The following is a 56,457-nucleotide window of genomic DNA, read 5'->3' on the forward strand; positions in this document are numbered from 1 at the left end:
CGTTCGCCGTGTCGATGGCAGCGACCAGCCCGGCGGAAAGCACCACGATTGTGAATATTTCGTGCTCGATACGACGCACGACGAGCATGCGCGGGCCGCGCTTCAGGCATACGCGATTGCTTGCGCATCGGCACATCCCGACCTGTCCGCAGACCTGATCGCACGATATGGGCTTGCCCCGGTCGAGCCGCCGGCACCAGCGCAGTACGACTCACGATTCACTCATCCCGGCTGCGAAGTGTGTCCGTGTCCGTCGGGTGTTTGCCAAGCCGAACGCTCATCTGATCACGCGAGCGCGGCGTGATATCGCCCGCTACAAGAAAGAGAAATAAGAATGAAACCGATCTACCTCGACTTGCCTGCAGTCGCGACAGTTCTCTCGCTGTCGGAAGCAACCGTTCAGAAACTGGTGCGCGAGAGCAAATTCCCGAAGCCGCGGCTGCTCTCCGATCGGCGCGTAGCGTGGCTGACGCGCGAAGTGGAAGCCTGGGCGGAAGCGTGCCCGGAGTCGGACCTCGCGCCTCCGCCCAACACGGGCCACGGCAACCGACGTCGGCGCGCTATTTCTTCGGATATTTCAGCGCGAGCTCGTCAAGAAACTGCCCGAGGCGGGTGAGCCACTCACGTCGCTCGCGGTCGTAATGATGACGGTTATACACACCGGCCACTCCGGGTTGAATATGACCGAGCACCGCCTCTGCCACATCGTGCGGGCATCCAAGCGCCGCAAGCATTGTTCGGGCCGTGCGGCGCAAGTCATGCGGCGACCAGTGTGTAACAGGAAGCCGAGGCCGATTGTGATTTGGCGCCTGCTTACAGTACGGCTGATGATAGTAAATGCCGTGCGAAACAACGGTCTGCTTCATCATCTCGCCGGTCGACGTCGGGAACAGAAAGCCGTTCACGGCCTGGTCCTTGCGTCGACGGACGACGGCTTCGGCTCGACCAACGAGCGGCACCCGCAAATCCCCGGCTTTCGCGCGCCATGAATTCTTCGTCTTTTCCTTCGGCACGGTCCACCAGAGGCCGTCCGCCTCGTCGGCGATTTCGTGCGACTCCATAGAAATGATTTCGCCGCCGCGGGCGCCGGTCCACAGATACAACGTGATCGCGTCCGAAACCGTTAGGCTCATATTCGGCAGCCAGCGGAGCAGCGTGCCGACCTCATCCTCGCTCAATACCCGCTTTTTTGTGCCCATGGCGACGCCGTCGATCATGCGCCCCTTGCTGCGAAGCTTGCCACGCAGGATCATTCGCCACCAGTTCGGCGTGCCATCAGGCAACCTCCCAGCGTCCATCGCATAGTCCCACGCTCCGCCCAGCTCCATGCGGAGCCGTGCAGCGAGCGCCGGCGTGGCACGATATGCATCCAAGAATTCGAACGCCTGGGCACGAGTTATCGACGCGGCCGGAACGTTCTCGATCGGGCCGAGCATCGCCTTGAACATCCGCCTAACCTCGATCACGCCCTTGTCCTTGCGGTTCGGCTCCAAATAGCCGCCCATATAGTCGAAACACACCTGCTTGACGGTGTATGCGTCGACGGCGCGCGAATGAGCAACCGCGGCGCGTTTCTCGCGCTTTGCAGCAGCGGGATCGGCCCCAGCATCACGCGCCGCTCGCTTTTGCTCCCATTCAGAAATCGCCGCAGGGAAACCCATAGCCGGCCACTCGCCGAGCTTCACCTGGCGCATTCGGTCGTCAATGGGGGACTTGTATCGGTAGATCCAGGAACGACGGCTCTCGCTGGCCTGGAAGCGGAGGCCGGGGAATCCGTCAAAGGTCATGTGTTGTCCCGCAGGCAGTTTGCTCGCGGTGCGCGCGTCGAATCTCATCAGCGGTCGGCGTAGGTTTTTGTTGTGAGCCGAGACCGCAGCGTAGCTTTTCGGTCTGGCGTAGGAAAATGTTACGCCAGAGTGCCAAGTTTTCGCCCATTTCGTCAAGTGCAGACAAGCCACCTGACAAACGCAACTTTCGGCTCAAACCCTTTACCAGAAAGCCTTCGAGGCGTGAGAACCAGATAGAGAAAGGGGCTCCGCAGAGCCCCTTGTTTTCGTTACTCGTTTTCCTCGAAGTAATGCCCGAACTTCGTCTGCTTCGTGCGGATATACCGTTCGTTTTCCTCGCGCACGGGCACCGCGAGCGCCACGCGTTCGCAAACGGGAATGCCGTGCTTCACGAGCGTATCGAACTTCTTCGGATTGTTGCTCATCAGCCGCACCGACGTCACACCGAGGATGCGAAGGATCGCAGCGGCCGAGTCGTATTCACGAGCGTCGTCGGGCAAGCCGAGATCGAGGTTCGCCTCGACGGTGTCGCGCCCCTGCTCCTGCAGCGCGTACGCGCGAATTTTGTTGCTCAGGCCGATGCCGCGGCCCTCATGGCCGCGCAGGTACAGCAGTACGCCACGATCTTCGGCCGCGATGTAACGCAATGCGAGATCGAGTTGCTCGCCGCAATCGCAGCGGTACGAGCCGAACACGTCACCGGTCAGGCACTCGGAGTGCAGCCGGGTCAGCACGGACTGCTCGCCCGTCACGTCGCCCATCACGAGCGCAAGGTGTTCGGCATCGCTGCCCGATACGCGAAACGCGTACGACGTGAACGTACCGTAGCGCGTAGGTAGCGACGCGGTAGCGACGAGCGTCACGCACTCGTCTGCCTGGCCATTGCCCGGCGGGGGCGATTGGGGACGCGAAGACATCATGAATTCAATCGAAACTTCGGGAATGTAGGAGTTATGTGGATGGTGCGTGACGGGAGTTTACCGCTAATCTGGAAACGTCACGCGACTGCCGCCGCCCGCCCGGCTATACTGGGCTCACCGGGTGACGCGCATCACGCCCCGCCTGCCCTGCATCGACCTGCACACGGAGAAAGCGAATGAGCACGACTGTCGCGCAGATTCTCAAGGCCAAGCCGGATTCGGGCCGCACCATCTACACCGTCACGAAGACCGATCTCGTCTACGACGCCATCAAGCTGATGGCGGAAAAAGGCATCGGCGCGCTGCTGGTCGTGGACGGCGACGACATCGCGGGCATCGTCACCGAGCGCGACTACGCGCGCAAGATCGTCCTGCAGGACCGCTCGTCGAAAGCCACCCGCGTCGAGGAAATCATGACGGCGAAGGTGCGCTACGTCGAACCGTCGCAATCCACCGACGAGTGCATGGCGCTGATGACCGAGCACCGGATGCGCCACTTGCCCGTGCTCGACGGCGGGAAGCTCGTCGGCCTCATCTCGATCGGCGACCTCGTGAAGAGCGTGATTGCAGATCAGCAGTTCACGATCAGCCAGCTCGAACACTACATCCACGGCACGCCGAGCGTCACGTCCGCCTGATCCGCCCCAGCAAAAAAGGCCCAAACGCGTGAGCGTCTGGGCGGGAAGCCGCCGGCATGCGGCGACGGAGGTTCTGCTCCTGCGGGCGAACGACGCGCGCGACTGGCGCGCGTCTCGTCGTTTCAGCGGTGCGCTCGGGCAGACCCGGGGACGTTCAATCAGTTACCGAAGTAGACCGAATTCACGGGATTCGGCGCTTCCCGCGTCACACGGCGGCCAGCTTGCGCGGCACCCGTTGCGACAGCGCCGTAGCCGCTGGTATCGGCTTGCGCCAGCATCGGCTGGTTCGGCTGGATGCGCTGCTCGGCAGCCTGGATGTCGCTCGGATATTGCGAGTCGCTCGCCAGCGGCTTGTACCCGTTCTGCTCCAGTTGCACGAGTTCGCCCTTGACCTGAGCGCGGGTCAACCCCTGCTCGGACTGCGCGAACGATGCGATCGGAGCGGCAAGGACGGATGCGGCGATGGCTGCGTAGATGATCGACTTCATGATGATTTACCTCCGGAATATGTTCTCTTTTGACGTCGCCCCTGCAGTGACTGTCTGAAGCGATTGAATTCAGTGTAGTGTTCGCCACTCCAAGGGGAAACCCTTAGTTTGAATAAACAGCGTTGCGTTTTTCGAAAAGATCGCCCACTGTTTCGGGACAGGGTCGCTCCAACTTGCTTCACCCACACAACAATCGCTGACGAAACGCCAACAGCCGGATCACCTGTTGGGAAGGTTGTGTTGTAGAATCGTAAGGTTCCATTCGCCAGTCGATATTCCATCCACCATGTACGCGCTCACGCCCCTCTCGGTTTCGCCGTCCGGCCCGGCCGGCGTGCGCGCGCGCGTCGGACAGCCGGCGCATCCCCTCGCTCGACGCACGGCCCAGGCGCCGCTCGCCCCTGCCCGGCGCCTGATCTGACCGCTCGGTCTCCACCCGGAGCCAGGTTAGACAGGCTCCGGGCGATCCTCATAGGCACGCCACGCCTGCCCCTGCCGATCATTTGGAGAACCACCATGAAACAACGCCTTTACCAGTTGACCGAACTCGACGTCGCCCGCCTCGAAAAGCACGCCGAGCACAACCCGCGCTTCCAGACGATGCTCGACACGCTGCTCGAACGCGCCGATATCGTCCAGCCCGACGCCATCAAGGCGAACGTCGTCACGATGAACTCGCAAATCACGCTGCTCGACGAAGCGACCCAGGAACAGGCTACCTGGACGATTGTTTATCCGGACGCCGCCAACCTCGAACTCGGACGCCTGAACGTGTTCTCGCCCGTCGGCATGGCGCTGCTGGGCACGCAGCGCGGCCAGATGGTCAAGGTGATGCAGCCGAGCGGCGCCGAAAAGCTGATGAAGGTTGCCGCGATCGTGTTCCAGCCGGAAGCCAACGGCGAATACACGCGCTGAACCACCGGCGGCCAACGTCGCGCCATACAGTGCGCAGAACGACAAAAGCGAGGCACGAGCCTCGCTTTTTTGCATCCGGACGATCCGGATCATCGTCATTGCTTTCCACAGACGAAAAAAAGGCGCCCGAAGGCGCCTTTTCGATGCTGCTAAGCGGGTTGCCCCGCCCGTCACGCTTAGAAGCGGTGACGCAGACCAACCGTTGCTGCGGTTTGGTTGATCGACGAGCTCGGCAGGTTGTCAGCGAAGCTGTTGCCGTTGTAGATCGACGCGCCGATGCCGTTCTTCGCTGCACGCTGGTACACAGCTTGTGCGTAGACGTCCGTGCGCTTCGACAGTGCGTAGTCAGCTTGCAGACCGAACTGGTTCCAGTGCGTGCTGCCGTTGTTGATCTTCGCGTTCGTGTACGTGTAAGCAGCGCCCAGGCCGAGAGCCGGCGTCAGGTTGTACTTCGCGTTCACTTCGTAGTTGTCGGTGCGCAGCGTGCCCACACCAACTGCGTTGTTGTCCAGACGTGCTTGCGTCCATGCAGCGCCGACTTGTGCCGGGCCGAATGCGTAGCCAGCAGCAGCACCGTACGTGCGGACGCGGCCTTGGGAAGCGAGGCCACCGATCGCCGACGACGTTGCGCCGCTACCATTCGTACCGTCACCCAGGTTCGCTTGCGAGTATGCAGCAGCCAGCTTCAGACCTTGGAACTGGTATGCGGCACCCGCGCTGTACGCACGGTTGTTGCCGAAGTTCGTGTTGTTCGAGAACGAGTACGTGCCGCCGAATTGCAGGCCAGCGTAGTTCGCGCTCGTGAACTTGATCGTGTTGTTCGACGCGACATCGCCGGTCGTGCTCAGACGATCGAGGTTCAGCGGGTGCGCGAAGTACGTGCCGCCCCACGAGCCCGTTGCCGTCAGCGGCGCCAGGTAGTCTTGCGCTGCATCGTACTGCTTGCCCAGCGTGACCGTGCCGTACTGGCTCGTCAGGCCAACAAATGCTTGACGGTTGAACATGCCGCCGTTGTTGCCCAGCTTGCCGTCACCGATGCCGAAGCCGCTTTCCAACGTGAAGATTGCCTTCAGGCCGCCACCCAGGTCTTCCGAGCCACGCAGGCCGAAACGGCTCTGGTCAATGCCCGAACCCATCGCCCAACGCGACTTGCCAGCTTGGCCGAGTGCCGGCTGGACGTTGCTCGTGTAGGTGATGCCTGCGTCCAGCACGCCGTACAGCGTGACGCTGCTTTGCGCGTGAGCGACGGTAGCGAACGATGCTGCAGCTGCTGCAACGATCAGAGTCTTGTTCATTCGTGGAGCTCCCTTCTAAAAAGAGGCAGGTCTCGCGACCTTGTTCATAAACGGTCTGCAACCGCCCGGGAGCGCCATCGGTCCTGCTGGCGGCGCCCGGATAGTTGCCCGTTTGGGAACCGTGAGTTTAGGGGTGTACCCTAGGGGAGCGATCCGCAAATAAAGAAATAAGCTTTTCCAGAACTAGAAATAATGAAAGTGGGGACGTGTCATAAGTATTTGTTTTAACGTTTGTTTTTGACTTCTTGACGAAGACTTTTTGGAGGCTTTCATCGCACCATTCTTACATGTCATCGTCTTGACGGTTGCATAGAAACAACAAGCGGATTCGGTTCGCCACCCCAAAGACGGTAATTATTACCCAACTCCATCTCAAATATTGGCGAAGCCGCATCCCAAACGTCCCCTCGACCCGTAAACAGCGGGCGGCGCCGGCACCCAGCCGAGATCCCGTCAGCCGTCAGAAAGGAAAGGCAGTTCGCGCCTGCCGTGACACTCGGTAACAGCCTTGACCGCCCGCGTAACCCGGCGGGCGCGGCGGCAGGCTAATGTAGGACGGCCTCGGATACAGAACAGGAACCCCCATGAATCGACGCTCGCTGCTGCGCGCCATCGGATTGACCGCCGCCTTCGTCGGCACCGGCTGGCTGCGTGCCGCCTCGGCCCAGGCCGCCCCGCCCGTGTACCGGCCATCCGGCCCGCACCGCGTTCCCGGCGGGCCGCCGTATGCGGATCGCCCCGGCTTCGCGCCGCCGGCGGCCCGTCACGACCGTCGCCCGCCACCGCCACGGCCGCATGGCTATATATGGACGGACGGCTACTGGCGCTGGCAGCGCGGCCGCTATATATGGGTGCCCGGCCGCTGGGTCGCACGACGCCCGGGACGCCGCTGGGTACCCGGCTACTGGCGCCGGCAGGGGCCGGTGTGGGTCTACGTCGACGGTGCGTGGCGGTAGCAGCGATTCGGCTCCGGCCGATCAAGGTCCGGAGCCGAATCGCGCGCGAGCGTAAATGCCGTCCGCGCCACGGAATCATGCGCGACGGTCAACATATCGTTTGGCCGCCATTCCGACGACATCGTTCGGATCGCGAAGTCATGCCATGGCGATGCGAATGCATCCGGCCATGCTCGCCCCCCCTCGCGCTCGTCTGCCGCATACCGCCAGCCAACCGACCGATGCGTGCGTCGCGCCCGACGCCCGCCTCCTGCCAGCTCACGCGCACGACGGCGCGCCGCGCAGAGCGCACGATGATGTTCGTGAGCTCACCGGATCATCGCCGCGGGCAGACTAACGTACGTGCGAGCCGCCTACGACAGCACGGCCGTTCGCGCACCCGGCCGCGTGCGGCCGTACGCGACCATCATCGCGAAGCTGAGCAGGAAACCCGCGCCGCCGATCAGCAGCAGCCCGGTCTCGCCGAATACGGGCAGCAGGTTCGTCAGCGCGCCCGTCACGACCCACGCGACCGCCATCACCGAGCCCGCGACGCCGAGCGCCCAGCCCTGCCGGTCGTCGCTGACGGCATCGGAAAACGCCGTATACATCGTCGTGTACGCAACCATGTCGAAGCAGCCGACGACCATCGCAAGCGCCCATAGCACCGGTTCGTGCGGAAACAGCGCGGACAGGATCTGGCCAAGCCCGGCGACGAGCAGGCCCGTCTTCGCGATATCGATCACGCGCCACACGCGCAGCATCACCCGCACGACGCACAGCAGGCCGAATACGAAGCAGATACCGATCACGCCGCTGAACAGCCCGAGCCGCGCGCTCGTATAGCCGAATTTCGCCTGCAACAGCAGCATGATGGTCTGCAGGTAGAGCCCGTAGCCGACCTGCATCAGGAAGAACACCACTGACAGGAACGCGACGTTGCGCTGGCGCGCCGCCTCCATGATGATCCGCAGCGGCAGCAGCGGATCGATGCGCGTATCGCCGCGCGGCGCGGCGGAATCGCGATACGACGCCCAGGTCCAGCATGCGCAGATCAGCGATAGCGCGGCGACCAGCACGAACGGCGTGCCGTAGTCGAACAGCGGCGAGATCGTCCGGTCGGACGTGACGCCGCCGAGCACGGGGCCGACGATCACGCCTGCGCTGAACGCGAGCGACATGATGCTCATGTTGTACGCCTTCGTGTCGGGCGTGCTGAGATCGGTGATGGCCGCCTGCGCGATGCCCTGGCAGCCGGCCATCAGGCCGGTGAGCCCGCGGCCGGCCAGCAGCAGCGCGACGCTGGCATGCCACGCGCCGGCCGCCATCATCGCGTAGCCGGCCGCGAGGCCGAGCACGCACAGCAGCAGGATCCGGCGGCGGCCGTAGCGGTCGGACAGCTCGCCCATCAGCGACGAGCCGAAGAACATGCACAGCGGGTAGATCCCGTAGCCGAGGCCGAGATAGAAATTGCGCGCGTGCGCGCCGGCGTCGGCCGGCAGGATGCCCGCGTGCGGATCGCTGAAGATCGCGGACATCATCGGATAAACGAGCCCGAATCCCATCGCGTCGAGCGCGATGGCGAGCAGACAGGGGCCGAGCAGTGTGTAGTCGAGCCGGGACATGGCGACCTTCCGGACAGAGTGGATGATCGCCCCAGCGTAATGAGCGGGCGGCAGTCGCGGTAGGCCGCCGGCCGCGATACTAAGCATCGGCTCTCTCCTGCGCTTCGTGCATCTGTACGGCCCGGGGGCCGGCCATGCGCCACATCGTCATCGATTCACGGCCACGCCAAACCGGATCGAGCGGCGCGAATATCACGCATTCGAGACGTTGACGACGAAGGGACAATGTTTCACCGGCAGCGGGCGGCCGGCGCCCGCGCCGTCCACGCGGCGCGGGCGATGCGACGTCAGTGCGCCGCCGCGGTCACTGGCGCGCGGCACGCGACCAGGCCCCGTTGAACGGCCGGCCGCGCGGCGATATCGGCAAGCCAGCGCTCGACGTGCGGAAAACCGGTGACGTCGAGATCGAGCTCGGCCGCCGTGCGCAGCCACGGAAACGCCGCGATATCGGCGATCGAATACCGCGACGACGCCAGATACGCCGATTCCGACAAGCGGCCGTTCACGACCCCGTAGAGACGCAGCGCCTCCTTCCGGTAGCGGTCGATCGCTTCCGCATTGCCCGTCTTCGATGCGCGCAGGAACCACCACAGCTGGCCAAGCATCGGCCCGATCGCACCGATCTGGACATGCAGCCATTGCCGGACCGCCGTGCGCTCGGCCAGCGTGTCGGGCTGCAGGTAGCCCGTTTTCTCGGCGAGATAGCTGAGGATCGCGCCGGATTCGAATACGGCGAGCCCCGTGTCGTGGTCGACGATGGCCGGGATCTTGCCGTTCGGATTGATCGCGAGATATGCCGGGCTGCGCTGCTCGCCGGCGGACAGGTTCACCTGCACGCGATCGTGGGCAAGCCCGGCCTCTTCCAGGTAGATCGCGATCTTGTGTCCGTTCGGCGTGTCGGCCGTATAGAACGTGAGGGCGTGCGTCGAGGTCATGTCGGTCCTTGTCATCGGGTTATCGTTGCAATTACAATCGTTGCAATTGCAATCCTATGCCGGAATCGACGACGCCGGCGACATGCCAGTACTCGAAGGAGGGACATGCAGGCTGCGCGATCCGGTCCGCCCGTGCGGACGCCCGACACCCGCCGCGCCGCGACGGCCTGCCTCGAACGGCTGACGACGCGGCGGCTCGTGCCGCCGGGCGCGGCGATATCGCCGCTCGGCGCGATGCGCGCGGCCGCCGAGTGCCTCGAACGCGATGCGGTGACGTCGAAACGCGTGTGGATCGTCCGCGCCGATGCGTGCGAGTCGTCTCCCGGTGCGCACGCGCATCGCCACATCAGTGCGTGGCCGCTGCGGTTTCTCGATCCGGGCAAGCGTTTCGAGCGGCCGCTGCTGTATCTGCTGCATGCGCGCGCGATCGACCGGCTGCGGCTGGCATCGATCGAAACCGTCGATCGCGGAATCTTCGTCAACGACGCGGAAACGGCCGCGTCGTCATGGCCGAAGGGCGTGACGCCCGACGTCCCGCACTGGCTCGCCGCGAACGCCGCGTGCACGCCGTACGATCCCGCGTCGGCGCACGAAGCGATCGCGATCCTGCGCCACGCGCTGCGCACGCTCTACGTCGCCGGCCAGCCCGGCTTCTTCTATCTCGCGAGCCATGACGACTGCGGGCCGGATACGAAGCCGCTGTCGGCGGCCGCCGCCCGCGACGCGCTCAACGGCATGGTGCGGGCCGGCCGGCGTACGGCCACCGACGCCGCAGCGCAGATCCGGCTGTGCGGCGCTGGCAGCACGCTCGCGCAGGTCATGGAAGCGGCCGACCTGCTGCACGACGAATGGCGGATCGCCTCGACGATCTGGAGTTGCCCGAGCTATACGCAGCTCGCCCGCGACGGTCGCGCGGCCGAACGCTGGAACCTGCTGCATCCGCATGACGTACCGCGCGTTGCGCACGTGCGAGCCTGTCTCGGCGAAGGCGGCACGCCGGTGCTCGCGGTAACCGGCTATGCACGGCACGTCGCCGCGCAGATCGGTGCGTTCGTGCCGGCCCGCTTCACCGCGCTCGGCGCGGATTCGGCCGGGCCGGGCGCACGCGTGCCGACCGCACGCTGGATCGTCGCGGTCGCGCTGCGCCTGCTGGCCGACGACGGCCGCGTGCCGGCAGACTGGGCCGCGCAGGCGATGCGCGGCCATGCGCGCGGCTGATGCGCGCGCCGGACGCCGCTACTTCGCGTCGGCCGCCGCGTCGCGCGCCGCGGCGCTCGCGCGATCGAGTGCGGCGGCCATCGCCGCCTGCTCCTTGCCGGTGAACTGGTCGAGAAACAGCTCCGCGACCGTCGACTGGTACACCTTCCACATCTTCCTGCGCAGCGTCCGCCCCTTGTCGGTGATGCTCGCAAACGCCGCGCGGCCGTCGTCGGCCGACCGCGCGCGCGTGACGAGCCCGTCCTGTTCGAGCCGGTCGACGAGCCGCGTGAGGTTGTAGCGCTCGATCGCGAGCACGTCGGCCAGTTCGCGCATGCGGCGCGTGCCGTCGGGCCCGCTTTCGAGCCCCCACAGCGCGTCGTACCACGCATACGCGGGCAGGCCGGCCGCCGCAAGACGGCGTTCGATCTCGCGAATCATCGTCCGGTGCGCGCGGACGAACGAGAACCACAGATCGGGTTCGGGTGCGCTCATGTCAGGTCGTTCCTCTCATTGAATTGCAGTTGCAATTAAATTTTACCTCGATAACAATGCCCGCCATACGATTGCAATTGCAACTACTTGCCCGCCGACCGGTGGGCGTTTCGTCGCGCGACGCGGCGCCACGACCGTCGCTGCGCGCTGCCTGATGCTTCTGGAGACACTGCATGACCGCACCTCTCGCGTTACCCGACATCGATCCTCAGGAAACCCGTGAATGGCTCGACGCGCTCGAATCCGTGATCGCGCTCGAAGGCCGCCCGCGCGCGCATTACCTGCTCGACCAGCTCGCCGATCTCGACGCGGCCCGCCATGGCGATCTGCACGGCCGCGTGACGACCGCATACGTGAACACGGTGCCGCGCGAGCGGCAGCCGCCCTACCCGGGCGACCTCGCACTCGAGCGGCGGCTGAACGCGATGATCCGCTGGAACGCGATGGTGATGGTGCTGCGTGCCGGCCGGCATTCGAACGTCGGCGGCCACATCGCGACCTACCAGTCGGCGGCCGTGCTGTACGACGTCGGCTTCGACCACTTTTTCCGCGGCCGCACCGACACGTTCGACGGCGACATGGTCTATATCCAGGGCCATTCGGCGCCCGGCATCTATAGCCGCGCGTATCTGGAAGGCCGCATCACGGCCGCGCAGCTCGACAATTTCCGCCGCGAAACCGGTCGGGAAGCAGGCCGCGACGGGCTGTCGTCGTATCCGCATCCGCGCCTGATGCCCGATTTCTGGCAGTTCCCGACCGTGTCGATGGGGCTCGGGCCGCTCACGGCCGCGTATCAGGCGCGTTTCATGCGTTACCTCGAATATCGCGGGCTGAAGGCGCATCAGGGCCGCAAGGTGTGGGCGTTTCTCGGCGACGGCGAAATGGACCAGCCCGAATCGCTCGCGGCGATCTCGCTTGCCGGGCGCGAGCGGCTCGACAACCTGATCTTCGTCGTCAACTGCAACCTTCAGCGCCTCGACGGCCCGGTGCGCGGCAACGGCAAGATCATCCAGGAACTCGAAGGCACGTTTCGCGCGGCCGGCTGGAACGTCGTCAAGGTGATCTGGGGCGGCGGCTGGGACCGCCTGCTCGAGCGCGACGCGACGGGCCTGCTGCGCCAGCGCATGATGGAATGCGTGGACGGCGATTACCAGACCTTCAAGTCGCAAAGCGGCGCATACGTGCGCGAGCATTTCTTCGGCAAGTATCCGGCACTGCTCGATCTCGTCGCCGACCTGTCCGACGACGACATCTGGAAACTGGCGCGCGGCGGCCACGATCCGGAGAAGGTGCATGCGGCCTATGCGCAGGCGATGCGCGCGGACGGCCGGCCGACCGTCGTGCTCGCGAAGACGGTCAAGGGCTTCGGGATGGGCGAAGCCGGCGAAGGCCAGAACGTGAATCACCAGTTGAAGAAGATGAGCGCGGATGCGGTGCGCGCATTCCGCGACCGCTTCGCGCTGCCGGTCGACGACGCGCAACTCGACGAGCTGCCTTACCTGAAGCCGGAACCGGGCAGTGCCGAGGCACGCTATTTCGCGGAACGCCGCGCCGCGCTCGGCGGCCACGTGCCGGCCCGCTTCCATGCGGTCGCGCCGCTGCCGACGCCGCCGCTCGCCGCGTTCGACGCGCAACTGAAGGACACCGGCGAGCGCGGCCTGTCGACGACGATGGCGTTCGTGCGCATCCTCGGCACGCTGCTGAAAGACCCGCAGCTCGGCAAGCTGGTCGTACCGATCGTGCCGGACGAATCGCGCACGTTCGGGATGGAGGGCCTGTTCCGCCAGATCGGCATCCACTCGCATCTCGGCCAGCTCTATACGCCTCAGGACGCGGGCCAGCTCAGCTACTACAAGGAAGCGAAGGACGGGCAGATCCTGCAGGAAGGGATCAACGAATCGGGCGCGATCGCGTCGTGGATCGCGGCCGGCACCGCGTACAGCAACCACGGACTGCCGACGATCCCGTTCTACATCTTCTATTCGATGTTCGGGCTGCAGCGGGTCGGCGATCTCGCGTGGGCCGCCGGCGACGCGCGCACGCGCGGCTTCCTGCTCGGCGCGACATCGGGCCGCACGACGCTGATGGGCGAAGGGCTGCAACACAACGACGGGCACAGCCTGGTGCTGTCGTCGGTGATTCCGAACTGCGTGTCGTACGACCCGACCTATGCGTACGAACTCGCGGTGATCGTGCGCGACGGATTGCGGCGGATGTTCGCGGAACAGGAGGACGTCTACTACTACATCACGCTGCTCAACGAAAACTATCCGCATCCGGCACTGCCCGACGGCGCGGAGGCCGGCATCCTGAAGGGGCTCTACCTGCTGCGCGCAGGCACCACGCCGCACGCGGCCGATGCGCCGCACGTGCAGTTGATGGGCAGCGGCGCGATCCTGCGCGAAACGCTCGCCGCGAGCGACCTGCTCGCGCAGGACTTCGGCGTGTCGAGCGACGTATGGAGCGCGACGAGCCTGACCGAGCTGCGCCGCGACGGACTCGCCGCGGAACGCTGGAACCTGCTGCATCCGGAGCAGGCGCCGCGCGTGCCGTACGTGCGGCAATGCCTCGACGGCCGCGTGGGCCCGGTGGTCGTCGCGACCGACTACATGAAGATCGTCGGCGACCAGATCCGGGCATTCGTCGATGGCCGCCGCTTCGTGTCGCTCGGCACCGACGGCTTCGGCCGCTCGGATACGCGCGAGGCGCTGCGCGCGTTCTTCGAGGTCGACCGGCATTTCATCGCGATCGCCGCGCTGAAGGCGCTCGCCGACGACGGCGTGATCGAACGTGCGCGCGTCGGCGAAGCGATCCGGCGTTACGGCATCGATATCGGCAAGGTCGATCCGGCCACGGTGTAGTCATGCGACGCGCGGCAGGCAGGATCGCGCCGGCCTGCCGCGCGCCGCACCGCTCGCGCTACTGCCCCGACCGAGCGAGCGGGCCTGGCATGCCCTGCCCCGTGCCCGCCGGCCAGCCGCCCGCCAGCGCCTTGTACAGCGCGACCGTCGACGCCGCGCTGCGCATCCGCCCGTCGGCCGCCGCATCCTGCGCCTGCAGCAGCGTCCGCTGCGCGTCGAGCACTTCGTAGTAGTCGATCGCGCCGGCGGAGAAGCGGGCCTGCGCGAGTTGCGCGGCACGCGCGCTGTCGTCGGCCGCGCGCACGAGGTGCGCGGTCTCGTCACGCGTGCGGGCGACACGCAGCAGCGCGTTCTCGGTTTCCTCCAGCGCGCCGAGCACGGTTTGCCGGTACTGCGCAAGCTGGCCGGCCGCTTCCGCGTCGCTCGCGGCGATCCGCGCACGCACGCGACCGACGTCGAGGAACGACCAGTCGATGCCGAGCGCGATCAGGTTCGTGTCGCTGCCCGCGCGGAAGAACCCGTAGCTGCTCGTCGCGCTGCCGAGCAGCCCGGACAGCGTGAAGCGCGGAAACAGGTCGGCGGTCGCGACGCCGACGCGTGCGGTCGCCGCATGCAGCCGCGCCTCGGCGGCCGCGACATCGGGACGGCGGCGCAGCAGGTCGCCCGGCGTGCCGGGATCGATATCGGCGGCAAGCGCCGGCAACGGCACCGGCGTGCCCGTCTGCGCAGCCGTCTTCGGCCCGTCGAACCGGCCGATCAGCGCATCCGGCGTCTGCCCGGTCAGCACCGCGAGCCGATGCTCGTCGACGCCGATAGCGGCTTCGTACATGGCGATCCGCGACGTCGTCGATTCGTACTGCGCGCGTGCTCGCGCCGCGTCGAGTTCGGAACCTCGCCCCGCGCCGACGCGCGCATTGATCAGCGCGAGCGTCTGCTTCTGGTTGTCGGCGTTCTCGCGAGCGATCCGCAGCCGCGCCTGCGAGCCGCGCAGGTCGACATACGTGCTCGCGACCTCGCCCGCGATCGCGACGCGCACCGCGCGCACGTCGGCCGCGCTGGCCGCCGTTTCCGCGCGCTGCGATTCGATCGAGCGGCGCACGCGGCCGAACAGGTCGAGTTCCCACGCGGCATTGATGCCGGCGCTCGACATCGGCGTATCGCGCTGGCTGCGCGGCGCGCCGAATGCCTGATCCTTGCTCATCAGCTGATGGCCGATCTGACCGCTCGCGGTGATCGTCGGATAGCGGTCGAACGCCGCCTGCGACAGCAGCGCGTTCGACGCGTCGTAGCGCGATACGGCGACCTGCAGGTCCTGGTTCGCCGCGAGCGCCGCATCGATCAACTGCGTGAGCGTCGGATCGCCGAAGCCGCGCCAGAACGTGGCGTCGGCGGCCGCCGATGCATCGGGCGGCGTATCGGGCCGTGTATCGGCCGGCGCCGCGTCGTGCTGCGTCGCCGGGTGAGGGTCGCGCGCGAACCGCCCAGCCGTGGTCATATCGGGCTGCTTGAAATCGGGGCCGACCGCGCATGCGGCAAGCGTCACCGACATCGCAAGCGCGGAAAGACGGAAAGCGGCGCTCATCGTTTTTCTCCTTCGAGGCTGCCGTGCTGTTCGCTCCAGACGGCCGGCGTGCCGCCCGCGAGCTTGCGGATCGCCACGTAGAACACGGGTGTCAGGAACAGCCCGAACAGCGTGACGCCCAGCATCCCGGCGAACACGGTGACGCCGGTGGCCGCCCGCACCTCGCTGCCCGCGCCGCTGCCGATCAGCAGCGGCACCGAGCCCGCGATGAACGCGACGGACGTCATCACGATGGGACGCAGCCGCAGCTTGCACGCTTCGAGCGCCGCCTCGACCGCGTCCTTGCCCTGGATCTCGAGCTCGCGCGCGAACTCGACGATCAGGATCGCGTTCTTGCACGCCAACCCCATCAGTACGACGAGGCCGACCTGCACGAACACGTTGTTGTCGCCGCCGGACAGCCACACGCCGAACAACGCCGCGCACATGCACACCGGCACGATCAGGATCACCGCGAGCGGCAGCGTCCAGCTCTCGTACAGCGACGCGAGCACCAGGAACACCAGCATCACCGCGAGCGGGAACACGACGATCGCCGCGTCGCTCTGCGTGACCTGCTGATAGCTGAGGTCGGTCCATTCGAGCGTGATGCCCGGCGGCAGCACGTCCTTCGCGATCTGCTGCAGCTTCGCGATCGCCTGCGACGACGACATCGTCTTCGGATCGGCGTCGCCGATCAGGTCGGCGGCCGGATAGCCGTTGTAGCGGACGACCGGGTCGGGACCGTACGCGGGCCCGACCGTCACCATCGAGCCGATCGGCACCATCTCGCCCTTCGCGTTGCGCGTGCGCAAGTTCGCGATGTCGGCGGCCGTCTGCCGATGGCCGGCATCCGCTTGCGCCATCACGCGATACACGCGGCCGAACACGTTGAAGTCGTTCACGTACATCGAGCCGAGATACACCTGCAACGTATTGAACAGATCGGTCAGCGCGACGCCCTGCGCCTTCGCCTTCAGCCGGTCGACCTTCACCTCGAGCTGCGGGATGTTCGCCTGGTACGAGCTGACCGGATAGCTCATCCCCGGCGTCTTCGCGACCGCGGCCTGGAACGCGGCAAGCGCCTTCTGCAATTCGCCATAGCCGAGACCGCCGCGATCCTCGAGATACAGCGAATAACCGGAGCCGTTGCCGAGCCCCTGGATCGGCGGCGGCCTCAGCGCATACGTGATGCCGCCGCCGATCGCCGCGAAGCGCGCGTTCAGGTCGGCGTTGATCTGCGCGGCGCTGCGATGACGCTGGTCGAACGGCTTGAGGATCACGTACGAGTTCGTGATGTTCGGCGTGTTCACGCCCTGCAGCGCATTCAGCCCGGCAAAGGCCGGCACCATCTCGACGCCGTCGGTGCCGAGCGCGATCTTCGTCATCTGCTCGGTCACCGCGCTGGTGCGCGCGAGCGACGCGCCTTCCGGCAGTTTCGCGCCCGCGAACAGGTACAGCTTGTCCTGCACCGGAATGAAACCGCCGGGCACCGCGTTGAACAGCAGCGCGGTCGCCGCGAGCAGCGCCGCGTAGACCGCGAACACCACGCCGCGCCGCTTCAGCGTGCGGCCGACGACGCTGTGATAGCGATCGGCGCTGCGTTCGAAGAAGCGGTTGAACGGATGGAACAGCCAGCCGAACGCGCGATCGAGCGCGCGCGTCAACGGATCCTTCGGCGCGCCGTGCGGGCGCAGCAGCTTCGCGGCGAGCGCGGGCGACAGCGTCAGCGAGTTGATCGCGGAGATCACCGTCGAGATCGCGATCGTCACCGCGAACTGCTTGTAGAACTGGCCTGTGACGCCCGACATGAACGCCATCGGCACGAACACCGCGCACAGCACGAGCGCGATCGCGACGATCGGCCCCGACACTTCGCGCATCGCCTGGTGCGCGGCATCGCGCGGGCTCAGGCCCCGTGCGATGTTGCGCTCGACGTTCTCGACGACGACGATCGCATCGTCGACGACGATCCCGATCGCGAGCACGAGCCCGAACAGCGTCAGCGTGTTGATCGAATAGCCGAGCAGGTAGAGCCATGCGAACGTGCCGACCACCGACACCGGCACCGCGACGAGCGGAATGATCGACGCGCGCCACGTCTGCAGGAACAGGATCACGACCAGCACGACCAGCACGACGGCCTCGATCAGCGTGTGCTGCACCGCGCGAATCGATTCGCGCACGAACACGGTCGGATCCCACACCGGGCGGTACGCGACACCGGGCGGGAAGCGCTTCGACAACTCGTCGAGCTTCGCATACACGGCCTTCGCGACGTCGATCGCGTTCGCGCCCGGCGACAGGAAGATGCCCACCACGGCCGAATGCCTGTCGTTGAAATACGAGCGCAGCGTGTAGTCGCCCGCGCCGAGCTCGATGCGCGCGACGTCGGACAGCTTCACGACCTGGCCGTCGTCGCCGTTGCGCAGCACGATGTCGCCGAACTCCTGCACGGTGCGCAGCCGGCCGCGCACGTTGATCGACACGAGGAAGTCGTTCTTCTTCGGCGACGGCTCCGCGCCGAGCTGGCCGGCCGACACCTGTACGTTCTGCTCGCGCACGGCCGCGATCACGTCGCTCGCGGTGAGCCCACGCGACGCCAGTCGATTCGGGTCGAGCCACAGCCGCATCGCGTAATCGCCGGAGCCGTACACGCCGACGTCGCCGATGCCGGTGAGACGCGACAGCTCGTCCTTCACGTGCAGCGTCAGGTAGTTGCGCAGGTACAGCGAATCGCGGCTGTTGTCCGGCGAATAGAGGCTCACGTACATCAGCGGCGTGGGCGACTGCTTCTGCGTGGTCACGCCGTACTGGCGCACCTCGTCGGGCAGGCGCGACAGCGCCTGGCTCACGCGGTTCTGCACGCGCACGGCGGCCGTGTCGGGATCGACGCCCTGCAGGAACGTGACGACGACCTGCAGGCTGCCGTCCGACCCGGCGACCGACTTCATGTACATGATGCCTTCGACGCCGTTGATCGCCTCTTCCAGCGGTTCGGCCACCGACTCGGCGATTTCCTTCGGGTTCGCGCCCGGATACGTCGCACGCACGACGACGCTCGGCGGCACGACTTCCGGATATTCGCCGGCCGGCAGCATCGGAATCGAGATCAGGCCGAGCGCGAAAATAACGATCGACAGCACGACCGCGAAGATCGGCCGGTCGATGAAGAAGCGGGAGAAATCCATCGTATCGCTCCCGTCATTGCGCGGCAGGCGCGCCGGCATCGGCCACGGCCTGCGTGCCGGCGCCGGGGTCCGCCGCCGCGCGCGCGGGCAGCGCCTTCGGCTTCACCTGCGCGCCCGGATAGTAGATGCGCTGCACACCGTCGACCACCACGCGATCGCCCGCCTGCAACCCCTTCTCGACGATCCGCTCGCCGTCGAGTTCGCGGCCGATCGTCACGTCGCGGCGCAGCGCCTTGTCGCCGGGCCCGATCACGTACACGTACTTGCGATCCTGGTCGGTCAGCACGGCCTTGTCGTCCACCAGCAATGCGTCCTGGTCGCGGCCGCTGACCAGTTGCACGCGCGCATACAGGCCCGGCGTGAACGTATGGTCCGCGTTCGGCAGCCGCACCCGGGCGCGGATCGTGCCGGTTTGCGAGTCGAGCCGGTTGTCGAGGAAATCGACGGTGCCCGCATGCGGGAAGCCCGTCTCGTTCGCGAGGCCGATGCGCACCGGATCGGCGCCGATCGCACGATGTTTCGGATCGGCGCGCCGCGCGTTGTAGCGCAGGTAACTCTGCTCGTCGCAATCGAAATACACGTAGACCGGATCCTGCGCCACGACGGTCGTCAGCAGCGTATCGTCCGCGCGCGCGAGGTTGCCGACGGTCGCGACCGCGCGGCCGACGCGGCCCGCGATCGGCGCGCGCACTTCGGTGAAACCGAGATTGAGCTTCGCATCGGCAACGGCCGCGTCGGCCGCCTGCAGGTCCGCGCGCGCCTGCTCGGCGGTGGCGCGCGCATTGTCGAGTTCTTCCTGCGACGTCGCATGCGCATCGATCAGCGTCTGCACGCGCTTGAGCTGCACGTTCGCGAGGCTTGCCGCCGCACGGGCGCGCTGCTGCTGCGCCTTCGCGCGGTCGAGCGCGATCCGGTACGGGCGCGGATCGATCTCGAACAGCAGCGTGCCCTGCGCGACCACGTCGCCCTCCTTGTACGCGACACGCTGCAGATAGCCGCTCACGCGCGGCCGCAGTTCGACCGCGTCGACCGCTTCGACGCGTCCGTTGAATTCGTCCGCGAGGCGGACGGTACGCGGCGCGACGGTGGCGACGCCGACTTCGGGAAGGGGATGGGCCGACGATGCGCCTTGGCCGTCGTGACAACCCGACAACGCCAGCAGCAGGGCGCAGGCGGCGCCCAACGGCGGCGTCCTGCGGAGGGAAAAGGAGAGCATGATGCCTCGCGACGGGTTAAACTGCCGCGTAGCATAAAAGTTGAAGTTAACTTCAAGTCAAGCTTTCCCGGAGGGTGTCATGGGTATCCAGGAAACCCCGCAATGGCCGCTGATGTCGATCCGCGAAGTGGCCGCGCGCAGCGGCGTGCCCGCGTCCACGCTGCGTTTCTACGAGACGCGCGGGTTGATCAAGTCGCACCGCAACGGTTCGAGCCATCGCCACTATTCGCGCACGGTGCTGCGGCTGATCGCGTTCATCGTGTTCGCGCAGAAGATCGGCTATTCGCTCGATGAAATCGCCGAGCAGCTCGTCAGCCTGCCCGAGGACACCGCGCCGACCAACAAGGACTGGCAGCGGCTGTCGCGCGGCTGGAAGCAGCGCGTCGCGAGCCGGATCGAGGAACTCCAGCGGCTCTACATCAACCTCGACGAATGTATCGGCTGCGGCTGCCTGTCGCTGAAACGCTGCAAGCTGACCAACCCGGAAGACCGCGCGGGCCGCAACGGGCCCGGCGCGCGGCGCTGGCTCGGCGACAAGCCGCCGCTCGATTCCGAATGACGCGCCGGCCGCTTGCGCGTCGCGACGCACGCATCGCGCGCGGCGCTCGGTCTCAGTCGCCGAGGAAGCTGAACGCGACGGCGAGCACCGCCTCGCGAAACGCCTCCGGCCGCGTCGGCAGCGACGTGAACTCCAGCATCATGTGGCTGTACGACACTGTCGTGCCGATCGCGCTCGCGATCATGAAGAACAGCACGTTCGGATCGACCGGACGGATCGCGCCGGCCTCGACCGCGTCCGCGATCAGCGGAAACATCGCATCGTGATACGGGCGCACGATCCGCTCCTGCAGCCGATCGAGCCGCCCGCCCTCCTCGGTCGCCGTGGTCAAGAAGAACATGCCGATATCCGGCTCCGCGAATTCGTGATCGACGCACAGCTCGAGCGCGCGCCGCACGCGGTCGCGATGCGGCAGCGGCGACGCGCGCAACGCGCGCAACGCGTCGAACATCGGTTCGACCAGCTCGACGATCTGCTCGACGACCGCCAGCCACAACGTTTCCTTCGCACCGAAGTGATGGGCGATCAGCGCCGCATCGATGCCCAGCTCGCGCGCGACTTCGCGCACGCTCGTCGCGTCGTAGCCGCGCTTCGCGAACGTGCGGCGCGCGGCCCGCAATATCACGTCCGGGCCGACGGACGCATCCGCCAACGGCCGTCCGCGCGTACGCCGCTTCGACGGCGCGCGCTCAGTGACTTCTGCCACGTTTTTCCTGCTCCTTGAACGATTCGAATGCCCCGGTCCGGCGCCGGTTTCCCGGCCCGCGATCGGGTGGCCTGCCCCGCTCCGTTGACACGCGGAGCCGGAAAGCGCTACGATCATACCTTATTCATCACCTGATGATTTATAAATGACAACCCCTAAACGCATTGTCATCGTCGGCGGCGGAATCGCCGGACTGCAACTCGCGACCCGTCTGGGCGAGCGTCTCGGCCGGCCCGGGCGGGCGCAGATCACGGTCGTCGACCGCAGTCCGACGCACATCTGGAAGCCGATGCTGCACACGATCGCGGCCGGCACGCGCGACGTCCAGCAGCAACAGGTGATCTTTCTCGCTCATGCCCGCGACCACGGCTACACATACCAGCCCGGCGAACTGAAAGGGCTCGATCGCGCGCGCCGCCGCGTGCAACTCGGCGAAATCCGCTCGCAGGACGGCGACGTGGTGATCGACGCACGCGAACTCGACTACGACGTGCTGATCCTCGCGCTCGGCAGCCAGGCCAACGATTTCGGCGTGCCGGGCGTGCGCGAGCACTGCTACTTCATCGACAGCCAGCAGCAGGCGGAGACCTTCAACGAGGCATTGCGAATGCGCGTGTTCCGCAGCATCGCGCGCGACGAGCCGTTTCGCGTCGCGATCGTCGGCGCCGGCGCGACGGGCGTGGAACTCGCGGCGGAGCTCAGCCGTTTGCTGGAAGTGGCGCAGGCGTACGGTGACGAAACGGTGCGCGAGCGGCTGCAGCTCACACTGCTCGAAAGCGGCCCGCGCATCCTCAACGCGTTTCCGCCGCGGATTTCCGCGTCGGCCCAGCGGCGGCTCGAACAGATCGGCTTTCGCGTGCTGACGTCGACGCGTGTCACGTCGGCCGACGCGAACGGTTTCCACTACGGCGACGGCTCGTTCGCCGAAGCGGACCTGATGGTGTGGGCGGCCGGCGTGAAGGCGCCCGATTTCATGCAGGCGCTGGGCGGGCTCGACACGAACCGCGCGAACCAGATCGTCGTCGGCCCGACGCTGCAGGCGACCGGCGACGAACACGTGTTCGCGATCGGCGATTGCGCGAGCCTGCAGCTCGACGGTCAGGAACGGCCGCTGCCACCGACCGCGCAGGTCGCGACGCAGCAGGCCGAGCATCTCGCGAGGCACCTGCCCGCGTGGCTCGACGGCACGCCGATTCCGCCGTTCGCGTTCCACGATTTCGGCGCGCTGGTGTCGATCAGCGATTACGACGCGTTCGGCACGCTCGGGCAGTTCGGGTTCTTCCGCGGCGGCTTCATCCAGGGGCGCTTCGCGCAGTTCAGCCACCTGATGCTCTACCGGCGGCACCAGCAGGCGCTGCACGGCTTCTCCAAGGCGACCCTGCTATGGATCGCCGAACGGATCAACGGCTGGGTGCAGCCGCGCATCCGCCTGTCGTGATGCCCCGCGTCGCGGCACCGCGTAACGTTTCGAGGAACTGAGACATGAACAACCGTGCAGCGCCCTGGCTCATGACCGTCGCCGCCATCGGCAGCTTCGACATGCCGTCCGTCTCGTGGAGCGGGCCGCGGCGGCGCAGCGTCACGCGCGACCGGCTGCCGTCGTGGGACGCGACGAGCAAGCCGACCATCAGCGTGCTCGAACGGCCCACGGCCGACACCGTGATGATTTCGTGGTGCGACGCCTGCACCGGACACTACGGCTACCAGAAGTGGCGCCTGTTCACGACGCGCAAGCGCGGCGTGTGCGCGCTGTCGGGGCGATCGATCGAGGCGGGCGACAGCGTCTATGCGCCGCAACTGCTTGGTTCGGCGCCGGGCAATGCCGCCGCGATGGTGCTTGCGGCGTGCATCGACGACGCATTGGCGGCCTGAGCGTCAGGTCGACGTGGCCTGACCGGCGCCATAGGCCGGAGAGTTGTTCTGTCGTTCGAGTTCGGCATCGAGATGCGCGGCATGTGCATTCGCTTCGGACTCCGACATCAGCTCGCCTTCCCACTTCGCGACCACCGCGCTCGCGATCGAGTTGCCCACCGCGTTCGTGGCCGAGCGGCCCATGTCGAGGAACGTGTCGACGCCGAGAATCAGCAGCAGCCCGGCTTCCGGGATGTCGAACTGGTGCAGCGTCGCCGCGATCACGACGAGCGACGCACGCGGCACGCCGGCCATCCCCTTCGACGTCAGCATCAGGATCAGCAGCATCGTGACCTGCGTGCCGAGCGACAGGTGCATGTTGTACGCCTGCGCGATGAACAGCGACGCGAACGTGCAGTACATCATCGAGCCGTCGAGGTTGAACGAATAGCCCATTGGCATCACGAAGCTCGAGATCTTGCGCTTCACGCCGAAACGGTCGAGCGCGTCGAGGATCTTCGGGTACGCGGCTTCCGAGCTCGCGGTCGCGAACGACAGCATGAACGCTTCCTTGATCAGCACGAGCAGCTTGAACACGCGGCGGCCGAGGAACAGCAGCCCGGCCGCGACGAGCGTGGCCCACAGCAGCACGAGGCTCACGTAGAAGTCGCCCATGAACACCGCGAACTTCAGCAGGATCGACAAGCCGTTGACCGCGACGGTCGACGCCATCGCCGCCATCACCGCGAGCGGCGCGAGCTTCATCACGTAGCCGGTGATCTTCAGCATCACGTGCGCGAGCTGGTCGATCGCGGCGACGAGGATCTTGCCGCGCTCGCCGAGTGCGGCCAGCGCGACGCCGAAGAACATCGAGAACACGACGATCTGCAGGATTTCGTTGTTCGCCATCGCCTCGGCGATCGACTTCGGCACCATGTGGCCGACGAAATCCTTCAGCGTGAATTTGGACGTCGCCAGATGCGCGGACGCACCGATGTCCGGCAGCGGCAGGCCGAGGTTCTCGCCGGGCCGCAGCAGGTTCGCCATCAGTAAGCCGAGCAGCAGCGAGACCAGCGACGCGGTGACGAACCAGCCGAGCGCCTTCACGAACACGCGCCCGACCGACGACGCACCGCCCATGTGCGCGATGCCGACGACCAGCGTCGAGAACACCAGCGGACCGATCACCATCTTGATCAGCCGCAGGAACACGTCGGACACGAGCGAGATGTAGCCGGCGCTTTCCGCGGCCGACTGCTTGTCCGGAAGCTGCGTATAGATCAGGTAGCCGACCAGGATGCCGGCTGCCATCGCGAGCAGGATCCAGCCTGCCGCGGACATTCGTTTGTTCATGAGGGAATTCGCCGCATGGCGATGGAGTTGACGGAAAAGAGGCGCGCGTGCCGCTCGGGCCGGCGAATGTCCGCCGACGGACGCGCCGCCGCACCGGCATTCGCGGCAACGCGAACGCCGGCGGCAGCGAGTCGGCATGAAACGATCGGTCAGTAGCCGATCGCGGCGCCCGCCGGACGGCGCGGGTCGTTGTAGCCGTAGATGAAGCCCACGCGCACGTTGCCGGACACGGACGAATCGTTCCCGGAACTCTGGCGGCTCGCCGCTTCGGTGCCCGGCAGGCCGACCATGATCAGCTCGGCGGCGCCCCACGGCGTCTGCTCGACCATCTTGTAGCCCATGTTGCGCAGGATCGCGAGCGTGTCGGGCGACAGGCCGTAGGTTTCGTAATAGACCGCGTCGGGCAGCCACTGGTGATGGATGCGCGGCGCGGCGACCGCGTCCTGCGGCGTCATCCCGTAGTCGATCACGTTCAGCACGGTCTGCAGCGTGATCGTGATGATGCGCGAGCCGCCCGGCGAACCGGCCACCATGAACACCTTGCCGTCCTTCTTCACGATGGTCGGCGCCATCGACGACAGCGGACGCTTGCCCGGCGCGATCGAGTTGCGCGTGCCCTGCACGAGGCCGAACAGGTTCTGCGCGCCGACCTTCACGGTGAAGTCGTCCATCTCGTCGTTCAGGAAGAAACCCGTGCCCGGCGCGATGACCACGGCGCCGAAGCGGCCGTTGACCGTATAGGTCGTCGACACCGCGTTGCCGTCGTGGTCGACGATCGAGTAATGCGTCGTTTCCGGCTTCTCGTGCACGCCGACACCGGGCTGCACGTCGACCGACGGCGTCGCCGTATCGGCATGGATGCTCTTGCGGATCTGCGCCGCGTATTCCTTGCTCGTCAGCTTCGCGATCGGGTTGTCGATGAAATCCGGATCGCCGAGCAGCGTGTTGCGGTCTTCGTACGCGTGGCGCATCGCTTCGGTCATGTAGTGGACCGCCGCGGCCGAGTGGTAGCCGAGCTTGCGCAGGTCATACCCTTCGAGGATGTTCAGCGTCTCGCACATCGTCACGCCGCCCGAGCTCGGCGGCGGCGCCGACACGAACTCGTAGCCGCGATACGTGCAGGTCAGCGGCGCCATGTCCTGCGCGCGATAGGACGCGAAATCGGCCGCCGTGATCACGCCGCCGCCGCGCTTGGACGCCGCTTCGACGATCTTCGGGATTTCGCCGTGATAGAACGCGTCGGGCCCCTGCTCCGCGATGCGCTCGAGCGTGCGGGCCAGATCCTTCTGCACCAGGCGGTCGCCCGGCTGCAACGCGGTGCCGTCCGGGCGCAGGAAGATGCGCGCCGCTTCCGGATCCTTCTTGAAGCGCTCGACCGTCGTGTCGAGGATGTCCGTATCGCCGCGCGTCAGCACGAAGCCGTCGCGCGCGAGCCGGATCGCCGGCGCCATCACCTGCTTGCGCGTCAGCTTCCCGTACTTGCGCTGCGCGAGATCGAGGCCGGCCACCGTGCCCGGCACGCCCACCGCGCGATAACCGTACAGGCTCTGGTCCGGAATGACGTTGCCCGACGCATCCAGATACATGTTCGCGGAGGCCGCGGCTGGCGCGGTCTCGCGGAAATTGATGAAGCGGTCGCGACCGTCGGCCAGGTGGATCGTCATGAAACCGCCACCGCCGATGTTGCCGCAGCACGAGTTGGTCACGGCCTGCGCATAGCCGACGGCCACCGCCGCGTCCACCGCGTTGCCGCCGGCCTTCAGGATGTCGACGCCGATCTGCGACGCGAAGTGCTGCGACGACACGACCATGCCGTTCTTCGCTTCGACTGCCGGGTCCGACGCGGCGAACGCGCACACGCTCATCGCCGACAACAGGGTGAGTATTACCAGCCGCCTCATGACGGAATCCTCCAGACGAATGAACCGGGCCATGCCGGGATGCATCGGTGCGCAACGGCGTATCGACACCGCCTATCCGACATGTAATAAATGATACATTCCAGCGAGGCCGCGATCATAACACCCACTTTTTTGTGCCAAAAACTAGGGTAACCACCGAATTCATTACCAAGAGACGCCGACTTACAGTCCGATGCATGTCTGATTCATTACACATATGAACGTATTGGGGAGTCGGGTGATGCGTCCCTCTAATTTCGAGCCAGACGCGGGTGGCCGATCGTCAATCGGCTAACATGCGTGCAGTTGCCGGCAGGCGCCCGCCTGCCGTCGGGTCAATCCATTCAGATAGAGAGCCGGAGTGCCGATGGGGACAAGCATCAGGGCGTTGCTGTTATCCCAGATGGATAGCTTCACGCCGTCGGAACAGAAGGTCGCGCAGGCGTTGCTGGATCGCTACCCCAGTCTCGGGCTGGGCCCGATCGCACAGTTTGCGAAGCAGGCGGAAGTCAGCGACCCGACCGTATTCCGCTTCGTCGTCCGGATCGGCTTCCCGAACTATTCGTCGTTCCAGCAGGCGCTGCACGACGAGATCGACACCGCGATGAATTCGCCGCTCGCGCGGATGGATGCGTTTCATTCGGAAACGGGCAGGCGCGACAGCCATGCGGCGATTTTCCAGCGGCTGTCGGAATCGCTCGCGACCACGATCGAAGGGCTCGACGCAGCCGCGTTCGATGCAGCCGTGGCGATGCTGGCCGATCCGGACGTGCGCGTGTTCTGCGGCGGTGGGCGCTATACGGCGCCGCTCGCGTCGCTGTTCTCGTTCACGCTCGCCTATGCACGGCCGCATGTGCAATCCGTCGAGCCGAACGTGAATCTCGCGTCCGTCGCGCTGGCCGACATGGGGCGCAACGACGTGCTCGTGATCTTCGACTTTCGCCGCTACCAGAAGGACAGCATCCGCTTCGCGCAGGCCGCGCACCGGCTCGGCGCGCGGATCGTGCTGATCACCGACGAATGGCGCTCGCCGATCGGCGAGTTCGCGGAGATCGTGCTGCGGATCCAGGGCCGCCCTTTCGCGATGCTGCAAACCAACGTGCCGGCGCTGGCGCTCGCCGAAGCGCTGGTGATCGGCGTGACGAACCGGCTGCCGGAACTGGCGCGGCAGCGGATGGAAAAGATCGAACAGCTCAATGCGGGCGGGATCGAGTGGGATGTGAGTCAGCAGGATTTGCCGGAGTGATGGCGTGGGGCCTCCCCCGGCGCGGATCAGCTCTCGACATCCTCCAGGCTGAACACTTCCGTCTTGTCGTTGTACGAAAAGACCTCCCCGTATCGCCCCCAGTCGATCACCGCATCGAGCGTCTCCTCCGCGGCTTCGTCGGACAGGAAATCCTCGAGCTCCTGCTCGAAGCGCACACGCGGCGCGCGATGGCCCGGACGTTCGTTCAGCACCTTCCGAATCCGCGCAGCAAGCGGCACATGTTTCAGCAGATGATCCGCGAACATCAGCTTGCGCTCCTGCGTGCCGAATTCCGCGAACACGCGCGCGGGCGGCGTCAGGAACACGTCGCCTTCGCGCACGTCCGCGAAACCGAGGTGCTGCAGCACTTCCGCGATCGGAAACAGTTCGTCGACTTCCAGATGCAGCGTGCGCGCGATTTCCGGCATGTCCGCACGGCCGTGGTACGGCGCCATCGCAAGCGTCTCGATCAGGCCGGCCATCAGGTTGGTCGACACGCGCGGCATCCAGCTACCGAGCTCCAGCCCCTTCTTCGTCGCCTCGCCGGTCTGACGCGCGGTCATCTTCGCGTAGATGTCGTCGACGAGCTTGCGGAAATCGGTGTCGAGCCGGTTGCGCGGGTGCTTGAACGGCACCTTGATCTCGGCGATCACGCGACCCGGGTTCGACGAGAGCACGAGGATCCGGTCGCACATGAACACCGCTTCCTCGATGTTGTGCGTGACGATCAGCACCGACTTGATCGGCATACGGCCTTGCGTCCACAAGTCCAGCAAATCGGTACGCAGCGTCTCGGCGGTCAGCACGTCAAGTGCGGAGAACGGCTCGTCCATCAGCAGGATCGTCGGATCGACGACGAGCGCACGCGCAAAGCCGACGCGCTGGCGCATGCCGCCGGACAATTCGCGCGGATACGCATTCTCGAAGCCGTCGAGACCGATCAGGTCGATCGCGGCGAGCGCACGCTCGCGCCGCTCCCGCGCGCCGACGCCGAGCGCTTCCAGCCCGGCTTCCACGTTCTGCAGCACGGTGAGCCACGGGAACAGCGCGAAGGTCTGGAACACCATCGCGACGCCCTCGGCCGGGCCGCGCAGCGGCTTGCCGAGGTACGTCACTTCGCCGCCGGTCGGCTCGATGAGGCCCGCGATGATGCGCAGCAGCGTCGACTTGCCCGAGCCCGAACGGCCGAGCAGGCCGACGATCTCGCCTTCGCGCAGCGACAGGTTCGCGTCGTCGAGCACGAGCAGCTCGCCCTGGGTCTTGTTGAAGCCGCGGTTCACGTGCTCGACGCGCAGGATTTCTTCGCCGAGCCGCGGCGGCTGCAGCGGCTGGGACGTCTTGACGGGGGCGTTGATAACGGTCGAATTTTGCATCGCGCTTACTCTCAATCGAGACGGAGCCGGGATTCCGCATAGGCGTACATCGGACGCCACAGCAGGCGGTTGAACAAGGTAACGAACAGGGACATCACGGCGATGCCCAGGATGATCTTCGGGAAATCGCCGGCGGCGGTCGTTTGCGCGATATACGAGCCCAGGCCGTGCGCGACGACCTTCGTGTCGCCCCACTGCACGAACTCGGACACGATGCTCGCGTTCCACGCGCCGCCCGACGCCGTGATCGCGCCGGTCACGTAGTACGGGAAGATGCCGGGCAGCATCGCCTGGCGCCACCACTGCCAGCCGCGGATGCGGAAATTCTTCGTCGCTTCCTTGTAATCGTTCGGATAGGACATCGCGCCGGCGATCACGTTGAACAGGATGTACCACTGCGTGCCGAGCACGATCAGCGGCGACAGCCAGATGTCCGCGTTCAGGTGGAAGTGGACGATCACGATCACGAACACCGGAAACAGCAGGTTCGCCGGGAACGCGGCAAGGAACTGCGCGAGCGGCTGGATCTTCTCGGCCAGCTTAGGGCGCAATCCGATCAGCACGCCGAGCGGCACCCAGATCACCGATGCGATCGCGATCAGCACCAGCACGCGCAGCAGCGTGATGAGCCCGAGCACGAGCACGTGGCCGACCTCGGCCATCGTCACGCCGGTCGCGACGAAGCTGACGACGCGCCACGCGACGTACGCCGTCAGCACAATCACGAACGCGGCCCACGCGATGTCGCCGATGCGCGACGAACGAGGCGACGATGCGCGGCGCGCGCGCGTACCCGGCGACGGCACGCGCAGTGGAACCCGCGCGGCCTGCGACAGCAGCCAGCCGGCCGGCACGAGCAACTGATGGATCAGGTGCGTGCGGCGCATCATGTCGAGCAGCCACGATTGCGGCGCGTCGCCCGACGCGGTGTTCTCCATCCGGAACTTGTCCGCCCACGCGACGAGCGGGCGGAACAGGAACTGGTCGTAGGCGAGGATCACGACCGACATCGCGACGATCACCCAGCCGACCGCGCCGAGATTCTTGTCGGAGATCGCCTGCGCGAGATACGCGCCGATGCCCGGCAGCGTGATCGTCTGGTTGCCGACGGTGATCGCCTCCGACGCGACGACGAAGAACCAGCCGCCCGACATCGACATCATCATGTTCCAGATCAGGCCCGGCATCGAGAACGGCACTTCGAGCTTCCAGAAGCGCTGCCACGGCGTCAGGTGGAAACCGCGCGACACTTCGCTCAGGTCGCGCGGCACCGTGCGCAGCGACTGGTAGAAGCTGAACGTCATGTTCCACGCCTGGCTCGTGAAGATCGCGAAGATCGCGGCTAGTTCGGCGCCGAGCACGCGCCCCGGAAACAGCGCGAGGAAGAACGTGACCGTAAACGAGATATAGCCGAGCACCGGCACCGATTGCAGGATGTCGAGGATCGGGATCAGCACCATGCCCGCACGGCGGCTTTTCGCGGCGAGCGTGCCGTAGACGAGCGTGAACGCGAGCGACGCGACCATCGCGGCGAGCATCCGCAGCGTGGTGCGCAGCGCATATTCGGGGAGGTTCGACGGATCGAGCGAGATCTTCTGCGTCTGCAGCACGCCGATCGGCGCCATCGTCTCGTGAAAACCGACGATCGCCATCGCGAGTATGCCGATGATCAGCGGAAACGCGACCGCGTCCCAGCGGTTGGGCAGCACGCGCCACGCGGACGCGTTGGCGGTGCGATTCGGATCGAAGAAACGGATATCCATCGGTAGCGTCTTGTGTCTTGTGTTGAATTAAAAATCGATGGGTCCGGACGCGTGCCGCGCAGCCGCGGGGCGAATCAGGACTGCCCGTGCAGTGCGAGCGGCAGCACCGAGCCTTCCTTGACGAGGCGGAGGCGGGCACCGGGATGACTGCCGACAGGGACGATGCCGCAGGCAATGATCGGAAAAGACAGCACGAGGCCCAAGGTGCGCATGCGGCGACCGACCGCACCGCCCGTGTCCGTTGCCGCGAGGTTCGCCATGAAGGGCTCCGGAGAGATGATTCGGAGTGGGAGGCTATCGGGCGGCCGTGACGCAAATGTGACGTGTCACTTACAGGACATTGACGGGTCATCCGGCGGGCGTCGCGCATCGCGCCGTCGGCTGCCCGCACGGAGGTTCGATCTCGCAACGATCGGGAATAAATCCGCCGCTTCGCCGGTATTGCAGACGAAGGCGCCGGCTTATTCCAGGACGATCCGGCCGTCCGGTTTCGTCACACGAATGCGAGGCTGACATGTCTTCATCGACCCCCACCCGCCCGTCGCGCCGCAAGGCCCTGCAGTGCATGGCCTTCGGCGGGCTCGGCACGCTGTTCACGCTGTCGGGCGGCATCCTCGCCCCGTTCGACCTCGCGCTCGCGCAGACCGGCGATGCGCGCCCGGCCGACGCGGGCCGGCCGCTGTTCGTGCAGATCAGCGATACGCACATCGGCTTCAACAAGGCCGCGAATCCCGACGTGTCGGCCACGCTGAAGCAGACGATCGATCTCGTCAACGGGATGCCCGCGCTGCCCGCGCTGGCGATCCACACCGGCGACATCACGCATCTGTCCAAGCCGGAGGAATTCGACCACGCGTCGCAATTGCTGTCCGCGCTGCGCGTGCCGGAACTGCACACGGTGCCCGGCGAACACGACGTCACCGACGGTTCGGGCGCCAAATATTTCGGCCGGTTCGGCAAGGCGTCGGATAATCGCGGCTATTACAGCTTCGATCACGCGGGCGTGCACTTCATCGCGCTCGTCAACGTGATGCACTTCAAGCCGAACGGGCTCGGCAGCTTCGGCGACGAACAGCTTGCGTGGCTCGCGCAGGACCTGAAAGGCCGCTCGTCGAGCACGCCGATCGTCGTGTTCTCGCACATGCCGATGTGGACCATCTACGAACCGTGGGGCTGGGGCACCGGCGACGCGCCGCAGACGATGGCGCTGCTGCGCCGCTTCGGCTCGGTCACCGTGCTGAACGGGCACATCCACCAGATCGTGTCGAAGGTCGAGGGCAACGTGACGTTTCATACCGCCCGCTCGACCGCGTTCCCGCAGCCGACGGCCGGCAACGGGCCAGGCCCCGTGCCGCTCACGGTGCCGCACGACCGGCTGCCGTCGATGCTCGGCGTGACGACCGTCGAATTCACCGGCCATCCGGTTGCGTCGTCGCTGCACGACGCGACGCTCGCGTGACAAATATGAGGAGACCGATATGATCTGCTTCAATCCCTCTCGAATCCTCGCGGTGCTGATGCTGTGCGGCGCGGCCGCCGGCACGTCGCCCGCCGCGTTCGCGCAAGGCCCGGCCGGCCCGCTCGTGACGATCCGCAATTTCATGTTCTCGCCGATGTCGACCACGATCAAGGCCGGCACGACGATCACGTGGAAGAACCTCGACGCGGAGCCGCATACCGTCGTCAACGACGCCGGCATCTTTCATTCGAAGGCGCTCGACCAGGACGAAACATATTCGTTCCGCTTCGACAAGCCGGGCGTCTACAAGGTGTTCTGCGGGATTCATCCGTACATGAAGGAGACGATCACCGTCGAATGACGCGGCTCGCCACGAACGCGCGGGCGAACGACGGGCGGCTGCCGCCTTCAATGACCGTCGCCCCCCTCGCCCGCGACGCACGCGGCGCCGCCTATGATTCCTGCATTTTCCGGTCGATCGACGTTCGTCGCGGGCGGGCCTTGCATGCAGCCTCACTGCCCCGCTGCGCGCAGGTCCGGCGCGGTGCCGGCAACGACCGGACACGACTGCGGCAACGTGTGCCCGAACAGCACGGCCAGCCCGCAAGCGGACGTGAACATGCCGAGACCGTCATGCCCGACACCCGGCACTTCGACGACCTGCTGCGCGAGATCGTCCGGATGCCGCTTCTTCAGGTAATCGAAATAGGCGAGCCCGCGCGCCAGCCGGTACGGCCCCTGCGCCATCGCCGCGCATGAACGGTCGATGAAATGCGTGTATGGATTCGTGTCGGCCTGCCCGAGCAGGTACACGACATGGCGCGCGACGTAGCGCGTCTCGAGATCGCGCACGTCCTGCGACGCAACGTAAGGCGGCGCCGACTTCAACCCGTACTTCCATTCGGTCGCGCGCGGGCAGAGGCCGCCGGCCAGTGCTTCGGCATTCGGTCGTTCGTCGTCGAAATACAGGTAACTCGACGGGTTCGCGACCACGTAGCGCACGGCAATGCCGGTACGCGCGAGCGCGTCGCCTTCCCGCCCGGCCACGGCATAACGCTGCAGCAATTGTGCGCCGGCGGAGTGGCCAATCATGACGACCGAGGATAACGACGGGTACCGGCCGCGGTCGGCGAAATGCGCGAGCAACGCGTCGAGCGCCGAGAACGAGCTGATCGGGCCCGGCCGGCGTGCCGGTTCGCCGCCCTTCCATCCTTCCTGCGTCCACGCGAGCGTCGATGCGGGCAACGAAAACGCGCGCACGTCGGCGCGTGTCAGGAATTGCGGCGCGACCACCATCGTGCCCGCGCCGGCCGCACCGGCCTTTGCGACGACTGCGCGCCCCGATGCGTAGTACGCATCGGCATTACGCAGCGTGCCGTGAATCACGATGAACACGCGCGTGACGTCGGGCGCGGCCCGGTCGAGTGGATGGTCGGCGTAGACCGGCAGCATCGCGCTGCCCTGCGGCGTATCGACGGCCATGCGCTGATCGGCGACGGCCTTGACCGGCGCTTCGAGACGTTCGCGCTGCGTGGCCGTGGCGGCTTCGGCCGGCTGCGCGCCGGCCAGCGTGCACGCGGCGGCGCAGGCTACCGCGAACGGAACGGCATATGACAGGGTACGCGTGGCCGGCAGCGCACACGAGCGTCGGAGACGGGCAAACGCGACGGAGAAGACGGACATGGCGGCGGCTCGGGTGGCAGATATGACTTGAACGGCGATGGTCGCAGAATCCGTCGCGCGCCGCCGGTCCGTGGCGAACAACCGGTCAGCCGGCCGGCTGCGCACCGCGTTCGGCGTCGACGCACCCTTCGCCCGACCGGCACCGCATCTGCTGCACGATCCCGGCCAGTTCGCCGATATGCGTCGGCACCGCGCGCTTGCCGACGCGCGCCCACGCGTCGAACGACGTCATGCCGCTCACCGCGCCGACGAACGGCACGCCGGCACGCTCGGCTGCCAGTGCGTCCACCGCATGGTCGCCGACGTAGATTGCCGCGGCAGCAGGCAAGCCCAGCCGCGCCAGCGCCTGCACGAGCCCTTCCGGGTCCGGCTTGTGGCGCTGCACGTCTTCCCCGCCGATCAGCACGTCGACCAGCGATTGCAAGCCGTTGCGCTCGAGGATCGCCTCGATCCGGTAGCGAAACTTCGACGACACGATCGCGACGGCGAGCCCTTGCTCGCGCAACGCCGTGAGCAGCGGCGGCACTTCGGGATAGATCCGCGTGCCGGGCACCATGATCTCGTCGGCGCGCGCGACGAAGTGCCGCGCGAACGCATCGGCCCGCGCCGCGCCGGTTTCGCCCGTCAACGCACGGAACATGTCCGGCAGCGGCAGCCCGATCACGGCGCCGATCTGCGCGGGCACGGAGCCAGCGGCGCCGAGTTGATGCAACGCGTACTCGGTGCACGCGACGATCGCGGCGGACGAATCCGCGAGCGTCAGGTCGAAATCGAATATGACGGCCCGGACAGACATGAAAGGACTCAATGAATCAAGCACGACGCCACGTATGTTACGCGGGCGGCGGGTGAGATTGCCGGCAAGACGAACTGAAAGCGCCGGTTCCGTCGACGTCGGCTCACGTCGCCGCTCATCCGGCCCCGAGATGACGGCTTTCTATCAACCCCATTGCCGGCAGTGCTTTCGAGCATATCGTCAAAATACGATATAAGATTCGCCCATCGACGATACTCGTTTGCCCGATCGAAACACCCAGTCTTCCATGCCGACCGAACTCGACATCGACGCGATCCTGAAAGCGCTCTCGAACCCCGTGCGCCGGGAGATCCTCGTCTGGCTGAAAACGCCCGGCGAGCATTTTCCGCAACAGACGCTGCCGTACGAACACGGCGTCTGCGCGGGCCAGATCGACGCGCGCTGCGGGCTGTCGCAGTCGACCGTCTCCGCGCACCTCGCGACGCTGCAGCGCGCGGGGCTCGTGACGTCGACGCGGATCGGCCAGTGGGCGTTCTTCCAGCGCAACGAGGCCGTCATCGACGCATTTCTCGACGCCCTGCGCCGCGAACTCTAGCCAACGGCCGAACCGGCCATGCGGGGCGCCATCGCGCATGACGCGCAGGCTTCCCCGCCTTTCGTGAAGAGGTTATTTGCCATGCCCACGCTGTTCGATCCCGTTACCCTCGGCGACCTGACCCTGCCCAACCGCATCGTGATGGCGCCGCTCACCCGCTCCCGTGCGGGCGCGGCGCGCGTGCCGAACGCGCTGATGGCGCGTTACTACGCCGAGCGCGCGTCGGCCGGCCTGATCATTACCGAAGCGACGTCGGTCACGCCGCAAGGCGTCGGCTATGCCGACACGCCGGGCATCTGGTCCGACGAGCAGGTCGAGGGCTGGAAGCGGATCACGCAGGCCGTGCACGCGGCCGGCGGGCGCATCGTGCTGCAACTGTGGCACGTCGGCCGGATCTCCGATCCGATGTTCCTGAACGGCGACCTGCCGGTCGCGCCGAGCGCGATCGCCGCGGGCGGCACCGTCAGCCTCGTGCGTCCGCCACGTCCGTTCGTGACGCCGCGCGCACTCGAACTCGACGAAATTCCGGGCATCGTCGCCGCGTACCGCAAGGGCGCCGAGAACGCGAAGGCAGCCGGCTTCGACGGCGTGGAAATTCACGGCGCGAACGGCTACCTGCTCGACCAGTTCCTGCAGGACAGCACCAACCGCCGCACCGACGCATACGGCGGCCCGATCGAGCATCGCGCGCGCCTGCTGCTCGAAGTGGTCGACGCGGCGATCGACGTGTGGGGCGCCGGCCGGGTCGGCGTGCACCTCGCCCCGCGCGGCGACGCGCATACGATGGGCGATTCCGATCCGGCAGCCACGTTCGGCTATGTCGCGCGCGAACTCGGCCGTCGCAAGATCGCGTTCATCTTCACGCGCGAATCGTATTCGGGCGACCAGTTGAGCCCGCGTCTGAAGGAAGCGTTCGGCGGCCCGCTGATCGCGAACGAGCAGTTCACGCTCGACACCGCGCAGGCCGCGCTCGCGAACGGCAGCGCCGACGCGATCGCCTGGGGCAAGCTGTTCATCGCGAACCCGGACCTGCCGCGCCGCCTCGAAATCGGCGCGCCGCTCAACCAGCCGGTGCCGGAGACGTTCTACGCGAAAGGCGAAACGGGCTACACCGACTACCCGGCCTTGAGCGACGCGGCCTGACGATGGAACGGCGCGGGTTCAGGCGTGCACGTCCGCCCGCATGAACACGCGCCGCGTTTCATCGAGACCCAGCGCGACGTGGTGCGCGCGGATCGCACGCAGCGCGTCGTCGAGCGCTGCATCGTCGATGATCCGGAAACCGAGGCGCGCGTAATACGGCGCGTTCCACGGCGCGTCGCGAAACGTCGACAGCACCACCTGCTCGACGTGCTCCCGCGCCGCCCGCGCCCTCACCTGCTCGATCAGGCGCGCGCCGATCCGCTGTCCGGCATGCGACGGCGCGACGTCCAGTTCCTCCAGATACAGCCGCCGCGCATCGAGCAGCCGGTAGAACGCGAACCCTACGCACGTGCGTGGCGGATCGACCGCCACATACGCGCGGCCCCCGTCGATGCGCTCGAGCACGGCAGCCGCATCGGTCGGCTCGCCGTCGGCGATGTCGGCCATGCCGATCTCGCGAAACCGCTGCGCGGCGGCGACTTCCACGGCGGCCATCGCGGCCGCGTCTTCACGCGTGGCGGGACGAATCAGGATCGATGCAGGCATGACGGCAATTCAGGCAGGCAGTCTGGAACGGCCGTCACTATAATCGAAACTTCAGACGTTTCGAACGCCCTACCTACGAGGCTTGCCATGACGTTGTCCGCACTCGCCGTCTTCGCCTTCGCCCTGCTCGTCACCGCCGGCACGCCCGGCCCGAGCGTCGCCGCGCTCGTCGCGCGCGTGCTGACGAACGGCGTGCGCGACGTGCTGCCGTTCCTCGCGGCCATGTGGCTCGGCGAAGCGCTGTGGCTCACGCTCGCGGTCGCGGGGCTGTCGGCATTCGCGCACACGTTCGCGACCGGCCTGACCGTGCTGAAGCTGCTCGGCGTCGCGTACCTGCTGTTCCTCGCGTGGAAGATGTGGACCGCGCCGACCGGCACGGATGCGGACGACCTGCCGCGCGGCCAGTCGCCGTGGCGCATGTTCGTCGCCGGCATGCTGGTCACGCTCGGCAATCCGAAGATCATGATCTTCTATCTCGCGCTGCTGCCGACCATCGTCGATCTCACGCACGTCGGCGTCGGCGCGTGGGCCGAACTGGTCGGCACGATGCTCGCGGTGCTGATCCTGGCCGACTGTTTCTGGTCGCTGCTCGCGTCGCGAGCCCGCGCCTTCCTGACGTCGGCGCGCGCAAAGCGGATCGCGAACCGCACGAGCGCGACCGCGATGGCCGGCGCGGCGGTGGCGATCGCGACGCGGTAGTCCGGCGGGCCGCACGACGCCAACGCCTGCCGCCCGTGATGTCACCGCCCGTGCGAACTCCAGCCCCACTCGCCGCACTATCGATTCCGGAGTCCCCGCGCGCTGGCCCGGCCGACGATCCGCAGCAGCGATCCAGTCATGCCCCTGGAGGGATTCAACATGAAAAGCTGGCTGTCGGCTGTCCTGCTCTGCCTGTCCGCCACGATCGCGCACGCGGCCGGTGTCAAGTTCGTCCGGATCCCGGCCGATGCGATCGGCCCCGAACTGAAGGCGGCCGTGTGGACACCCTGCGCGGATGCCGCCCAGACGCTCACGATCGGTCCTTTCGAATTGAAAGGACGGCGCGACTGCCCGACCGTCGGTGACAAGCTGCCGCTCGTCGTGATCTCGCACGGGCATGGCGGCACGCTTCTCGGCCATCACGATCTTGCGCAAACGCTCGCCGATGCGGGCTACGTGGTCGCGGCCATCAACCATCCCGGCGACACCGCGCTCGACATGAGCCGCGCGGACGACATTCACGAGTTCGTCGAACGCCCCGTCGACATCGAGCGCCTGGTCGACTACATGCTCGCCCGCTCGGCCGACGCCGCGCGAATCGATCCCGCCCGGATCGGCTTCTTCGGTTTTTCGCGCGGCGGCTATACCGGGCTGGTGCTGGCCGGCGGCAATCCCGATTACGTGCATGCGCCGGTCGCGTGCACGGACCCGACCTGGCTGATCTGCCGATAGATTCGCGACCGGGACCTCGTTCTTCCCACCCCGGCCCGCGATCCGCGTATCAAGGCCTACGTGCTGGCCGATCCGCTCGACGAATTCCCGGCCGCCGACACGGTGAAGAACGTCCGGGCACCGATCCAGCTCTGGGCCTCGGAAGAAGGGGGCGACGGCGTCGAACCGGCCACCGTCCCCGCGCTGGCCGGCCTGTTGCCACGGCGGCCGGAGTTCCACGTGGTCCGGAACGCCGCGCATTTCGCGTTCGTCGCGCCGTGTTCCGACGCATTGAAACGAATATCGCCACGCGTGTGCGTCGATGCGAACGGATTCGATCGCGTCGCCTTTCACCAGACGTTCGACGCCCAAGCACTCGCGTTCTTCAACGCGAATCTTCGCTGACTAACAGCGAAACGCCTTGCGCCAGACACCCTGCTCCGGCGTGTAGTCGTTGCATTCGATCAACGCACGCACCAACGCCCAGTCGTCGTCATCGCAGAAATCGAGCAGCATCGCACCGTACGGGCCGGGCTGCTCGCGCAAGCGTTCGGCCAGTCGCGCATGAATGCCCTGCACGCGGCCATCCCCACGGGCGACCACCGACGGATTCGCGCCCATCCCCGTACCGCTGCAGAAATTGATTGCCCAGCGGCCGCTGTCCGGCAGCGGCAGATGCGTCAGCAGCGCGTCGATCGCGCGCCACTTCCACGCAATCGACGCGGCCACCGGCACGCGATATTCGTCCTGAATCACGAATGCGCCGTCCGGATGGTCGATCGTAAACGTCGCGTTGTCGGGCCACGCGGTCAGGTCGATGCCGAGCGGCCGGCCGCTGCGAAAGCGCCGCAACAACACGACCGCGCCGCGCACGTCGCCGAGCGCGGGCAGCGTGCCGCCGGCATGCCAGCGCAACCGCGGATGCCGCGCGCGATGCGCATCGAACGTCGCATCGAAACCGCGCGTGCACGCATGCGCCGGCCACTCGTCCTTCACCGACATCACGATGCATTCGCGCGGATGCGCTTCGAGAAAGCGCGTACAGGTGGCCAGCACGTCGTCGAACGTCATGCCGAGCGCGATGCCGCCGTGATGGATGTCGAACGCATCGCGCACGTGCCGGCAGCGGATGTCGAGCAGCCGCACGCCATGGGCGAGCTGCGCATCGAGCGGCGCACGCTGCGTGCGCACGAGTAAATCGTCGACCGTATACGCACAGGTGTCATGGCTGCCCGGTAGGGTCAGCGTATGCAGCGGCCGCGCGTCGTCGAGCGCCGACATCCAGTCGGCAGGCGGCATGCACGTATCGTGGCGCGAAGGGATCATGAATCGATGAATGACAAGGAAAGAAAACCGTGGGTGACGGCGTCGGATGTCGCGGCGCGGGCCGGCGTCTCGCGCTCTGCAGTGTCGCGCGCGTTCTCGCCGACGGCAAGCATCGCGCCGCAAACGCGCGAACGCGTGATAGTCGCCGCGCGTGCGCTGGGCTATCAGGTCAACCTCATCGCGCGCGACATGATCACGCAGCGCAGCAGCATGATCGGCGTCGTGACGGCTGGATTCGAGAACCCGTTTCGCGCGCGGCTGCTGTCGGACCTGATGGCCGTGCTCGGGCAGCGCGCGCTCACGCCGCTCGTGACCAATGCGGAGGATCCGCGCCAGGTTCGGCAATCGCTCGAACAACTGCTCAGCTACCGGATCGCGGGGCTCGTGATGACGTCCGCGTCGCCACCGCTGTCGGTCGCGCAACAGTATCTCGAACACCGGATCCCGGTCGTGATGATCAACCGCGAAGCGAACCTGCCGGGTGCGGATGTGGTCGTCAGCGACAACGCGGCGGCCGCCACCTGCGCCGCGCAGCGGCTCGTGCAGGCCGGCGCGCGCCGGCTCGCGTTCGTCGGGCCGCGCGGCACCAGCTACAGCGCGCGTTCGCGCGCCGCGGCGTTCGAGCAAGCGCTCGGGCCACGCGACGCCTCCGACGCGACGCTCGTACGCGTGCTCGATACACCGTCCGACACCCACGCCAGCGGCGTCGACGCCGCGCGGCAACTGTTCGCGACCGGCGAGCGGCCCGACGGCGTGTTCTGCTCGTCCGACCTGCTCGCGCTCGGCGTGATCGACGTCGCGCGTCGCGAATTCGGCTTGTGCGTGCCGGACGACCTGCGCGTGATCGGCTTCGACGATATTCCCGCCGCCGAATACGATGCGTATCGGCTGACGACGCTGCGGCAGGACACGCGCGGCCTCGCGCACGCGGCGATCGACCTGCTCGCCGACCGGATGCAGACGTTCGACGGCCCGTCGCGCACGCGCGTGGTGCCGGTCACGCAGGTGGTGCGCGACAGTTGCGCGTGACGACGCAGGACGGGACGCGGCCAAGCCGCGCGTCACTTCAGCCCGCCCGCGAACCCGCGCAACAGGTAGCGCTGCACATAACCGGCCACGGCCAGCGCCGGCAGCGACGCGATCAGCCCCGCGCTCATCAGGTCGCCCCAGTCGATGCCGTTCTCCGTCACGTAGCCGGCGATCGCGAGCGGCAGCGTGAAGCGGCTCGGCGTCGACACGAACAGCAGCGCGATCAGGAATTCGTTCCACGCCGCGATGAACACGAAAATCGCGGTCGCGATCAGGCCCGGCGCGCACAGCGGCAGCACGATCTGCACGAGCCGCCGCGCGAGCCCCGCGCCGTCGATGCACGCCGCTTCCTCGTATTCGATCGGCACGTCGCGCACGAACGCGAGCAGCATCCAGATCGCCATCGGCAACGCGTAGATCTGGTACGCGAGCATCAGGCCGAGCGTCGAATCGAGCAGGTGCAGCCGCTTCGCGAGCGCGAACAGCGGCACCGCGATCGTGATCGGCGGCATCAGCTTCAACGCCAGCACGAGCATCAGGAACAGCAGGTCGAGCCGCGCCGGAAACCGCAGCCGCACGAGCGCATACGCGGCCGGAAACGCGAGCGCCAGCGCGAGCAGCGTCGTGCCGAAGCCGACCAGCAGCGAATTGAACAGCGGCGCGCCGATGCCGTTCGACCATACCGACGCAAAATGCGCGAGCGTCGGCGCGGCCGGCCAGATCCGCAACGGATGATCGAGACGTTCGAGCGTCGGCATGAAGGCCGCGCCGGCCATCCACAGGCACGGCAACAGCAACAGGGCGAGCGCGACGACGCGCAGTGCCCATGGCACCGCGTGACCGAATGCAGCGCCCGTTCGTGCGCGAGAGATGCCTGCGGCTTGCGTCGTCATGCGCGCCGCTTGCGAACCGTCTGCCATACGTACCCCGAGACCAGCAGCGCGGACGCCGCGAGCATCAGCACCGACGCGGCACTCGCCGGCCCGACGTTGAAGAAGCGGAAGCCCGTGTCGTAGATATAGGTCGACAGCGTCTGCGTCGCATTGCCGGGGCCGCCGCCCGTCAGCGCATAGACCTTGTCGAACAGCTTGAACGTGTCGATCGAGCGCAGCAGCAGCGCGAGGCCGATCTGCGGGGCCGCGAGCGGCAGCGTGACGTCGCGCAGGCACTGCCACTCGCTCGCGCCGTCGGTGCGCGCGGCTTCGTACAGCTCCTGCGGGATCGATTGCAGCCCGGCCAGCACGATCAGGAACGCCATCGGCGTCCACTGCCACACGTCAACGAGCGCGAGCGACCACAGCGCGAGATGCGGATCGGACAGCCAGCGCACGCCTTCGATGCCGAACGCGGCGAGCAGCGCGTTCAGGAACCCGTCGAAGTTCAGCCAGTTGCGCCAGATCGCCGAGCACACGAGCGTGGACAGCATCATCGGCAGGATCGCGAGCGGCAGCGCGATGCGCCGGCCCGGAAACGCGCGCACGAACAGCAGCGCGAGGCCGAAGCCGAGCGCGACTTCGGCCAGCGACGCGACGATCGTGAAACGCAGCGTGTTGCCGAAGCCGGCCGTAAACGCGTCGTCGCCGAGCACCGCGCGATAGTTCGCGAGCCCCGCGAACGCGCGATGGCCCGCCGAATAATCGACCCGGCAGAACGAGTCGATCAGCACCTGCGCGACCGGATACAGCGCGAGCGCGGCGAGCACCAGCAGCGCGGGCCCGAGCAGCGCGGCGAACGGCAGGCTGCGGCCGAAGGCTTTCATGCGCGACCTCCGGTCACCGGGTCGACGTCGACGTGCGCGGTCACTTGCCGGCCGCGGCCGTCGCCTGCGCGATCTTCTGCTGCGCCTGGCGCAGCGCGGCGTCGGGCGCGGCCTGCCCCGTCAGCGCGAGCTGCAACTGGTCGCCGAGAATGCTCTCGACCTGCTGCCAGTCGGTCACGCGCGGCCGCGCACGGCCGGCCTCGAGCGCCTTCAGTTGATCGGGATACCAGCGGTACTGGCGCACCAGCGCCGGATCGTTGAACACGCTGCGGCGGGTCGGCGGAATGCCGATGCCGGCGAGGCGCGTCTGCGTATCGCGCGAGCTCAGGTAAGCGAGGAAGTCCTGCGCGAGCTTCGCGTGCGGCGCGTCCTTCGGAATGCCCATCTGCCAGATGCCGAGCATCGGCGCCGGGCCCGCGGTCTGCCCGGGCGGCGGCTGCAGCGCGATCTGTCCGACCACGCGCGACTGCTTCGGATCGTCGAGCGCCGGCACCCAAGCCGGCCACACCTCGATCGACTGCGCGGCCGTGCCGCGCTGCAGCGCGTCGCGCACTTCGGCCGCGCCGTACACGTCGACGTCCTTCGGCGCGAACGCCTTCAGCGCGAGGAACGTCTTCAGCGCGGCCTGCGCTTCGCGTGAATCGATCGTCACGTTGCCGGCACGGTCGAACACGTCGCCGCCGTATGCCCACAGGATCGGCAGGAAGCCCGTGACGACCGGGTTGCCCTTCGTGCCGCGGAACACGACGCCCGACACGCTCTTGTCCGCGGCGCCGACGGTCCGCGCGATCTTCAGCACGTCGTCCCAATTGCGCGGCGGTTGCAGCTTGTACTTCGCGAGCAAATCCTTGCGGTACGCGAACATCTCGACGTTGCCGACGATCGGCAGCGCGTACAGCGCGCCCGCCGCGTTGCGGCCGAGCGCGACGGCGGACGGCACGAGATCGGCGTCGGCGAGCGACGCAGGCAGCGGCTTCAGCCAGCCGTTGCCGATGAATTCGGGCGCCCACGTGTCGTCCATCATCACGAGGTCGTACGCGCCGGTGCCTTCGCGCATCGACAGCTTCAGCTTCTGGTACAGGTTCGCGTTCGGCAGCTTGAGCAATTCGATGTCGGTGCCCGGGTGCAGCTTGGTGAAGCCGGCGACGGCGTCGGCGAGCCCCTTGCCGTAGATGTCGTCGCGGCCCGCGATGACGAGATCCGCCGCGAAGGCGTGCGTGGCGACAACGGATAGCGCAACGGCGGCGGACAGCGCGCGCAGGCGACTCAGCAGGGTCATGTGGTCTCTCTCGATCGGCGTGTGGAGCGGAACGGTCATGCGTTGCACACGTGTGCAACGCCGGCGACACGTCGGGTCGCCTGAAGCGTCGCCATTGTTCACGCAGACCGTGAAGGTATTGTGGCAACCCGCAAAACCGGGCGACCTGACGCACGCATTCCCTCTCCAGGCCCGTTCAGTCGAGCAGACGGACGGTTTTTTCAGACATCGCTTTCCATCATCCGACCGTCGCCGCCTCCATGCGCCGGCGGCACGCGACCGGCGTGCCGCCGCCAACCGCATTCAGCGTCAGAAGTTCACACGAATCCCGGCCATCACCGCCAGTTGCCGGCTCGAATTGCTGTTCACGAGCACCGGAATCTGCGCATAGTTCGCCGCGTTGCCGTCCGCGTCGGTGCCGAGCCCCGTGCCGCTCGCGATCTGGCCGATCGCGACCGCATACAGCGCGGTGCGCTTCGACAGGCTGTAGTTCGTGCCGACGTTCAACTGGTGGAAGCGCGTCGTGCCGCGCCCGTCCGTATGCGCGGCGTTGAAGATATACGCGACGCCGCCCTGCAATGCCGGCGTGAACATGTACGTGACGTTCAGCTCGCCGATGTCGAACGTGAACGCCTGCGTGCGCGGCTGCGCGGCGGTGGAGAAATAGCGGCTGTCGCCGAGGCGCGTATGCGTGTAGGTCAGCGCGACCGTCGCCGCCCCGAGCGTGACCGACCCGCCCGCGCCGAACGCGCGCATCGAGCCGGCATCCTGGAGCAGGCAATACATCGCTCCCGGGTTGCTGCACGCGAAATCGCCGATATAGCCGCTCGCGCCGCCGAGCGCCGCGTCGAGCGGCTGATGCAGGTCGAGGTAGCCGACCGAGAACGCCACCGGCGAGCGCGTGTACGTCGCGGCCACCGCATAGCCGCGCTTCGCGGAAAAATCGCCGGCCTGCCCGCCGAAGCTGAACGTGCCGCCGAACGTGAGGCCGTTGAAATCGGCGCTGGTGAACTTCACAGCGTTGTTGAAGTTGAACGCGGCATTCAGGTTGTCGACGTCGCCCAGATGCGAGCCGTACGGCGTCGCCCAGTTGTTGCTCGATACGTACGCGCCGAGCATGTCGGTGTACGAGTCGTATTGCCGGCCGAGGCCGAGCGTGCCGATCCCGTCCTGGCGCAGCCCGACCCAGGCCTGCCGGCTGAACGCGGTGCCGCCCTGCAGCGCCTGCCCGTTCGCGGACAGGAATTGCTGCTCGAGCGTGAATACCGCATCGAGGCCGCCGCCGAGCGGCTCGGCGCCCTGGAAGCCGAAGCGCGACGGCACGAGGTTGCCGCCGCCCATCTGCCACGCATGGCCGCCGCCCGTGCTGCCGTCGGCGCGCGTGAACTGCTGGTTCGTCGAGTAGATGATGCCGGTGTCCACGGTGCCGTACAGCGTCACGCTTCCCGAAGTCTGCGCGTGCGCGTGCAGGCAGCCCAGCATGGCCGCGGCCGCGGCCAGTCGTCGTCCGTTCTTCATGTCCCGCCCCTCAATGGTCATCGGTTGGCAGTGCAAACCGACGGTGTTGTCGATATGGGTTGGCAGGACTTTATCCAGCGAAAATTCCGGACCTCTATCCCAAATCAGCAAACCGTGATGGGGACGGGCAATACACGACGGCGCCCGGCGGCGGCGCCACGGTGGGAAGGCGTCAGTCGGGACGCAAGGTTTGCGACGGCAGCTCGCCGAACAGGTCGCGATACTCGCGCGCGAAATAGCCGAGATGCGTGAACCCCCAGCTCGCGGCGGCTTCGCCGACGCCGAGCTGCTGCGCCGACGTCGTGCGCAGCAGGCGGCGCACCGCGTTCAGCCGGATCGTGCGCAGGTAGCCGACCGGCGTGACGTCGGCCACGCGTTGAAAGCTCGTCTGCAGCGTGCGGCGGCTGCAGCGCAGTACGCGGCACAGTTCGAGCACGGTGACGGGTTCTTCGGGCCGCTCGCGCAGATGCTTCTCGCAGCGGCTCACGATATCGCTGTAGGTGGCGTGCGTGATGTCGCGGCGCTCGACGTCGATGCCGTGTTCCAGCGCATCGAGGAACATGCCGAGCATCGCGTCGCGAAACATCTTGCGGGTGGCCGCATATTCGAGGCAACCCGGGTTGCGCTGCGCATCGTCGATCAGCGCCGACAGCCGCGCGCCGAGCGCGACGCCCTGCGCGTCGGACAGCCGCGTCACGTGCCGCAGCCTGCGCGCGGCGGCCGCGCCGAATTCGGCTTCGCACAGCTCGTCGACCATGTCGGACGCCGCGCTGATCCCGACGAGCCCCATCCCTTCCGGCGTGTGGAATTCGAAATCCTCGCCGGCGCGCAGCGCGAGCAGCGCATAGCCGTCGACCGGCTGGCCCTGGAACGTCCCCGCGAGCGGCACGGACAGCGGCACCGCGAGCGACGTGCGACCGGCCGGCGCGAGGCCGGTTTGCGCGACGCGGCGGTTGGTCGTCTCGCGGAAGAAGTGGAAATCGTCGTACAGCACCTGCGTGACGGTGCCCTTGAAGCGGCCCGGCGTCATCTGACGGTACACCTGATGCCAGCCCGCGATCGCGAGCCCGTGATCGTGCACGTCTTCGTGTGAGCGTGACTGGAACAGCATCGGCGTCTCCGGTAAAACCCTTGGGTGCTGGATGCGGCCGCCGGGTTCGCACGGCACGCATCGCCACAGCTTACCCTCGCAAAATCCTGCGTAGTACGGTTTCGAACGCAAGACAGGCCGCCGACAGCGCGGCGGCCTGCTCGTCGATCAGCCTGACGTAACGGCGAAACGACGGCATCCGGTTCACGACCTCGCTGCCGCCGAACGGCACGATCGCGAGGGTCCAGCGGCCGTCGCGCGCGCCGATCGCGCAGTCGGTCAGGTGCAGCGGCCGCAGCGCGTCGGCCAGCGCCGGCTCGGCAAGCAGCGCGGCCAGCGTGTCGACGAACACAGGGTCGCATCCGGACACAAGCGCGGCATCGATGCCCGTGCGGCGCAACCAGCCGGTCTGCCGCACGCGCGCGCCGCCCTGCGCGGCCGGGCCGTCAGCGGCCACCGTCACCATCACGTTGACCGTATGCATCAGGAACTGGCGCTCGACGCACTCGTCGACGCTCACGCGCACGCCGTTCGGCAGCCGCGCCGTGACGCCGCCGACGCCACCGGCATCGTCCGCATCGCGCACGGCCCGCAGATCGGCAAGCACGCGCGCGGCGATCGCGCCGGGCCGATGGCCGGGCGGCGGCGCATCGGGCGCCGCGCGCCACCGGACGAGCGCGGCCTTCACGATGCGACGTGCTCGTTGCGCAGCACGTCCTCCACCGGCACCGGCCTGAACGGATGCCGGCGCTGCACGACGAGCGTCCAGAACAACGCGTACAACGCGGTAAGCCCCAGCATCGCGCCGAACGGCACGTAGATGTCGCGCGCGTTCATGCCGGGCGGCGTGATGTACCAGATCGCGAGCACGATCCCGACGCTCGACACGATCTGCGGCAGCGGGAACAGCGGCGAACGGTACGGCCGCGGCAGGTCCGGGCGGCGGATGCGCAGCATCACGACCGACGCGGTGACGAGCAGGTACGCGGTGCCCCATGCGCAGGTCGCGGCGAGCACGAGGTGCAGGATGCTGTCGAGATTGCCGTTGATCAGCCATGCATGGAAGATCGGCACGATCGCCGACGCGACGATGCCGACCACCGGCGTCTTGAAACGCGGATGCAGGTATGCGAAATAGCGCGGCAGCGCGCCGTCGATCGCCATCCCGTACAGGATGCGCGGCAAGCCGGCCATCAGCGTGTTGATCGTCGCGGCGCCCGCGCACAGGAACGCGATGCCGAACCAGATCCGCCCGAACGGCCCGAGCACCTGCAGCGCGAACGCGGGAATCGCGCCCGGCGTGTCGAGCAGGTGCGTGAGGCCGTCGGGGCTCACCGGCACGTTCGCGACCTGGCGGCGGATCGCCGCGCCGTACAGGAACATGCAGATCGCGACGCCGACGAGGCCGAGCGCCATCGCACGCGGGATCGTGCGGCCCGGCGCCTTCATTTCGGGCGCGAGCGGCGTGACGAACTCGCAGCCGACGAACATGAACATCGCCATCCCGACCAGCGACAGCACGGCCGGGACCGACGTGCCGACTTCCGAGCCGCCGAACCAGCCGTCGAGATGCACGGCCGGCGCCGCAGCGAGACCGAGAATCCCGAAGATCATCAGCGACAGCCACATGCCGGCCGTCAGCACGATCTCGAGCTTGCTGAACACCTTGATGCCGATGATGTTGGTGATCGCGAACGTGACCACGAGGCCGACGCCGACGAGCCACGAACTGTTGTGCTTCTCGAGCGCGGCGTTCAACGATTCGAAGTTCACGAGCGCCATGATGCCGCTCAGGATCGTCTCCGCGGTGCCGGCGAACACGTGCACGAGGAAATACGCGGAGATCGTGCCGGTGATCGCCCAGAAGCGGCCGAGCCCGCATGACAGGTAATCGTAAACCGAGCCGGCCGTCGGCAGCATCGCGGCGGCTTCGGAGAACGTGGTGGCCTGCGCCTGCATCATCACGAACGCGATGATCATCGCGACCGCGAACGCCCAGCCGCCCATCCCGAAGCCCGACGTCGCGGTGAGGATCACCGGGCTCGCCATGATGAGCCCGACCGCGCTCGCCAGCGCGGTCGGAAAACCGACCGCACCGGCGTTCAATGCGGTGCCGCCGCCTGCTTCAGCCGACGCACCGGCGGACGTATCGCCCGCGGCGCCGGTCATTCCCGACCATCCCGACATCGTTGTCTCCTTCGTGGGTTGCCCCGAACCGGCGCTTCGTCGGCGGTCGGGGCCAGATGCTGTGCGGTCGGCCCCGGGCGGTGCTTCAGCGCGTCGATTCCGGGGCCCCTCGTCGATCACGGCGTGATCCGATGTCGAAAAAATACGCAGGCAAAATAATCCGGTCATAGCGCAAATCGGCAAACCCGCGATGGCGTTTACCCGCCGCCTCGGGTTGGCCGTCGCGCGGTCAGGCCATCAGGCGAACGGCACGGCCTCGAAACCGGCCGCGAGCGCGTCGACGATCCGGTCGAGCTGCTCGCGCTGGATCACGAGCGGCGGCGACAGGATGATCTTCGTGCCGACCGGGCGCACCAGCACGCCGTTCTCGCGCGCGACTTCCGCGACCGCGTTCGCATAGCCCGACAGCGGGTCGATCGGCTCGCGCGTGTCCTTGTTCGCGACGAGATCGAGCGCGAGCATCAGCCCCTTGCCGCGCACCTCGCCGACCGCCGCGAAGCGTTCCGGGAAAGAGTGAAGCGCTTCGAGCAGATACGCGCCCTGCTTCGCCGCATTCGCCGGCAGGTCTTCCTTCACGACGATGTCGAGGCTCGCGATCGCGGCCGCGCATGCGACCGGGTGGCCGGCGTATGTGTAGCCGTGCATGATCGCGCCGCCGAAATCGGCGTTCGCGGCGAACGCGTCCTCGATCCGCGCGTTCACGACCGTCGCGCCGAGCGGCACGTAGCCCGACGAAATCCCCTTCGCGAGACACATGATGTCCGGGCGCACGCCCCAGCCGCGGCTGCCGAACAGGCTGCCGCTGCGGCCGAAGCCCGTCACGACCTCGTCGGCGATCAGCAGCACGCCGTAGCGGTCGCACACCTCTCGCACCAGCGGCCAGTAATTGGCCGGCGGCACGATCACGCCGCCCGCGCCCTGGATCGGCTCCGCGATGAACGCGGCGACGGTGTCCGGGCTCTGGAACTGAATCTCGCGCTCGAGCATTTCCGCGCAGATCCGGCCGAGTTCCTCCGGGTCCTGCGTGAACGGGTTGCGGTACAGCCACGGCGTCTCGACGTGGAAGCAGCCGGGCAGGTTCGGCTCGTAATTGCGGCGGAACACCGTATTGCCGTTCACCGACGCGCCGCCGAAATGCGTGCCGTGATACCCCTGCTTCAGCGAGATGAACTTCGTGCGATCCGCCTGGCCGCGCACCTTCCAGTACTGGCGCGCGATCTTCAGCGCGGTCTCGATCGAGTCCGACCCGCCCGAGCTGTACAGCACGCGGCGCATCCCTTCCGGTTCGAGCATGTCGATCACCTTCTTCGACAACTCCTCCGCGCGCGGATGCGAAATGCCGTCGAACAGCTGGAAGTATTCGAGTTCGTCGAGCTGGCGCACGATCGCGTCCTTCACTTCCCGGCGGTTGTGGCCGACGTTCACGTTCCACAGGCCCGCGACGCCGTCGACGAGCTGCTTGCCGGTTTCGTCGAATACGTAGCAGCCGTCGCCGCGCACGATGCGGATCGGCTTGCGCTGTTTCATGTCGTTCGGGTGCAGCATCGGATGCCAGAATTTCGCTTCGTTGTAGCTCATTGCAATCTCCACGGTCGGATCGGTTTTCGCGGTTTTGGGATTGGCCCGCGCGTCAGTGCGCGATGCAGACGGATTTGGTTTCGGTGAAGCCTTCGATCGCGTACTGGCCGAATTCGCGGCCGATGCCCGATTGCTTGTAGCCGCCGAACGGCATCGACGGATCGAGCGGGATATGGCAGTTCACCCACACGGTGCCGGCTTCGATCCGCGGCACGAGGTTCATCACGCGTGTCAGGTCGTTGCTCCAGATGCTCGCGGCGAGACCGTACGGCGACGCGTTCGCGAGGCGCACCGCATCGGCCGCGTCGTCGAACGGCACGACCACGATCACCGGGCCGAATACCTCGTCGTGGACGATCGCGCTGTCCGGGGGCGGATCGGCGATCACGGCCGGCTTCACGTAATAGCCGGGCAGGTCGTCGGCCGGCGTGCCGCCCGCGAGGAACGTGAGGCCCGCGCGGCGCGCGCCTTCGATGTGCTGGACGACCTTGTCGCGATGGTGCGCGGACACGAGCGGGTTGATCTGCGCGGTCGTGTCGAGGCCCGCGCCGAGCTTCATCGACTGCGCGACGCCCGCGAGGCCGTCCGCGAGCTGCGCGAACTTGCTGCGATGCACGTAGATGCGCGACGCGGCCGCGCACACCTGCCCCTGGTTGAAGAATGCGCCGGCAGCCACCCCGTCGAGCGCCTGCGCGACGTCGACGTCGTCGAGCATCACGATCGGGTTCTTGCCGCCGAGTTCCAGCGAGAAGCGCGTCATGTTCTGCACGGCCGCCGCGCCGACCAGCTTGCCGGTCGCGGTCGACCCGGTGAACGAGATCTTCGCGATCGACGGGTGGCTCGCGAGCGCCGAACCGCAGACGCGGCCGCCCGTGACGACGTTGAACACGCCCGGCGGCACGCCGGCTTCACGCGCGAGTTCGGCGAGGCGCAGCGCGGTGAGCGGCGTTTCCGGCGACGGCTTCAGCACGATCGTGCAGCCGGCCGCGAGCGCGGGAATCAGCTTCCACACCGCGATCATCAGCGGGAAATTCCACGGCACGATCGCGGCGACCACGCCGACCGGCTCCTTGCGCGTATAGGCCGTATAGCGCGCGCCGGGCGGAAACGGGATCGACACGTCGAGCGTCTGGCCGGTGATCTTGGTCGCCCAGCCGGCCATGTAGCGCACGTATTCGACGCTCGCGCCCACTTCGACCGCGCGCGACACGTGGATCGACTTGCCCTGGTTCAGCGTTTCGAGCTGCGCGAGCGTTTCGGCGTCGGCGTCGATCAGGTCCGCGAGTTTCAGCAGGATGCGTTCGCGGTCGGCCGGCCGCAGCCCGCTCCAGACGCGCGCGTCGAACGCGCGTTTCGCACTGGCGACCGCGCGTTCGACGTCGTGTGCGTCTGCATCGGCGACGGTCGCGAGCCGCTCGCCCGTGGCCGGGTCGTGCACGTCGAGCCGCGCCGCCGCGTGCGCGGGCTGCATGGCGCCGTCGATGAAGAGGCCGAAGTCGCGCGCAACGAAGGTGCGCACGGTGTCGCTGACGGCGACGAAGTTCGTGTTGCTCATGGGCGTCTCGTTGATTGTCGTGGCTGGACCGTGTGCCGGTGAGCACGCGGGCGTCGGACCACTGTATCGACGAGGATTCACGCCGGGTGAGCGCAAATTGGCAGCGCGTGGGGGAATCAGATGCGTGTGAGCCGGACGCGCAAGCGTGGCGTCGCACCGGACGAACGCCGCGTTATCGTCCAACGGAATGACGCGATGTGATTGCGGAGAGGGAAAAACTTACAGGAACAGCGCGCCGACCAGCTCCGTGCGATTCGACACGCCCAGCTTCCGATACATCCGCATCAGGTGAGTCTTGATCGTCGGTTGCCCGAGCGCGAGGTCGCGCGCGATCTCCTTGTTCGAGCGGCCGTCGCGCACGAGCCGCGCGATTTGCTCCTCGCGGTAGGTGAGCCGTTCCTCGCAGGCGATCCGATGAATCCCGCGCCGGGCGCGCAGCAGTGGGCTCAGCGCGGCTTCGGCCACCGGCTGCAGACGCGCGAGCGCGTCGATCTCGCCGGGGGCGAACCGCCCCGCCGTGCCGTTGCCGTGCGCGTCATCGAGGCCGAAGCGCAACAGCGAAAACGCGCCCACCGTGCGGCCCGCGTCGCGCAGCCAGATTTCGACGACGTCGGCCACGTCGTGCCGACGCAGGAAACGGGTCCAGTACGCGGACGCGCCGCGTCGTTCGTCAGGCAATTGAGACGCGAGCGTGACGACCGCGCTTTCGCCGGCCGCGCAGCGCGACGGATGCAGTGGATCGAGCATCCGGTAGCGCGCGACATAGGTACGGTGCATCGATTCCGGCATCCCGAACAGTTCGAAATCGGCTGCCTCGCCGCCCTGGTCGAGCCGGTAGAACACGATTGCGGACGGGCTCGCGAATGCGTCGAATGCGTCCACGCACGCGCGCAGCGCGCGTTGCCAGTCGGCGGGAGCGTGGTCGGCGGGAGCGGAGAAGGTCGGCATGGGGATCGGCGGGCACGCGAAGGCGTCGAATCTCGACGGCCTTGCCAGCCTAGTGGCGCCGAAACGCGCCAGTGAGCGCAAATCGGCAATTCGTCCCGGGGCGGCCAGGGCGGCCGGTTCGACCGGGACGATACGGACGCGCGAAGGAACCCGCGCCTCGTTTCAGCGAGCGTTCGCGGCGAACGTGTCGCAGGCGCTCACCTCGCCCGACTCCATCCCGCGCCGCAGCCAGTACACGCGCTGCTCGCTCGTGCCGTGCGTGAAGCTTTCGGGCACGACGTAGCCCTGCCCTTGCTGCTGCAGCCGGTCATCGCCGATGGCGGCCGCCGCCTTCAATCCCTGCTCGAAGTCGCCCGGCTCCATCAGCCGCTGGTTCGCGCGCTGCGCGTTGTTCGCCCACACGCCGGCAAAGCAGTCGGCCTGCAGCTCCATCCGCACCGACAGCGCGTTCGCGCGCGTCTGGCTCGAGCGCCGGCGCGCGGCGTCGACCTTGTCGGCGATGCCGAGCAGGTTCTGCACGTGATGGCCGACTTCGTGCGCGATCACGTAGGCCTGCGCGAAATCGCCGCCCGCGCCGAAACGCTTGCGCAGCTCGTCGTAGAAGCCGAGATCGATATATACGTTGCGGTCGCCCGGGCAGTAGAACGGCCCCATCGCGGTCTGGCCGGTGCCGCACGCGGTCGGCGTCGAGTTCGTGAACATCACGAGCTTCGGCGGTTCGTACTGCGCGTGCAGCTGCGTGTTGAACACGCCCGTCCACGTGCGTTCGATATTGCCGAGCACCTTGCGCGTGAACACCGCGCCGGGATCGTTCGCCGGCGCGCCCTGGTGCTGGGTCGGCGCGGGCTGCGCCTGCTGCTGGCGGCCCTGCAGCGCCGATGCGCCCTCGAGCACGACGCGCGGGTCGATCCCGAAGAAATACGATGCGGCCAGCGCGATCACGATCGTACCGATGCCGATCGTCGCGCGCCCGCCGCCGAACCCGCCGCCGCGTCGATCCTCGACGTTGGCGCTTTCTCTTTCGTCGTCCAGCCTCATTGCCGGCCCCTCCCTGTTCTTGTCGATGGTCCGGCCGCGTCAGCGCGCAACCGGGCGATACGCCGTGGCGACATGCGCCGTCGGCGGACGCGATACCTGCGCATCGGACGCCCGTTCCCGTCGATCCTGCCTGCCGCGCCATTGCTTGGCGCGCCCGTGCCGGCCGCACCATTCGTACGACGGAATCGGCCGGCCGACGCGGCGCGCGTGGTCGCGCACGGCCGCTCACGCTATTTTGCCGGGCTTTCGCGGCTTATCGCAAAAATGTGGAGGATAGAGCGATTCGGCGGCGGACATCGTCAGCCTTTGCAAAATGGGCCACGGTGGCCGCGCCTGGCCGTCCGGACGGCGCCCGTTCATCCTTTCGGCGGATACCGGCACGTGCCGGCGCCGCCTAAAGTAGCCGGAACGCATCTTCCCGGAGCACGACATGACACACCCGCCACCCCGTACGATCGCGATCACCGGCGCCGGCACCGGCATCGGCGCCGCGTGCGCGCGACGCTTCGCCCGCCGCGGCGAGCGCCTCGTGCTGATCGGTCGCCGCCAGGCGCCGCTCGACGCACTGGCTGCCGAAACGGGCGGCCTCGCGCTGGCCGGCGACGCCGCCAGCCCCGCCGACTGGGCCGGCTTCCTGCCGCGCATCGCCGAACGCTTCGGCCGCATCGACGCGCTCGTCGCATGCGCGGGCGGCCATGGCATCGGCCGCGCCGACGAAACCGACGACGCGCAGTGGCGCGACGCGATGCACGCGAACCTCGACACCGCATTCGTCAGCGCACGCGCATGCCTGCCCGACCTGATCGCGCAGCGCGGCAATATCGTGCTGGTCGCGTCGATCGCGGCGCTCGCGGCAGGCCCCGGCGTATGCGGCTACACGGTCGGCAAGCACGCGCTGCTCGGGCTGGCGCGATCGCTCGCACGCGACTACGGCCCGGACGGCGTGCGCGCGAACGCCGTCTGCCCGGGCTGGGTCCGCACGCCGATGGCCGATGCGGAAATGGCGCCGCTGATGGCCGCGCACGGCGATTCGCTCGACGATGCATACGCACGCGTGAGCGCCGACGTGCCGCTGCGGCGCGCGGCCGATCCCGACGAGATCGCGGCCGTCTGCGCGTTCCTGGCATCGCCGGACGCGTCGTTCGTGACCGGCGCGACGCTCGTCGCGGACGGCGGCGCGATGGTCGTCGACGTGCCGACGCTCGCATTCGGCCGGCTTTGACGCCGCAGGAACGCGTCACGCGTGCCTGACCGCTTCCGAATCCATTAACATCGTCCCGATCCGCCGCCTGGCGCGGCCCTGCCTCACCGTTCGGAATGCGATGAACATCCGGTTTCTGGAAACCTTCGTCTGGCTCGCGAAGCTGGAAAACTTCCGGCTCACGGCCGAGAAACTGCACACGACGCAGGCGGCCGTGTCGAGCCGCATCGCATCGCTCGAGGAAGCGTTCGACGTGCGCCTGTTCGACCGCAACACGCGCTCGGCCACGCTCACGCCCGCGGGCCGGCGCATGCTGGCCTACGCGGAGCGGATCGTGCGCCTCGACGGCGAAATGCGGCGCGACATCGATGCGGCGAGCGACGCCGGCCTGATCCGGATCGGCGTGATCGAATCGATCGTGCACAGCTGGTTCCCCGCACTGATGGCGCAACTGCGCGAGCGCTATCCGCGCCTCGACGTCGAGATCACGAGCGACACGACGCTGCACCTGATTCGCCTGCTGAGCACCGACGGCGTCGACCTGATCCTGCAGACCGATCCGGTGCCGGGCCCGGACTTCACGAACCTGCCGCTGGGCGAATTCCCGGTGCGCTGGGCCGCGAGCCCGCGCCTCGGGCTCGGCGGCCAGCCGCTCGACGCCGCGCGCCTGGCCGGGTTTCCGATCATCAGCTTCTCGCGGCACTCGGGGCCGCACGCGACGATCGAGCGGCTGTTCGCGGCGGTCGAACGGCCGGCCAGCATCAATTGCATCACGTCGGTCGCCGCGATGATCCGCCTCGTCGCCGACGGGCTCGGCGTGGCTGCACTGCCGCCTGCGATCATCGGGCGCGAACTGCATGAGGGCACGCTCGAACTGCTCGACGTCGAGCCCGAATTCCCGGCGCTGCCGCTCGTCGCGACGTACCGCAGCCAGGGGCTGCCGGTCGCCGCGCGTGTCGCGGAACTCGCGAGCGAAGTGGCGCGTGCGACGGCGGCTGCCGCGAACCTCGCGAAGCCGGCCGCCTCCGATCGCGTCGACGCAACGCCCGCGCGCAGGGCAACCGCGACAAAGACGAATACGCCCGCGAAAACGAAGCCGAAGCGCACGACGAAAGCCGCCTGGCCCGCCGCGCCTGCCGCAACACGGCGCCCGCGCCGCTCATAAGAAAACCTGTTCACCGCGAATTTGTTTTCTTGTTGGACGGGCACGGGCCGTCTTCAGGACACTGGGGTTCCCGACCTACCCGTCACGAGGAACGCCGCGATGACCCGCCTTTCCCTTCCGCGCGGCCAGCTTTGCGTCTGGACGGATATCGACCCCGCGTACGAAGCCGATTTCAACGCGTGGTACGACCGCGAGCACATGCAGGAGCGTGTCGCGATTCCCGGCTTCACGCATGCGCGGCGGTTTCGCGCGACCGACGGCGGCCCGCGCCGATACCTCGCGCTGTACGTGACGGACGCGCTCGACGTGTTCCGCGGCGAGGCGTACCGACGCGCATTCACGCAGCAGACCGCGTGGTCGCTCGCGAACTTCGAACGCATGACGGGCACCCAGCGGCGCGT

At 67.3% G+C, this 56,457-nt stretch carries 50 protein-coding genes and 2 pseudogenes (1 of these 52 only partly in view); 21 read left to right on the forward strand and 31 right to left on the reverse strand.

Features of this window, described 5'->3' with window-relative positions; all coding sequences use genetic code 11:
* A pseudogene (locus AC3IFE_RS33920) lies at positions 1–304 on the forward strand (hypothetical protein); the annotation flags it as partial.
* A 30-nt stretch (positions 305–334) separates the two neighbouring features.
* A complete protein-coding gene (locus AC3IFE_RS33925; RefSeq protein ID WP_489194777.1) occupies positions 335–616 on the forward strand; it encodes a helix-turn-helix transcriptional regulator in 282 nt (93 codons plus the stop codon).
* On the opposite strand, the gene AC3IFE_RS33930 is transcribed toward AC3IFE_RS33925, so the two are convergent.
* Both AC3IFE_RS33930 and ribA read right to left on the reverse strand, forming a co-directional pair.
* Positions 561–1,835: a tyrosine-type recombinase/integrase gene (locus AC3IFE_RS33930; RefSeq protein ID WP_489194779.1), complete on the reverse strand. Its 1,275-nt coding sequence runs from the start codon at positions 1,833–1,835 to the stop codon at positions 561–563. The genes AC3IFE_RS33925 and AC3IFE_RS33930 overlap by 56 nt on opposite strands.
* 221 nt (positions 1,836–2,056) lie before the next feature.
* Positions 2,057–2,707: a GTP cyclohydrolase II gene (gene ribA, locus AC3IFE_RS33935; protein WP_089470125.1), complete on the reverse strand. Its 651-nt coding sequence runs from the start codon at positions 2,705–2,707 to the stop codon at positions 2,057–2,059.
* 176 nt (positions 2,708–2,883) lie between these two features.
* Between ribA and AC3IFE_RS33940 the strand changes: the two genes are divergently transcribed.
* Positions 2,884–3,345 carry a CBS domain-containing protein gene (locus AC3IFE_RS33940; RefSeq protein ID WP_069619283.1) on the forward strand — a complete coding sequence of 154 codons (462 nt, stop codon included), beginning with the start codon at positions 2,884–2,886 and terminating at the stop codon, positions 3,343–3,345.
* Between the two features lie 158 nt (positions 3,346–3,503).
* On the opposite strand, the gene AC3IFE_RS33945 is transcribed toward AC3IFE_RS33940, so the two are convergent.
* Positions 3,504–3,833, reverse strand: a complete 330-nt coding sequence (locus AC3IFE_RS33945) for a DUF4148 domain-containing protein (protein ID WP_489194782.1) — start codon at positions 3,831–3,833, stop codon at positions 3,504–3,506.
* A gap of 516 nt (positions 3,834–4,349) precedes the next feature.
* Between AC3IFE_RS33945 and AC3IFE_RS33950 the strand changes: the two genes are divergently transcribed.
* Positions 4,350–4,748 carry a GreA/GreB family elongation factor gene (locus tag AC3IFE_RS33950; protein WP_006486027.1) on the forward strand — a complete coding sequence of 133 codons (399 nt, stop codon included), beginning with the start codon at positions 4,350–4,352 and terminating at the stop codon, positions 4,746–4,748.
* Between the two features lie 176 nt (positions 4,749–4,924).
* On the opposite strand, the gene AC3IFE_RS33955 is transcribed toward AC3IFE_RS33950, so the two are convergent.
* Positions 4,925–6,043, reverse strand: coding sequence for a porin (locus AC3IFE_RS33955; protein WP_489194784.1), 1,119 nt, complete (start codon positions 6,041–6,043; stop codon positions 4,925–4,927).
* A 584-nt stretch (positions 6,044–6,627) separates the two neighbouring features.
* On the opposite strand from AC3IFE_RS33955, the gene AC3IFE_RS33960 reads away from it, so the two are divergent.
* Complete coding sequence (locus AC3IFE_RS33960) at positions 6,628–6,999, forward strand: hypothetical protein (RefSeq protein WP_489194786.1); 372 nt, start codon at positions 6,628–6,630, stop codon at positions 6,997–6,999.
* Between the two features lie 353 nt (positions 7,000–7,352).
* Here AC3IFE_RS33960 and AC3IFE_RS33965 read toward each other — a convergent pair whose 3' ends face one another.
* Together AC3IFE_RS33965 and AC3IFE_RS33970 are read right to left on the reverse strand one after the other, a co-directional pair.
* A complete protein-coding gene (locus AC3IFE_RS33965; RefSeq protein ID WP_089470129.1) occupies positions 7,353–8,603 on the reverse strand; it encodes an MFS transporter in 1,251 nt (416 codons plus the stop codon).
* Positions 8,604–8,890: 287 nt separating this feature from the next.
* On the reverse strand, positions 8,891–9,538 hold the full coding sequence (locus AC3IFE_RS33970; protein WP_489194932.1) for a glutathione S-transferase family protein: 648 nt from the start codon (positions 9,536–9,538) through the stop codon (positions 8,891–8,893).
* Between the two features lie 105 nt (positions 9,539–9,643).
* Between AC3IFE_RS33970 and AC3IFE_RS33975 the strand changes: the two genes are divergently transcribed.
* Positions 9,644–10,756, forward strand: a complete 1,113-nt coding sequence (locus tag AC3IFE_RS33975) for a transketolase-like TK C-terminal-containing protein (RefSeq protein ID WP_489194789.1) — start codon at positions 9,644–9,646, stop codon at positions 10,754–10,756.
* Positions 10,757–10,774: 18 nt separating this feature from the next.
* Here the strand turns inward: AC3IFE_RS33975 and AC3IFE_RS33980 are convergent, their stop codons facing one another.
* Positions 10,775–11,230: a MarR family winged helix-turn-helix transcriptional regulator gene (locus tag AC3IFE_RS33980; RefSeq protein ID WP_489194791.1), complete on the reverse strand. Its 456-nt coding sequence runs from the start codon at positions 11,228–11,230 to the stop codon at positions 10,775–10,777.
* Positions 11,231–11,403: 173 nt separating this feature from the next.
* Between AC3IFE_RS33980 and aceE the strand changes: the two genes are divergently transcribed.
* Positions 11,404–14,091, forward strand: a complete 2,688-nt coding sequence (aceE, locus tag AC3IFE_RS33985; RefSeq protein WP_489194793.1) for a pyruvate dehydrogenase (acetyl-transferring), homodimeric type — start codon at positions 11,404–11,406, stop codon at positions 14,089–14,091.
* 58 nt (positions 14,092–14,149) lie between these two features.
* Here the strand turns inward: aceE and AC3IFE_RS33990 are convergent, their stop codons facing one another.
* From AC3IFE_RS33990 to AC3IFE_RS34000, 3 genes are read right to left on the reverse strand one after another with little or no spacing between them, the layout of a single operon-like run.
* A complete protein-coding gene (locus AC3IFE_RS33990; RefSeq protein WP_489194795.1) occupies positions 14,150–15,673 on the reverse strand; it encodes an efflux transporter outer membrane subunit in 1,524 nt (507 codons plus the stop codon).
* On the reverse strand, positions 15,670–18,843 hold the full coding sequence (locus tag AC3IFE_RS33995) for an efflux RND transporter permease subunit (RefSeq protein ID WP_489194797.1): 3,174 nt from the start codon (positions 18,841–18,843) through the stop codon (positions 15,670–15,672). The genes AC3IFE_RS33990 and AC3IFE_RS33995 overlap by 4 nt, the downstream gene beginning before the upstream one ends.
* Positions 18,844–18,856: 13 nt before the next feature.
* On the reverse strand, positions 18,857–20,059 hold the full coding sequence (locus AC3IFE_RS34000; protein ID WP_489194799.1) for an efflux RND transporter periplasmic adaptor subunit: 1,203 nt from the start codon (positions 20,057–20,059) through the stop codon (positions 18,857–18,859).
* 79 nt (positions 20,060–20,138) lie between these two features.
* Here AC3IFE_RS34000 and soxR point away from each other — a divergent pair, with 79 nt between their 5' ends.
* Positions 20,139–20,618 (forward strand): redox-sensitive transcriptional activator SoxR, encoded by a 480-nt coding sequence (soxR, locus tag AC3IFE_RS34005; RefSeq protein WP_089470136.1) that lies wholly within the window; start codon positions 20,139–20,141, stop codon positions 20,616–20,618.
* A gap of 52 nt (positions 20,619–20,670) precedes the next feature.
* Here soxR and AC3IFE_RS34010 read toward each other — a convergent pair whose 3' ends face one another.
* Positions 20,671–21,324 (reverse strand): TetR/AcrR family transcriptional regulator, encoded by a 654-nt coding sequence (locus AC3IFE_RS34010; RefSeq protein ID WP_089470137.1) that lies wholly within the window; start codon positions 21,322–21,324, stop codon positions 20,671–20,673.
* Positions 21,325–21,469: 145 nt separating this feature from the next.
* Here AC3IFE_RS34010 and AC3IFE_RS34015 point away from each other — a divergent pair, with 145 nt between their 5' ends.
* Positions 21,470–22,762, forward strand: coding sequence for an NAD(P)/FAD-dependent oxidoreductase (locus tag AC3IFE_RS34015; protein WP_089470138.1), 1,293 nt, complete (start codon positions 21,470–21,472; stop codon positions 22,760–22,762).
* A 44-nt stretch (positions 22,763–22,806) separates the two neighbouring features.
* Entirely contained in the window at positions 22,807–23,196 is a 390-nt protein-coding gene (locus tag AC3IFE_RS34020; protein WP_489194802.1) for a DUF3331 domain-containing protein, read from the forward strand.
* A 3-nt stretch (positions 23,197–23,199) separates the two neighbouring features.
* On the opposite strand, the gene AC3IFE_RS34025 is transcribed toward AC3IFE_RS34020, so the two are convergent.
* Positions 23,200–24,528: a dicarboxylate/amino acid:cation symporter gene (locus AC3IFE_RS34025; protein ID WP_489194804.1), complete on the reverse strand. Its 1,329-nt coding sequence runs from the start codon at positions 24,526–24,528 to the stop codon at positions 23,200–23,202.
* Positions 24,529–24,677: 149 nt separating this feature from the next.
* Positions 24,678–26,429, reverse strand: coding sequence for a gamma-glutamyltransferase (gene ggt, locus AC3IFE_RS34030; RefSeq protein ID WP_489194806.1), 1,752 nt, complete (start codon positions 26,427–26,429; stop codon positions 24,678–24,680).
* Between the two features lie 367 nt (positions 26,430–26,796).
* On the opposite strand from ggt, the gene AC3IFE_RS34035 reads away from it, so the two are divergent.
* Positions 26,797–27,675, forward strand: coding sequence for a MurR/RpiR family transcriptional regulator (locus AC3IFE_RS34035; RefSeq protein WP_489194808.1), 879 nt, complete (start codon positions 26,797–26,799; stop codon positions 27,673–27,675).
* 26 nt (positions 27,676–27,701) lie between these two features.
* On the opposite strand, the gene AC3IFE_RS34040 is transcribed toward AC3IFE_RS34035, so the two are convergent.
* The 3 genes from AC3IFE_RS34040 to AC3IFE_RS34050 all read right to left on the reverse strand — a co-directional run bounded on the left by AC3IFE_RS34040 (position 27,702) and on the right by AC3IFE_RS34050 (position 31,071).
* A complete protein-coding gene (locus AC3IFE_RS34040; protein ID WP_489194810.1) occupies positions 27,702–29,048 on the reverse strand; it encodes an ABC transporter ATP-binding protein in 1,347 nt (448 codons plus the stop codon).
* A gap of 11 nt (positions 29,049–29,059) precedes the next feature.
* The gene (locus AC3IFE_RS34045; protein WP_489194812.1) at positions 29,060–30,811 is read right to left on the reverse strand and encodes an ABC transporter permease; all 1,752 of its coding nucleotides are present in this window, start codon (positions 30,809–30,811) and stop codon (positions 29,060–29,062) included.
* Between the two features lie 74 nt (positions 30,812–30,885).
* Positions 30,886–31,071: a phosphate transporter gene (locus AC3IFE_RS34050; protein WP_089470149.1), complete on the reverse strand. Its 186-nt coding sequence runs from the start codon at positions 31,069–31,071 to the stop codon at positions 30,886–30,888.
* Positions 31,072–31,325: 254 nt separating this feature from the next.
* On the opposite strand from AC3IFE_RS34050, the gene AC3IFE_RS34055 reads away from it, so the two are divergent.
* Both AC3IFE_RS34055 and AC3IFE_RS34060 read left to right on the forward strand, forming a co-directional pair.
* Complete coding sequence (locus tag AC3IFE_RS34055; RefSeq protein WP_489194815.1) at positions 31,326–32,270, forward strand: metallophosphoesterase family protein; 945 nt, start codon at positions 31,326–31,328, stop codon at positions 32,268–32,270.
* Between the two features lie 19 nt (positions 32,271–32,289).
* Positions 32,290–32,631, forward strand: a complete 342-nt coding sequence (locus AC3IFE_RS34060) for a cupredoxin domain-containing protein (RefSeq protein WP_489194817.1) — start codon at positions 32,290–32,292, stop codon at positions 32,629–32,631.
* 152 nt (positions 32,632–32,783) lie between these two features.
* Here AC3IFE_RS34060 and AC3IFE_RS34065 read toward each other — a convergent pair whose 3' ends face one another.
* Together AC3IFE_RS34065 and AC3IFE_RS34070 are read right to left on the reverse strand one after the other, a co-directional pair.
* Positions 32,784–33,953 (reverse strand): alpha/beta hydrolase, encoded by a 1,170-nt coding sequence (locus tag AC3IFE_RS34065; RefSeq protein WP_489194819.1) that lies wholly within the window; start codon positions 33,951–33,953, stop codon positions 32,784–32,786.
* Between the two features lie 85 nt (positions 33,954–34,038).
* The gene (locus AC3IFE_RS34070) at positions 34,039–34,749 is read right to left on the reverse strand and encodes an HAD family hydrolase (protein WP_489194821.1); all 711 of its coding nucleotides are present in this window, start codon (positions 34,747–34,749) and stop codon (positions 34,039–34,041) included.
* A gap of 247 nt (positions 34,750–34,996) precedes the next feature.
* Between AC3IFE_RS34070 and AC3IFE_RS34075 the strand changes: the two genes are divergently transcribed.
* Positions 34,997–35,305: an ArsR/SmtB family transcription factor gene (locus tag AC3IFE_RS34075; RefSeq protein WP_011547377.1), complete on the forward strand. Its 309-nt coding sequence runs from the start codon at positions 34,997–34,999 to the stop codon at positions 35,303–35,305.
* Positions 35,306–35,386: 81 nt separating this feature from the next.
* On the forward strand, positions 35,387–36,448 hold the full coding sequence (locus AC3IFE_RS34080) for an alkene reductase (RefSeq protein WP_089470153.1): 1,062 nt from the start codon (positions 35,387–35,389) through the stop codon (positions 36,446–36,448).
* An 18-nt stretch (positions 36,449–36,466) separates the two neighbouring features.
* Here AC3IFE_RS34080 and AC3IFE_RS34085 read toward each other — a convergent pair whose 3' ends face one another.
* Positions 36,467–36,994 carry a GNAT family N-acetyltransferase gene (locus tag AC3IFE_RS34085; RefSeq protein WP_089470154.1) on the reverse strand — a complete coding sequence of 176 codons (528 nt, stop codon included), beginning with the start codon at positions 36,992–36,994 and terminating at the stop codon, positions 36,467–36,469.
* Positions 36,995–37,081: 87 nt separating this feature from the next.
* Between AC3IFE_RS34085 and AC3IFE_RS34090 the strand changes: the two genes are divergently transcribed.
* Both AC3IFE_RS34090 and AC3IFE_RS34095 read left to right on the forward strand, forming a co-directional pair.
* Positions 37,082–37,693, forward strand: a complete 612-nt coding sequence (locus tag AC3IFE_RS34090) for a LysE family translocator (RefSeq protein ID WP_089470155.1) — start codon at positions 37,082–37,084, stop codon at positions 37,691–37,693.
* 159 nt (positions 37,694–37,852) lie between these two features.
* A pseudogene (locus AC3IFE_RS34095) lies at positions 37,853–38,809 on the forward strand (alpha/beta hydrolase family protein).
* Here the strand turns inward: AC3IFE_RS34095 and AC3IFE_RS34100 are convergent.
* On the reverse strand, positions 38,810–39,730 hold the full coding sequence (locus AC3IFE_RS34100; protein WP_179233527.1) for a phosphatidylinositol-specific phospholipase C: 921 nt from the start codon (positions 39,728–39,730) through the stop codon (positions 38,810–38,812). It abuts the pseudogene before it with no gap.
* Between the two features lie 6 nt (positions 39,731–39,736).
* Here AC3IFE_RS34100 and AC3IFE_RS34105 point away from each other — a divergent pair, with 6 nt between their 5' ends.
* Positions 39,737–40,759 carry a LacI family DNA-binding transcriptional regulator gene (locus tag AC3IFE_RS34105; RefSeq protein ID WP_489194825.1) on the forward strand — a complete coding sequence of 341 codons (1,023 nt, stop codon included), beginning with the start codon at positions 39,737–39,739 and terminating at the stop codon, positions 40,757–40,759.
* Between the two features lie 32 nt (positions 40,760–40,791).
* Here the strand turns inward: AC3IFE_RS34105 and AC3IFE_RS34110 are convergent, their stop codons facing one another.
* From AC3IFE_RS34110 to ypfJ, 11 genes are all read right to left on the reverse strand, one after another.
* Positions 40,792–41,652, reverse strand: coding sequence for a carbohydrate ABC transporter permease (locus AC3IFE_RS34110; RefSeq protein WP_089470158.1), 861 nt, complete (start codon positions 41,650–41,652; stop codon positions 40,792–40,794).
* Positions 41,649–42,518: a carbohydrate ABC transporter permease gene (locus tag AC3IFE_RS34115; protein ID WP_089470159.1), complete on the reverse strand. Its 870-nt coding sequence runs from the start codon at positions 42,516–42,518 to the stop codon at positions 41,649–41,651. Before AC3IFE_RS34115 ends, AC3IFE_RS34110 begins: the two co-directional genes overlap by 4 nt.
* Before the next feature lie 40 nt (positions 42,519–42,558).
* The gene (locus AC3IFE_RS34120) at positions 42,559–43,797 is read right to left on the reverse strand and encodes an ABC transporter substrate-binding protein (RefSeq protein WP_089470160.1); all 1,239 of its coding nucleotides are present in this window, start codon (positions 43,795–43,797) and stop codon (positions 42,559–42,561) included.
* A 288-nt stretch (positions 43,798–44,085) separates the two neighbouring features.
* Positions 44,086–45,294 carry a porin gene (locus tag AC3IFE_RS34125; RefSeq protein WP_089470161.1) on the reverse strand — a complete coding sequence of 403 codons (1,209 nt, stop codon included), beginning with the start codon at positions 45,292–45,294 and terminating at the stop codon, positions 44,086–44,088.
* 172 nt (positions 45,295–45,466) lie between these two features.
* Positions 45,467–46,405 carry a helix-turn-helix domain-containing protein gene (locus tag AC3IFE_RS34130; protein WP_089470162.1) on the reverse strand — a complete coding sequence of 313 codons (939 nt, stop codon included), beginning with the start codon at positions 46,403–46,405 and terminating at the stop codon, positions 45,467–45,469.
* Between the two features lie 70 nt (positions 46,406–46,475).
* Positions 46,476–47,072, reverse strand: a complete 597-nt coding sequence (locus AC3IFE_RS34135) for a DUF3156 family protein (protein WP_489194828.1) — start codon at positions 47,070–47,072, stop codon at positions 46,476–46,478.
* Positions 47,069–48,571, reverse strand: coding sequence for an APC family permease (locus tag AC3IFE_RS34140; protein ID WP_301738128.1), 1,503 nt, complete (start codon positions 48,569–48,571; stop codon positions 47,069–47,071). Before AC3IFE_RS34140 ends, AC3IFE_RS34135 begins: the two co-directional genes overlap by 4 nt.
* A gap of 237 nt (positions 48,572–48,808) precedes the next feature.
* A complete protein-coding gene (locus tag AC3IFE_RS34145) occupies positions 48,809–50,149 on the reverse strand; it encodes an aspartate aminotransferase family protein (RefSeq protein WP_301738130.1) in 1,341 nt (446 codons plus the stop codon).
* A 52-nt stretch (positions 50,150–50,201) separates the two neighbouring features.
* Positions 50,202–51,704, reverse strand: coding sequence for an aldehyde dehydrogenase family protein (locus AC3IFE_RS34150; protein ID WP_489194831.1), 1,503 nt, complete (start codon positions 51,702–51,704; stop codon positions 50,202–50,204).
* Positions 51,705–51,923: 219 nt separating this feature from the next.
* The gene (locus tag AC3IFE_RS34155) at positions 51,924–52,652 is read right to left on the reverse strand and encodes a helix-turn-helix transcriptional regulator (RefSeq protein ID WP_489194833.1); all 729 of its coding nucleotides are present in this window, start codon (positions 52,650–52,652) and stop codon (positions 51,924–51,926) included.
* A gap of 162 nt (positions 52,653–52,814) precedes the next feature.
* A complete protein-coding gene (gene ypfJ / locus AC3IFE_RS34160; protein WP_489194835.1) occupies positions 52,815–53,690 on the reverse strand; it encodes a KPN_02809 family neutral zinc metallopeptidase in 876 nt (291 codons plus the stop codon).
* 430 nt (positions 53,691–54,120) lie between these two features.
* On the opposite strand from ypfJ, the gene AC3IFE_RS34165 reads away from it, so the two are divergent.
* The 3 genes from AC3IFE_RS34165 to AC3IFE_RS34175 all read left to right on the forward strand — a co-directional run.
* Positions 54,121–54,912: an SDR family NAD(P)-dependent oxidoreductase gene (locus AC3IFE_RS34165; protein WP_489194837.1), complete on the forward strand. Its 792-nt coding sequence runs from the start codon at positions 54,121–54,123 to the stop codon at positions 54,910–54,912.
* A gap of 100 nt (positions 54,913–55,012) precedes the next feature.
* Positions 55,013–56,056 carry a LysR family transcriptional regulator gene (locus tag AC3IFE_RS34170; RefSeq protein ID WP_489194839.1) on the forward strand — a complete coding sequence of 348 codons (1,044 nt, stop codon included), beginning with the start codon at positions 55,013–55,015 and terminating at the stop codon, positions 56,054–56,056.
* A 99-nt stretch (positions 56,057–56,155) separates the two neighbouring features.
* Positions 56,156–56,457, forward strand: partial view of a hypothetical protein gene (locus tag AC3IFE_RS34175; RefSeq protein ID WP_489194841.1) — the 5' end (the start) only. 388 nt of this gene lie beyond the right edge of the window; the window shows 302 of its 690 coding nt (coding positions 1–302); the start codon lies at positions 56,156–56,158; its stop codon lies beyond the right edge, outside the window.

The organism is Burkholderia sp. APQ4-4ca (genome assembly GCF_057837105.1).

Coding starts and splice junctions, on each gene's coding strand:
- AC3IFE_RS33925 (WP_489194777.1), top strand. CDS start 335: ATGAAACCGATCTACCTCGACTTGCCTGCAGTCGCGACAGTTCTCTCG.
- AC3IFE_RS33930 (WP_489194779.1), bottom strand. CDS start 1,835: ATGAGATTCGACGCGCGCACCGCGAGCAAACTGCCTGCGGGACAACAC.
- ribA (WP_089470125.1), bottom strand. CDS start 2,707: ATGATGTCTTCGCGTCCCCAATCGCCCCCGCCGGGCAATGGCCAGGCA.
- AC3IFE_RS33940 (WP_069619283.1), top strand. CDS start 2,884: ATGAGCACGACTGTCGCGCAGATTCTCAAGGCCAAGCCGGATTCGGGC.
- AC3IFE_RS33945 (WP_489194782.1), bottom strand. CDS start 3,833: ATGAAGTCGATCATCTACGCAGCCATCGCCGCATCCGTCCTTGCCGCT.
- AC3IFE_RS33950 (WP_006486027.1), top strand. CDS start 4,350: ATGAAACAACGCCTTTACCAGTTGACCGAACTCGACGTCGCCCGCCTC.
- AC3IFE_RS33955 (WP_489194784.1), bottom strand. CDS start 6,043: ATGAACAAGACTCTGATCGTTGCAGCAGCTGCAGCATCGTTCGCTACC.
- AC3IFE_RS33960 (WP_489194786.1), top strand. CDS start 6,628: ATGAATCGACGCTCGCTGCTGCGCGCCATCGGATTGACCGCCGCCTTC.
- AC3IFE_RS33965 (WP_089470129.1), bottom strand. CDS start 8,603: ATGTCCCGGCTCGACTACACACTGCTCGGCCCCTGTCTGCTCGCCATC.
- AC3IFE_RS33970 (WP_489194932.1), bottom strand. CDS start 9,538: ATGACCTCGACGCACGCCCTCACGTTCTATACGGCCGACACGCCGAAC.
- AC3IFE_RS33975 (WP_489194789.1), top strand. CDS start 9,644: ATGCAGGCTGCGCGATCCGGTCCGCCCGTGCGGACGCCCGACACCCGC.
- AC3IFE_RS33980 (WP_489194791.1), bottom strand. CDS start 11,230: ATGAGCGCACCCGAACCCGATCTGTGGTTCTCGTTCGTCCGCGCGCAC.
- aceE (WP_489194793.1), top strand. CDS start 11,404: ATGACCGCACCTCTCGCGTTACCCGACATCGATCCTCAGGAAACCCGT.
- AC3IFE_RS33990 (WP_489194795.1), bottom strand. CDS start 15,673: ATGAGCGCCGCTTTCCGTCTTTCCGCGCTTGCGATGTCGGTGACGCTT.
- AC3IFE_RS33995 (WP_489194797.1), bottom strand. CDS start 18,843: ATGGATTTCTCCCGCTTCTTCATCGACCGGCCGATCTTCGCGGTCGTG.
- AC3IFE_RS34000 (WP_489194799.1), bottom strand. CDS start 20,059: ATGCTCTCCTTTTCCCTCCGCAGGACGCCGCCGTTGGGCGCCGCCTGC.
- soxR (WP_089470136.1), top strand. CDS start 20,139: ATGGGTATCCAGGAAACCCCGCAATGGCCGCTGATGTCGATCCGCGAA.
- AC3IFE_RS34015 (WP_089470138.1), top strand. CDS start 21,470: ATGACAACCCCTAAACGCATTGTCATCGTCGGCGGCGGAATCGCCGGA.
- AC3IFE_RS34020 (WP_489194802.1), top strand. CDS start 22,807: ATGAACAACCGTGCAGCGCCCTGGCTCATGACCGTCGCCGCCATCGGC.
- AC3IFE_RS34025 (WP_489194804.1), bottom strand. CDS start 24,528: ATGAACAAACGAATGTCCGCGGCAGGCTGGATCCTGCTCGCGATGGCA.
- ggt (WP_489194806.1), bottom strand. CDS start 26,429: ATGAGGCGGCTGGTAATACTCACCCTGTTGTCGGCGATGAGCGTGTGC.
- AC3IFE_RS34035 (WP_489194808.1), top strand. CDS start 26,797: ATGGGGACAAGCATCAGGGCGTTGCTGTTATCCCAGATGGATAGCTTC.
- AC3IFE_RS34040 (WP_489194810.1), bottom strand. CDS start 29,048: ATGCAAAATTCGACCGTTATCAACGCCCCCGTCAAGACGTCCCAGCCG.
- AC3IFE_RS34045 (WP_489194812.1), bottom strand. CDS start 30,811: ATGGATATCCGTTTCTTCGATCCGAATCGCACCGCCAACGCGTCCGCG.
- AC3IFE_RS34050 (WP_089470149.1), bottom strand. CDS start 31,071: ATGGCGAACCTCGCGGCAACGGACACGGGCGGTGCGGTCGGTCGCCGC.
- AC3IFE_RS34055 (WP_489194815.1), top strand. CDS start 31,326: ATGTCTTCATCGACCCCCACCCGCCCGTCGCGCCGCAAGGCCCTGCAG.
- AC3IFE_RS34060 (WP_489194817.1), top strand. CDS start 32,290: ATGATCTGCTTCAATCCCTCTCGAATCCTCGCGGTGCTGATGCTGTGC.
- AC3IFE_RS34065 (WP_489194819.1), bottom strand. CDS start 33,953: ATGTCCGTCTTCTCCGTCGCGTTTGCCCGTCTCCGACGCTCGTGTGCG.
- AC3IFE_RS34070 (WP_489194821.1), bottom strand. CDS start 34,749: ATGTCTGTCCGGGCCGTCATATTCGATTTCGACCTGACGCTCGCGGAT.
- AC3IFE_RS34075 (WP_011547377.1), top strand. CDS start 34,997: ATGCCGACCGAACTCGACATCGACGCGATCCTGAAAGCGCTCTCGAAC.
- AC3IFE_RS34080 (WP_089470153.1), top strand. CDS start 35,387: ATGCCCACGCTGTTCGATCCCGTTACCCTCGGCGACCTGACCCTGCCC.
- AC3IFE_RS34085 (WP_089470154.1), bottom strand. CDS start 36,994: ATGCCTGCATCGATCCTGATTCGTCCCGCCACGCGTGAAGACGCGGCC.
- AC3IFE_RS34090 (WP_089470155.1), top strand. CDS start 37,082: ATGACGTTGTCCGCACTCGCCGTCTTCGCCTTCGCCCTGCTCGTCACC.
- AC3IFE_RS34100 (WP_179233527.1), bottom strand. CDS start 39,730: ATGATCCCTTCGCGCCACGATACGTGCATGCCGCCTGCCGACTGGATG.
- AC3IFE_RS34105 (WP_489194825.1), top strand. CDS start 39,737: ATGAATGACAAGGAAAGAAAACCGTGGGTGACGGCGTCGGATGTCGCG.
- AC3IFE_RS34110 (WP_089470158.1), bottom strand. CDS start 41,652: ATGACGACGCAAGCCGCAGGCATCTCTCGCGCACGAACGGGCGCTGCA.
- AC3IFE_RS34115 (WP_089470159.1), bottom strand. CDS start 42,518: ATGAAAGCCTTCGGCCGCAGCCTGCCGTTCGCCGCGCTGCTCGGGCCC.
- AC3IFE_RS34120 (WP_089470160.1), bottom strand. CDS start 43,797: ATGACCCTGCTGAGTCGCCTGCGCGCGCTGTCCGCCGCCGTTGCGCTA.
- AC3IFE_RS34125 (WP_089470161.1), bottom strand. CDS start 45,294: ATGAAGAACGGACGACGACTGGCCGCGGCCGCGGCCATGCTGGGCTGC.
- AC3IFE_RS34130 (WP_089470162.1), bottom strand. CDS start 46,405: ATGCTGTTCCAGTCACGCTCACACGAAGACGTGCACGATCACGGGCTC.
- AC3IFE_RS34140 (WP_301738128.1), bottom strand. CDS start 48,571: ATGTCGGGATGGTCGGGAATGACCGGCGCCGCGGGCGATACGTCCGCC.
- AC3IFE_RS34145 (WP_301738130.1), bottom strand. CDS start 50,149: ATGAGCTACAACGAAGCGAAATTCTGGCATCCGATGCTGCACCCGAAC.
- AC3IFE_RS34150 (WP_489194831.1), bottom strand. CDS start 51,704: ATGAGCAACACGAACTTCGTCGCCGTCAGCGACACCGTGCGCACCTTC.
- AC3IFE_RS34155 (WP_489194833.1), bottom strand. CDS start 52,652: ATGCCGACCTTCTCCGCTCCCGCCGACCACGCTCCCGCCGACTGGCAA.
- ypfJ (WP_489194835.1), bottom strand. CDS start 53,690: ATGAGGCTGGACGACGAAAGAGAAAGCGCCAACGTCGAGGATCGACGC.
- AC3IFE_RS34165 (WP_489194837.1), top strand. CDS start 54,121: ATGACACACCCGCCACCCCGTACGATCGCGATCACCGGCGCCGGCACC.
- AC3IFE_RS34170 (WP_489194839.1), top strand. CDS start 55,013: ATGAACATCCGGTTTCTGGAAACCTTCGTCTGGCTCGCGAAGCTGGAA.